The sequence below is a fragment of the Prevotella amnii DSM 23384 = JCM 14753 genome, from assembly GCF_000378745.1.
In the GTDB taxonomy this organism is placed as follows: Bacteria; Bacteroidota; Bacteroidia; order Bacteroidales; family Bacteroidaceae; genus Prevotella; species Prevotella amnii.
The window spans coordinates 1-57,671 of record NZ_KB905269.1 but is presented as its reverse complement, the minus strand read 5'-3'; the positions used below and the strand labels follow the sequence as shown (position 1 = coordinate 57,671).

54 protein-coding genes, 1 tRNA gene and 2 pseudogenes (1 of these 57 running past the window's edge) are annotated in these 57,671 nt (G+C 40.9%); 15 read left to right on the top strand and 42 right to left on the bottom strand.

All coding sequences use genetic code 11. The features are described 5' to 3' along the window. A protein-coding gene (gene rfbC / locus F596_RS0102715) for a dTDP-4-dehydrorhamnose 3,5-epimerase (RefSeq protein ID WP_019035774.1) crosses the window boundary here: on the top strand, positions 1–133 show its 3' end. The gene continues 422 nt to the left of window position 1, outside the view; 133 of the gene's 555 nt are visible here — the last part of the coding sequence; its start codon lies beyond the left edge, outside the window; the stop codon is at positions 131–133. 44 nt (positions 134–177) lie between these two features. Then, a complete protein-coding gene (locus F596_RS0102710) occupies positions 178–963 on the top strand; it encodes a DUF4738 domain-containing protein (RefSeq protein WP_019035773.1) in 786 nt (261 codons plus the stop codon). Between the two features lie 28 nt (positions 964–991). Here F596_RS0102710 and mgtE read toward each other — a convergent pair whose 3' ends face one another. Further along, complete coding sequence (gene mgtE / locus F596_RS0102705) at positions 992–2,374, bottom strand: magnesium transporter (RefSeq protein ID WP_019035772.1); 1,383 nt, start codon at positions 2,372–2,374, stop codon at positions 992–994. Between the two features lie 322 nt (positions 2,375–2,696). On the opposite strand from mgtE, the gene F596_RS0102700 reads away from it, so the two are divergent. Beyond that, complete coding sequence (locus F596_RS0102700) at positions 2,697–3,884, top strand: GTP-binding protein (protein WP_019035771.1); 1,188 nt, start codon at positions 2,697–2,699, stop codon at positions 3,882–3,884. 109 nt (positions 3,885–3,993) lie between these two features. Here the strand turns inward: F596_RS0102700 and F596_RS0102695 are convergent, their stop codons facing one another. After that, positions 3,994–4,953, bottom strand: a complete 960-nt coding sequence (locus tag F596_RS0102695) for a glucosaminidase domain-containing protein (RefSeq protein ID WP_019035770.1) — start codon at positions 4,951–4,953, stop codon at positions 3,994–3,996. A gap of 113 nt (positions 4,954–5,066) precedes the next feature. Here F596_RS0102695 and F596_RS0102690 point away from each other — a divergent pair, with 113 nt between their 5' ends. Then, complete coding sequence (locus tag F596_RS0102690) at positions 5,067–5,411, top strand: 2-amino-4-hydroxy-6-hydroxymethyldihydropteridine diphosphokinase (protein WP_019035769.1); 345 nt, start codon at positions 5,067–5,069, stop codon at positions 5,409–5,411. Positions 5,412–5,480: 69 nt separating this feature from the next. On the opposite strand, the gene rplT is transcribed toward F596_RS0102690, so the two are convergent. The 12 genes from rplT to F596_RS0102630 form a co-directional block, all read right to left on the bottom strand. After that, positions 5,481–5,825, bottom strand: coding sequence for a 50S ribosomal protein L20 (rplT, locus tag F596_RS0102685; protein WP_008446596.1), 345 nt, complete (start codon positions 5,823–5,825; stop codon positions 5,481–5,483). A gap of 39 nt (positions 5,826–5,864) precedes the next feature. Further along, positions 5,865–6,062, bottom strand: coding sequence for a 50S ribosomal protein L35 (rpmI, locus tag F596_RS0102680; RefSeq protein ID WP_008446461.1), 198 nt, complete (start codon positions 6,060–6,062; stop codon positions 5,865–5,867). A 117-nt stretch (positions 6,063–6,179) separates the two neighbouring features. Beyond that, positions 6,180–6,863 (bottom strand): translation initiation factor IF-3, encoded by a 684-nt coding sequence (gene infC / locus F596_RS0102675; protein WP_019035768.1) that lies wholly within the window; start codon positions 6,861–6,863, stop codon positions 6,180–6,182. Between the two features lie 284 nt (positions 6,864–7,147). After that, positions 7,148–9,100, bottom strand: coding sequence for a threonine--tRNA ligase (gene thrS / locus F596_RS0102670; protein ID WP_019035767.1), 1,953 nt, complete (start codon positions 9,098–9,100; stop codon positions 7,148–7,150). A 150-nt stretch (positions 9,101–9,250) separates the two neighbouring features. After that, a complete protein-coding gene (locus F596_RS0102665; protein WP_019035766.1) occupies positions 9,251–11,500 on the bottom strand; it encodes a hypothetical protein in 2,250 nt (749 codons plus the stop codon). Positions 11,501–11,557: 57 nt separating this feature from the next. Further along, positions 11,558–11,731 carry a hypothetical protein gene (locus tag F596_RS11750; protein ID WP_019035765.1) on the bottom strand — a complete coding sequence of 58 codons (174 nt, stop codon included), beginning with the start codon at positions 11,729–11,731 and terminating at the stop codon, positions 11,558–11,560. Between the two features lie 271 nt (positions 11,732–12,002). Then, positions 12,003–13,697, bottom strand: coding sequence for a putative transporter (locus F596_RS0102655; protein ID WP_019035764.1), 1,695 nt, complete (start codon positions 13,695–13,697; stop codon positions 12,003–12,005). 80 nt (positions 13,698–13,777) lie between these two features. Then, a complete protein-coding gene (gene mnmA / locus F596_RS0102650) occupies positions 13,778–14,941 on the bottom strand; it encodes a tRNA 2-thiouridine(34) synthase MnmA (RefSeq protein ID WP_019035763.1) in 1,164 nt (387 codons plus the stop codon). 1 nt (position 14,942) lies between these two features. Next, the gene (locus F596_RS0102645) at positions 14,943–15,872 is read right to left on the bottom strand and encodes a YitT family protein (protein WP_008446493.1); all 930 of its coding nucleotides are present in this window, start codon (positions 15,870–15,872) and stop codon (positions 14,943–14,945) included. Between the two features lie 374 nt (positions 15,873–16,246). After that, a complete protein-coding gene (locus F596_RS0102640) occupies positions 16,247–16,540 on the bottom strand; it encodes a helix-turn-helix domain-containing protein (protein WP_008446670.1) in 294 nt (97 codons plus the stop codon). Between the two features lies 1 nt (position 16,541). Further along, a complete protein-coding gene (locus tag F596_RS0102635) occupies positions 16,542–16,886 on the bottom strand; it encodes a type II toxin-antitoxin system RelE/ParE family toxin (protein ID WP_008446528.1) in 345 nt (114 codons plus the stop codon). A 38-nt stretch (positions 16,887–16,924) separates the two neighbouring features. Continuing rightward, on the bottom strand, positions 16,925–17,674 hold the full coding sequence (locus F596_RS0102630; RefSeq protein WP_024992602.1) for a phosphatase PAP2 family protein: 750 nt from the start codon (positions 17,672–17,674) through the stop codon (positions 16,925–16,927). 261 nt (positions 17,675–17,935) lie between these two features. On the opposite strand from F596_RS0102630, the gene F596_RS0102625 reads away from it, so the two are divergent. Together F596_RS0102625 and F596_RS0102620 are read left to right on the top strand one after the other, a co-directional pair. Beyond that, positions 17,936–18,130 carry a hypothetical protein gene (locus tag F596_RS0102625; protein WP_019035760.1) on the top strand — a complete coding sequence of 65 codons (195 nt, stop codon included), beginning with the start codon at positions 17,936–17,938 and terminating at the stop codon, positions 18,128–18,130. A 57-nt stretch (positions 18,131–18,187) separates the two neighbouring features. After that, entirely contained in the window at positions 18,188–20,848 is a 2,661-nt protein-coding gene (locus F596_RS0102620) for a hypothetical protein (RefSeq protein WP_051078036.1), read from the top strand. 135 nt (positions 20,849–20,983) lie between these two features. On the opposite strand, the gene F596_RS0102615 is transcribed toward F596_RS0102620, so the two are convergent. From F596_RS0102615 to F596_RS10765, 23 genes are all read right to left on the bottom strand, one after another. Further along, positions 20,984–22,285: a class I adenylate-forming enzyme family protein gene (locus tag F596_RS0102615; RefSeq protein WP_019035758.1), complete on the bottom strand. Its 1,302-nt coding sequence runs from the start codon at positions 22,283–22,285 to the stop codon at positions 20,984–20,986. Then, a complete protein-coding gene (locus tag F596_RS0102610; protein WP_019035757.1) occupies positions 22,282–22,506 on the bottom strand; it encodes a phosphopantetheine-binding protein in 225 nt (74 codons plus the stop codon). The genes F596_RS0102615 and F596_RS0102610 overlap by 4 nt, the downstream gene beginning before the upstream one ends. A gap of 75 nt (positions 22,507–22,581) precedes the next feature. Further along, the gene (locus F596_RS0102605) at positions 22,582–26,166 is read right to left on the bottom strand and encodes an MMPL family transporter (RefSeq protein ID WP_024992601.1); all 3,585 of its coding nucleotides are present in this window, start codon (positions 26,164–26,166) and stop codon (positions 22,582–22,584) included. Between the two features lie 33 nt (positions 26,167–26,199). Then, positions 26,200–27,078, bottom strand: a complete 879-nt coding sequence (locus tag F596_RS0102600) for an alpha/beta hydrolase (protein WP_019035755.1) — start codon at positions 27,076–27,078, stop codon at positions 26,200–26,202. Next, positions 27,071–28,579 carry a phytoene desaturase family protein gene (locus F596_RS0102595; protein ID WP_019035754.1) on the bottom strand — a complete coding sequence of 503 codons (1,509 nt, stop codon included), beginning with the start codon at positions 28,577–28,579 and terminating at the stop codon, positions 27,071–27,073. Before F596_RS0102595 ends, F596_RS0102600 begins: the two co-directional genes overlap by 8 nt. Continuing rightward, positions 28,576–30,084 carry a phytoene desaturase family protein gene (locus F596_RS0102590; RefSeq protein WP_019035753.1) on the bottom strand — a complete coding sequence of 503 codons (1,509 nt, stop codon included), beginning with the start codon at positions 30,082–30,084 and terminating at the stop codon, positions 28,576–28,578. The genes F596_RS0102595 and F596_RS0102590 overlap by 4 nt, the downstream gene beginning before the upstream one ends. Positions 30,085–30,090: 6 nt before the next feature. Further along, the gene (locus tag F596_RS0102585; protein ID WP_019035752.1) at positions 30,091–31,587 is read right to left on the bottom strand and encodes a glycosyltransferase; all 1,497 of its coding nucleotides are present in this window, start codon (positions 31,585–31,587) and stop codon (positions 30,091–30,093) included. After that, positions 31,581–31,979: an ApeI family dehydratase gene (locus F596_RS0102580; RefSeq protein WP_019035751.1), complete on the bottom strand. Its 399-nt coding sequence runs from the start codon at positions 31,977–31,979 to the stop codon at positions 31,581–31,583. The genes F596_RS0102585 and F596_RS0102580 overlap by 7 nt, the downstream gene beginning before the upstream one ends. Further along, positions 31,963–32,385, bottom strand: coding sequence for a hypothetical protein (locus F596_RS0102575; RefSeq protein ID WP_019035750.1), 423 nt, complete (start codon positions 32,383–32,385; stop codon positions 31,963–31,965). The genes F596_RS0102580 and F596_RS0102575 overlap by 17 nt, the downstream gene beginning before the upstream one ends. Next, positions 32,360–32,980 carry a flexirubin biosynthesis/transport protein LolA2 gene (gene lolA2, locus F596_RS0102570; protein WP_024992600.1) on the bottom strand — a complete coding sequence of 207 codons (621 nt, stop codon included), beginning with the start codon at positions 32,978–32,980 and terminating at the stop codon, positions 32,360–32,362. The genes F596_RS0102575 and lolA2 overlap by 26 nt, the downstream gene beginning before the upstream one ends. Before the next feature lie 2 nt (positions 32,981–32,982). Continuing rightward, the gene (locus tag F596_RS0102565) at positions 32,983–33,336 is read right to left on the bottom strand and encodes an EamA family transporter (protein WP_008446559.1); all 354 of its coding nucleotides are present in this window, start codon (positions 33,334–33,336) and stop codon (positions 32,983–32,985) included. Then, the gene (locus F596_RS0102560; RefSeq protein WP_019035748.1) at positions 33,324–35,087 is read right to left on the bottom strand and encodes a beta-ketoacyl-[acyl-carrier-protein] synthase family protein; all 1,764 of its coding nucleotides are present in this window, start codon (positions 35,085–35,087) and stop codon (positions 33,324–33,326) included. The genes F596_RS0102565 and F596_RS0102560 overlap by 13 nt, the downstream gene beginning before the upstream one ends. 30 nt (positions 35,088–35,117) lie before the next feature. Then, positions 35,118–35,375 (bottom strand): phosphopantetheine-binding protein, encoded by a 258-nt coding sequence (locus F596_RS0102555; RefSeq protein WP_008446553.1) that lies wholly within the window; start codon positions 35,373–35,375, stop codon positions 35,118–35,120. 18 nt (positions 35,376–35,393) lie between these two features. Beyond that, entirely contained in the window at positions 35,394–37,079 is a 1,686-nt protein-coding gene (locus tag F596_RS0102550; protein WP_019035747.1) for a beta-ketoacyl synthase N-terminal-like domain-containing protein, read from the bottom strand. Between the two features lie 20 nt (positions 37,080–37,099). Continuing rightward, positions 37,100–37,522: an acyl-CoA thioesterase gene (locus F596_RS0102545; protein ID WP_008446634.1), complete on the bottom strand. Its 423-nt coding sequence runs from the start codon at positions 37,520–37,522 to the stop codon at positions 37,100–37,102. After that, positions 37,519–37,989, bottom strand: a complete 471-nt coding sequence (locus F596_RS0102540) for a hotdog family protein (protein ID WP_008446469.1) — start codon at positions 37,987–37,989, stop codon at positions 37,519–37,521. Before F596_RS0102540 ends, F596_RS0102545 begins: the two co-directional genes overlap by 4 nt. Positions 37,990–38,016: 27 nt before the next feature. Continuing rightward, positions 38,017–38,850, bottom strand: coding sequence for an LpxL/LpxP family acyltransferase (locus tag F596_RS0102535; protein WP_024992599.1), 834 nt, complete (start codon positions 38,848–38,850; stop codon positions 38,017–38,019). 37 nt (positions 38,851–38,887) lie between these two features. Beyond that, complete coding sequence (locus tag F596_RS0102530) at positions 38,888–39,130, bottom strand: acyl carrier protein (RefSeq protein ID WP_019035745.1); 243 nt, start codon at positions 39,128–39,130, stop codon at positions 38,888–38,890. A gap of 15 nt (positions 39,131–39,145) precedes the next feature. After that, positions 39,146–40,243 (bottom strand): FlxJ family methyltransferase, encoded by a 1,098-nt coding sequence (locus F596_RS0102525; RefSeq protein ID WP_019035744.1) that lies wholly within the window; start codon positions 40,241–40,243, stop codon positions 39,146–39,148. Between the two features lie 41 nt (positions 40,244–40,284). Then, positions 40,285–40,815 carry a hypothetical protein gene (locus F596_RS0102520; RefSeq protein WP_024992598.1) on the bottom strand — a complete coding sequence of 177 codons (531 nt, stop codon included), beginning with the start codon at positions 40,813–40,815 and terminating at the stop codon, positions 40,285–40,287. A 32-nt stretch (positions 40,816–40,847) separates the two neighbouring features. Continuing rightward, a complete protein-coding gene (locus F596_RS0102515; protein ID WP_026302355.1) occupies positions 40,848–42,077 on the bottom strand; it encodes a beta-ketoacyl-[acyl-carrier-protein] synthase family protein in 1,230 nt (409 codons plus the stop codon). 54 nt (positions 42,078–42,131) lie between these two features. Beyond that, entirely contained in the window at positions 42,132–42,860 is a 729-nt protein-coding gene (gene flxB, locus F596_RS0102510; RefSeq protein ID WP_024992596.1) for a flexirubin biosynthesis SDR family reductase FlxB, read from the bottom strand. A gap of 297 nt (positions 42,861–43,157) precedes the next feature. Then, entirely contained in the window at positions 43,158–43,529 is a 372-nt protein-coding gene (locus F596_RS10765) for a hypothetical protein (RefSeq protein WP_019035739.1), read from the bottom strand. A 342-nt stretch (positions 43,530–43,871) separates the two neighbouring features. Between F596_RS10765 and tnpA the strand changes: the two genes are divergently transcribed. The 7 genes from tnpA to F596_RS0102465 all read left to right on the top strand — a co-directional run bounded on the left by tnpA (position 43,872) and on the right by F596_RS0102465 (position 51,655). Next, complete coding sequence (gene tnpA, locus F596_RS0102495; protein ID WP_004292844.1) at positions 43,872–44,807, top strand: transposon Tn4555 protein TnpA; 936 nt, start codon at positions 43,872–43,874, stop codon at positions 44,805–44,807. A gap of 141 nt (positions 44,808–44,948) precedes the next feature. Beyond that, complete coding sequence (locus F596_RS0102490) at positions 44,949–46,067, top strand: tyrosine-type recombinase/integrase (RefSeq protein WP_004338318.1); 1,119 nt, start codon at positions 44,949–44,951, stop codon at positions 46,065–46,067. Positions 46,068–46,314: 247 nt separating this feature from the next. After that, entirely contained in the window at positions 46,315–47,172 is an 858-nt protein-coding gene (gene tnpC, locus F596_RS0102485) for a transposon Tn4555 protein TnpC (protein ID WP_004339687.1), read from the top strand. Between the two features lie 199 nt (positions 47,173–47,371). Further along, a complete protein-coding gene (locus F596_RS0102480) occupies positions 47,372–47,746 on the top strand; it encodes an excisionase family DNA-binding protein (RefSeq protein ID WP_004338328.1) in 375 nt (124 codons plus the stop codon). 5 nt (positions 47,747–47,751) lie between these two features. After that, positions 47,752–48,849, top strand: coding sequence for an AAA family ATPase (locus tag F596_RS0102475; RefSeq protein ID WP_004338330.1), 1,098 nt, complete (start codon positions 47,752–47,754; stop codon positions 48,847–48,849). 3 nt (positions 48,850–48,852) lie between these two features. After that, the gene (locus F596_RS0102470) at positions 48,853–49,968 is read left to right on the top strand and encodes a DUF6371 domain-containing protein (protein ID WP_004292742.1); all 1,116 of its coding nucleotides are present in this window, start codon (positions 48,853–48,855) and stop codon (positions 49,966–49,968) included. Between the two features lie 283 nt (positions 49,969–50,251). Then, positions 50,252–51,655 carry a hypothetical protein gene (locus tag F596_RS0102465; protein ID WP_004339684.1) on the top strand — a complete coding sequence of 468 codons (1,404 nt, stop codon included), beginning with the start codon at positions 50,252–50,254 and terminating at the stop codon, positions 51,653–51,655. A 92-nt stretch (positions 51,656–51,747) separates the two neighbouring features. Here F596_RS0102465 and F596_RS0102460 read toward each other — a convergent pair. From F596_RS0102460 to rsfS, 5 genes and pseudogenes are all read right to left on the bottom strand, one after another. After that, positions 51,748–52,629: pseudogene (locus F596_RS0102460) on the bottom strand (CfxA family broad-spectrum class A beta-lactamase); the annotation flags it as partial. A 496-nt stretch (positions 52,630–53,125) separates the two neighbouring features. Continuing rightward, positions 53,126–53,518: a SprT-like domain-containing protein gene (locus tag F596_RS0102455; RefSeq protein WP_008446515.1), complete on the bottom strand. Its 393-nt coding sequence runs from the start codon at positions 53,516–53,518 to the stop codon at positions 53,126–53,128. A 65-nt stretch (positions 53,519–53,583) separates the two neighbouring features. Beyond that, the gene (locus F596_RS0102450) at positions 53,584–54,450 is read right to left on the bottom strand and encodes a phosphatidate cytidylyltransferase (RefSeq protein WP_019035735.1); all 867 of its coding nucleotides are present in this window, start codon (positions 54,448–54,450) and stop codon (positions 53,584–53,586) included. Positions 54,451–54,455: 5 nt separating this feature from the next. Continuing rightward, positions 54,456–56,576 carry an ATP-dependent zinc metalloprotease FtsH gene (ftsH, locus tag F596_RS0102445; protein WP_019035734.1) on the bottom strand — a complete coding sequence of 707 codons (2,121 nt, stop codon included), beginning with the start codon at positions 56,574–56,576 and terminating at the stop codon, positions 54,456–54,458. Between the two features lie 59 nt (positions 56,577–56,635). After that, a complete protein-coding gene (rsfS, locus tag F596_RS0102440) occupies positions 56,636–56,995 on the bottom strand; it encodes a ribosome silencing factor (RefSeq protein ID WP_008446690.1) in 360 nt (119 codons plus the stop codon). A 217-nt stretch (positions 56,996–57,212) separates the two neighbouring features. On the opposite strand from rsfS, the gene F596_RS0102430 reads away from it, so the two are divergent. Together F596_RS0102430 and F596_RS10760 are read left to right on the top strand one after the other, a co-directional pair. Continuing rightward, positions 57,213–57,286: transfer RNA gene (locus F596_RS0102430), tRNA-Gln, on the top strand. A 182-nt stretch (positions 57,287–57,468) separates the two neighbouring features. Continuing rightward, positions 57,469–57,671 (top strand): annotated as a pseudogene (locus F596_RS10760) (ISAon1 family transposase N-terminal region protein); the annotation flags it as partial.

Sequence of the window (57,671 nt, the reverse complement as noted above, 5' to 3'; positions counted from 1 at the left end):
AAGCGAAGCAAGCATAAAGTGGAACGATAAGACTATAGGCATAGAATGGCCCATTGACACTAAGGATATAGTATTATCAGAAAAAGATCTTAATAATGCTTTAAGTCTTGAAGAAGCTTATAGCTTTGAATAAAACTATTTACAAGCAAAAATATTCTTCATACTATTAAAACAACTATGCACAAAACTTTTATTTTAATCTTTGCTATTATACTTATATCTTTAGCGGCTTGCAAGAGAAATTCGTCATCTTTTAAAGAGCAAGACTTACAAGCCAAACGATTATTACAAGGTATATGGGTAGACGATGAGGGAACTGCCCCCATGATAATGGTGCTTGGCGATAGTATTTTCTATCCAGACTCTGCCAGCATGCCTGTGAAATTTTGGATAGTAAAAGACAGCCTTTACCTACAAGGAAAACACCTGAACTCATACAAGATAAATAAGCAAACGCCAAATTTATTTACTTTCCTTAATCAAAACGGCGATGAGCTTTCTATGGTAAAAAGCAACGATAAATCTTTTAAAAAAGCCTTCTCGTACCATGTCTACGCAATGAACACCTTTGAAGAAGAAAACATTGACACCACTGCCAACACTGACCAAGGCTATTATCGTAGCTTAATACACACAGAAACAACTACCGACAAAGTCATAAAATCGACATATAACGAAGAGGGCATTGAGGTAGATAATCTCTATTTAGATAATGTAGCTTCTCTGGTTATAAAAAGTAAAAACACTCCTATATATGTACACGACTTTCACAAAGCAGAGTTTGCTGCCTTTATACCTAAAAACTTTATAGACGATTGCATATTACGAAAATTTTATTTCACACATTCTGATAAACGCGCGCTTTATTATGAAGCCGTAATAGGTGTGCCAGATGCTTATACCACATACGTTATAGAGGTACGTATAACACCAGACGGCACCGTAACAAAGCACCTTAAATGACATAGAAAAGATAAAAGCAACTCTCTTCTTACAACAGCTTGCCTGTTAAGAAAACTGCAGCTACTGAAAAATAAATAACAAGCCCCGTAACATCTACTAACGTTGCTACAAACGGAGCAGAAGCTGTTGCAGGATCTAAGCCTATACGCTTAAGCACAAAAGGTATCATAGAGCCGGACAAAGTACCCCACAACACTATAAAAACAAGTGAAAACGCTACACTTATACCTACCCAAACCCAATAGGGACCATAATCGTAAAAACCAGTAAACTGCCATACCAAGATACGTATAAAACCTATTGCACCAAGAATAGCACCAAGCATAAGCCCTGACAATATCTCTTTGCGCATGACATACCACCAGCTTTTAAGATTTAAATCGCCTAAGGCAAGCGAACGGATTATCAAGCTCGCTGCCTGAGAGCCAGAGTTACCACCACTAGAGATTATCAACGGCACGAAAAGAGCTAACACCACAGCCTTTGATATCTCATTATCGTAATATCCCATAGCCGATGCTGTAAGCATCTCACTAAAGAAAAGAATTACAAGCCAGCCTGCTCTTTTCTTTACAAGCTTTAAAAGAGATGTCTTTTTATAAGATAAGTCAAGCCCTTCTATACCACCAAACTTTTGGAAATCTTCAGTATTCTCACGCTCCTGAACATCAAACACGTCATCAACAGTAATTATACCAAGCAATATTCCAGTAGAATCGGTTACAGGTAATGCCGTACGGCCATACTTTGCAAACGACTGCGCAGCATGCTCCTGATCATCAAAAACACTAAGAGAAATGGCATGATGCTTAGCCAAACTATGCATAGGAATGTCAGGATCGGCAAGAAGAAGCTCCTTAATGCGTAGGTCGCTTACCAGTTTCCAGTTGTCATCAACAATATAAATAACATCTAACGTTTCAGAATCTTGCCCAAACTTACGAATATGCTGTAATGCTTCTTCTACGGTAAAGTTTGGCTTTACTGCAACAAAGTCCGTCGTCATCAATCGTCCCACACTGTCTTTAGGATAACCTAAAAGCTGATTAGCTATATTACGCTCCTTGTTTGATAATAACTGGATCAACTTTTGACTTACCTCGCCAGGCAATTCCTCAAACAATGCTGTACGGTCATCAGGGTCAAGGTCGTTAAGCAAGCCTGTAAGTAGCTTAACATTATCAGCCAAAGAATTGATAATATCCTCTTGTTCCTTTATACCAAGATACTTAAAAACATTCTTTGCCTGCTTATGACCTAATAAACGAAAAATGATAATCTGCTCTCTACTATCTATAACAGAGATAAGTTCTGCGATATGAAATGGCTCAAGGTGAAGCAGTTCACGTTTAAGCTCCTGCCAGCTCTTCTCCTTTATGAGTAGCTGCACTATGTTTTTTATTTCTTCCATTATATGAGTATCCTACAAAAACGTTATAGGACACTCCTAAAATACGTATCCTATAATATTAAATTTCTATTCTTTTTACTGCAATTAGGGTACGGGTCTTCTTCCATAATATGTTCTTTGATGTTTACTTCTTGCAAAAGTAATAATAATAATCTAAATTCTTTACAACAACTTTGTTAAAAAACAAACAATAAAAAACAATTATCTTTTTCTCATGAAAAAAGTATATTTATATTAGTTCACTGACTTATATCTGGCACAAAATTTGTACCTTTACACATAACAGGAATTATATAATAAATAAATATTATTTCAATAAAACATGAAAAGAAAGGAAACTCCTGTCCTCCTGCTTACTGGTTACCTTGGAAGTGGAAAGACAACGCTCGTAAACAGAATACTCTCCAATGAGAGAGGTATAAAGTTTGCCGTTATTGTTAACGACATTGGTGAAGTAAATATAGATGCCAACCTCATAGAAAAAGGTGGTATAGTAGACGAAAAAGACGATTCTCTCGTGGCTCTTCAGAATGGTTGCATCTGCTGCACACTGAAGATGGATCTTGTAAAGCAGCTCAACGATATAGTATCACAACATAAATTCGACTACATTGTCATAGAGGCAAGCGGCATTTGTGAGCCTGCTCCTATTGCTCAAACCATAAGCGTATATCCGCAAATGTATCCTGACATGGCAAAGGAAGGCGTTGCCAAAATAGATTCTATCGTTACTGTAGTGGACGCTAAGCGTATGTGCGATGAGTTTTCATCAGGTAATGACCTTATGAAAAAGAATCTTGAAGAAGACGATATAGAAAACTTGCTAATACAACAAATAGAATTTTGTAACACCGTGTTACTAAATAAAGTAGATGAAGTAAACGAAACAGAACTTCTAAAAGTAAAAAACATCATTCATGCACTGCAACCTAAAATAAACATCATAGAATGTAATTATGGCGATGTAGACCTTTCTAATATTATAAATACTAAGGCTTTCGACTTTAACAAGGTAGCTACCTCGCCCTCATGGATAGCTGCCATAGAAGGAGAAGATGACCACGATGAGCATAAAGAAGAAGAACATCACCATCACCACCATCATCATGGATTAGAAAACGAGGAAAGTGGCGAGGCACTGGAATATAACATACAAACCTTTGTTTACTATGCACGACCAGCATTCGACATTAATCTCTTCGACGACTTTGTAGCTCGCAAGTGGCCTAAAGAAATTATACGATGTAAAGGGCTTTGCTATTTCGACTCAGAACCAGACATTTGCTACGTTTTCGAGCAAGCAGGTAAGCAAGTAAACCTGCGCAATGCTGGACAGTGGTATGCCACAATGCCACCTATGCAGCAAAAAGAACTCCTTAAAAACAACCCCAAAATAGCTAAAGACTGGCAAGAGCCTTATGGCGACCGTATGCAAAAGCTCGTCTTTATTGGGCAAAATCTTAACGAAGAAGCTATACGCAAAGAGTTAGATATATGTCTTAAGAAATAAAAATAAAGCTCCCTCCTAAGCTGTAATATACGCTGTAAGAGGGAGCTTTTTTTACCTTTTAATATAAGATAAACATTAGTTTGCTTATAACATATTATCCTTTAACACGTTAATATAACCGCACCTTATCGCCTATACGTAAGCCTTCTTCTGCCAAAGCCTTATTTTTCTTAATCAAACTCTTTAGGCGAATACCATACTTTTGTGATATATCATACAAGCTCTCTGAAGAATGAACCGTATAAAGGAAACCCTTAAAATTCTTTGGAGCCTTCTTCTTTTTCTTCATAAGCCAAATAAACTCACCCACCTGCAACGCATCTCTCATGCCGCGCTCATTATACCGTGCCAACTTATGCTGACTTATGTTAAACTCCTTAGACAACGACTTAAACGTATCTGACGGACGGACAATAACATAATAATTGTCATTATATTTATAGAGTATATGCGCGCCACCGCCGTTTGCCGTCTTCTCCTTACCACACAATGGCACTGTACCCGGATTATAAAGGTCTATACCACCACGCCTTACCATAAAATGGTCATAGTCAGTAGCTCTGTCATACTGATTAAGCCCATAAAGCTCTATAATGCTAATAAGCTGTTTGGCATAAGAAGGATTAGTGGCATAGCCTGCACGCTTCAATCCATAAGCCCAACCACGATAATCGGTACGATCTAAGCCAAACAAGCTGTTATAACGAGGGCGAGTCTTTAAAAAAAGACAATGATCCTCATAGCTATCCCATACCGTATCGTATGCCCTAAAACACTCACTACGAGCATCATCGTCATGATAAACAGTCCTGCCTAACCACCCATGACATTTAATACCAAAATGATTATTACTACGCTGAGCCAAATCGCTTAAGCCTGCACCGCTCTCTAATATGCCTTGAGCTAAAGAAATACTTGCAGGAACACCGTGCTCTAACATTCCTGCTATTGCTATATCCTTATACTTGTTAATATATGTTTGGTAAGCCTGATTCCATTTTAACTGCTGAGAATATGCTGATAAACAGATAAAACTATAAGAAAAAGCTACTAACAATAATCTCTTCATCTAATATAAATATTATTATCACTACAAAATTACAAGAAAAATAATACAATCTTATCAATATTTTTCTTAAAAACTCACAAACATATAAAAACTTATGCTTATCTTTGTCATATATGAAGGTAAAAATATCATTAGGATCTAACTTTAATCAGACAGAAAATATACTTAAGGCACAAAGCTACCTTACTATGTTATTTCCTGACATCTCTTTCTCACAGCCCATCTGGACCTGCCCCATAGGGGTAAAATCGGATAAATATCTCAACTGTATAGGTGAGTTTTATTACCATCAATCTAAAGAAAAACTTATCGCTACACTAAAGAACATAGAACGCCTCATGGGCGATAACCACTCTAAAGACAAAACAAATAAGATTATAATAGATATAGATCTTAACACCTATGGTAAAGAACAGCTAAAACCTATTATATGGCTTAATAAGAAATACCACATATAATGCAAAAAGGTTGCAAACACTTTCGTTTGCAACCTTACATTTACTTTTCTAACGTTTTATAAGCCTTGCTTATTTTACCTTATCAACAATAGCTTTAAAAGCATCTTGATTGTTAATAGCTAAGTCGGCAAGTACCTTACGATTTATTTCAATACCGCTCTTATGAAGAGCACCCATTAACTGGCTGTAGCTCATATCGTAAAGACGAGCAGCAGCGTTAATACGCTGAATCCATAAAGCACGGAAATTACGTTTCTTATTACGACGATCACGATAAGCATAAGTCAAACCCTTTTCATAGGTATTCTTAGCTACCGTCCAAACGTTCTTGCGAGCACCATAGTAACCTTTGGTTTTCTTAAGAATCTTAGTTCTCTTTGCCTTAGAGGCAACATGATTAACTGATCTTGGCATAGTTTTTCTTTCCTTTTAAATGTTTGTTTGACTAAATGATTAACGAAGATTGAGCAAGTCGCGCACCTGCTTCAAGTTTGTCTTGTCTACTATTGTAGTACCAAGAAGGTTTCTCTTCTGCTTCTTTGTTTTCTTAGTCAAAATATGACTATGGAAAGCATGACGACGCTTAATCTTTCCTGAACCGGTGAGCGTGAATCGCTTCTTAGCACCGGAATTTGTCTTTTGCTTTGGCATTTTTTTTAAATTTTAAAAATTAATATTTATTCTTCTATGGTAACGTATATACCAAGACGTTACGCATAGGCGGCCTACCTCTTCTACGCACCACGCGCTTTAAAGCATACTGGCCTTTTACTCTTCTACATTAAGCTTTTTAAGGGCATCGACACCGTTCTTAGCATTAGCAAACAAGCCTCCATGAGACACATTCTCACCCTGCTTTTCTGCCATAGCAAGCTTTGCCTCTGCACCTGCTGTCTCACGATCGCGCTTTTGCTGGCTCTTTTTTACCACGCCTGCCTTCTTTGGTGTTAGATATAAAAACATCTTCTTACCCTCGAGCTTAGGCAGCTGCTCCACCTTTGCTAACTCTTCCAAGTCGTTGGCAAAACGTAGTAACAACACCTCGCCTTGCTCTTTAAAAAGAATGGAACGCCCACGGAAAAACACATACGCACGCACCTTATTGCCTTCTTTTAAGAATCCTTGTGCATGCTTGAGCTTAAACAAGTAATCGTGCTCATCGGTCTGAGGACCAAAACGAATCTCTTTTATATCCTGCTTTACCTGCTTCTGCTTCATCTCTTTCTGATGCTTCTTCTGCTGACAAAGGAACTTAGCATAGTCGATGATACGACAAACTGGTGGCTGGGCATTTGGAGATATCTCCACAAGGTCTACACCTTCTTCTTGAGCTAATTCTAAAGCCTTACGAGTAGGCATTACTTCTGCACCTGCATCACTAACAACACGCACCTCTCTAACGCGAATCTGCTCATTCACGCGGTACTGCATTTTCATTTTGTCATTCTTCATTCAACTATTTTAAATTGTTTATTTCGTTTTGAACGGCTGCAAAGTTACCTACTTTCAACGAATTACCCAAATTTTTTTTATCTAAAATTGCCCTTTCCACATCTAAAGCAGCTCAAAAACTCATCTTTTCCTCGTCTTATAAGCCCTTTTTGCGGCACTATCACCCCACACTTTCTTTCCCACCTTACATTAAAAAGAGGGTAAAAGCCCTGCTTACCTGCCTTTACCCTCTCTCCTTATATATAATAAGCCAGCCTTCTTGCCAGCCTAAACGCTACCATACCTTAGCCGTTAATATCCTTTAGCTGCTCAGCAACCTCTGCCTTTACACGCTCTATAAACGCCTTAACAGGCATTGTAGACTGCTCGCCGCCGCCTTGCTTACGCATAGCTACAAGCCCTTCGGCAGCCTCTTTCTCGCCCACTACCACCATATAAGGAATGCGTTTTAGCTCGTTGTCGCGTATCTTACGACCCACTTTCTCGTTTCTATCATCTATAAGCGCACGAACGTCAGAAGCATCGAGCTGCTGCTTTACCTTACGCGCATAGTCGTTATATTTCTCTGAAACAGGAAGTATAGCTACCTGATCTGGGGTAAGCCACAAAGGGAAATGCCCAGCGGTATGCTCTATAAGCACTGCGGTAAAACGTTCTAACGAGCCGAAGGGGGCGCGGTGTATCATGACAGGGGTTTTCTTTGTATTATCCTCTGCAGTATATTCCAAATGAAAACGTTGTGGAAGATTGTAATCTACCTGAATAGTACCAAGCTGCCAACGACGCCCTATGGCATCTTTCACCATAAAGTCGAGCTTAGGACCATAGAAAGCTGCCTCGCCAAGCTCTACCGTAGCCTTTAAGCCCTTCTCTTTGCAGGCTTGCTTAATGGCTTGTTCGCTCTCATTCCATACCTCATCATCGCCTATATACTTATCTTTATCCTCTGGATCGCGTAAAGATATCTGTGCCTCATAGTTTTCAAAGCCAAAGGTTTTAAACACCTTTAAGATAATATCTATGTTGTTTTCAAACTCTGCCTTAACCTGATCGGGGCGTACAAAGATGTGAGCATCGTCTTGAGTAAAGTTGCGCACACGTGTAAGGCCATGTAGCTCGCCGCTCTTCTCATACCTGAACACTGTACCAAACTCTGCTATACGCAGCGGTAAGTCTTTATAAGAACGTGGTTTATAAGCATATACCTCACAGTGGTGAGGGCAGTTCATAGGTTTTAACATATATTCCTCGTCCTCTTCAGGGGTCTGGATAGGCTGAAAAGCATCTTTACCATAGTGAGCATAATGCCCTGAGGTGATATATAGGTTTTTGCTACCTATGCCCGGAGTGATAACCTCTTGATAATTATAAGGCTTTAACAGCTTACGAAGCATGTCTTGCAAGCGCAAGCGTAGCTGTGTGCCCTTAGGTAACCATATTGGCAAGCCCTTTCCCACACGATCTGAAAACATAAAAAGCTCCATCTCCTTACCTATCTTACGATGATCGCGCTTCTTAGCCTCTTCCAGCATGAGAAGATATTCGTCTAACATCTTCTTCTTAGGGAAGGTAATGCCATAGATACGTGTTAGCTGAGCGTTCTTAGCATCGCCACGCCAAAAAGCTCCGGCAACGCTTGTTAGCTTCACTGCCTTGATAAGCCCTGTAGAAACTAAGTGAGGACCACGACAAAGGTCAGTAAAATTGCCTTGAGAATAGGTAGAGATAGTACCATCTTCCAAGTCTTTTTCTATATGTTCTACCTTATATTCCTGCCCATCGGCTTTAAACTCTTTTATAGCCTCAGCCTTAGATACCTCACGGCGAATGATAGGACTGTTTTTCTTTGCCAGCTCCATCATCTTTGCCTCTATCTTTGGAAAGTCGTTCTCTGATATTGGTGTGCCGTCGGCAGTCTGAACGTCATAGAAGAAACCATTTTCTAAAGCAGGACCAAAGCCGAACTGTATGCCCGGATAAAGCTCTTTTAATGCCTCTGCCAAGAGGTGAGCAGAAGAATGCCAGAAGCTATGCTTACCCTCTTCATCTTCAAAGCGATAAAGAGCTATGGTAGCATCTTCGTTAATAGGCCTGTTAAGCTCTGTTGTTACACCATTTACACCGCAAGATACAACGTTGCGAGCGAGAGCCGGTGATATGCTCTCGGCTATTTGATAACCAGTAACGCCCTGCTCGTATTCACGTACAGAGCCGTCGGGGAATGTGATTTTAACCATACTACAAATTAGTTTTATAAATCAAAGTTAGCGCAAAGTTACTAATATAATAGGTAAAAAAGCAATTATTACCTAACATTTATCGTATAAGAAAAGCACCTACAAGGATTTTTATCCTTATAGGTGCCTTTATGCCTCGTATCTTTAGCCTTAGTAGCTATCGCCATAACCGGCGGGCTTACCTTTCTTTTGATAATCGGGTATAGAATACTTTTCGCCCGTAGCTTTCTTAGTACCCTCTTCATTATACTCGTTACCGTAGTCCTTACCCTTCTCGTTACACATCATAGCTTTCGTGATAGGGAAGATTAACGCTCGTGGTATACCAAATACCTTACGCTGAAAAGTGCCACCATTCCATATACTAAACACTTTTGCCCTGTTTTGTAACCCACCTTCATAAAGACCTAACGTGTAATAAGAGCCCGAGTCTCCAGTACCCGACTTACCAGTTCCCTTAATCTGTCCCTGTGCAGGCACTTTGCGCACAATGTTATACTGCTCGCCATTCTTCCACCACGCCTCCTTAGAAATATCTTCTACCGTAAGCGGAGCATCACCTATCCAGCGGCTTGTAACTATCATCTGGCAGTCTGTTTCCTGAAGGTTTTGCTTGCCGGGTTTAAGGTTTTTCATCTCATACCTATAGGCGCACCTTAGCCTGTTACCATATACAGAGTTCTTTTCAAAGCGTATGGCATATATAAAATTTGTACCTCTTGGGTTATAATAATAGCTTGTAAAGCCTTTTATGTTTCTTTCCGATGTCTTTCCTCTTAAATGCTGATATGCATTGTTATCAGACATATCCCTGTTATCGCATAAAAACAGGCGGTTAGCATCATCTGTATATAATGGTGCATAGAGCGTTACCCACTCTTCGTACCCATAGTCAGGGTCGCTAAAAGAGCCATTATTATCAGTCCACCACACTAAGTCTTCAGGTCTGTTTTTGGGATTAGGGAAAAGAATAGTCATCTCATCGAATGTAGGCAGACGATAGCCCTCAGGATAGAAGTCGGCTTTCTGTGCTTCTTCGTAAGAGAAGAAACGTTCCCAACCTTTTGTGAAAAATGGAGTCCAACGGCTCGCTGTAGTCTTGTCTACCCTGTCGTCTTCCCACCATGTTTGCTTAGCCTTTAAGGCATGAGGTGCCATGCGGTTAAGCATGTTTAAGAACTGAAAGTGTGGATATGGTTCAGGCTTGGCCATAACACCCGTTATTCGTCTTAGCTTTCCCTCGTCATTAACATACGAATACCTGCTCGTGAAAGGACCCTTACCGCCTATCTGCTTAATGATATATCCACCGTTAAGAGCACCTATATCGGTCTCCACTCCTCCCGTCTTATGTGCTGGCATACCCCAGAGATACCAACGATAGAAAGTACCTAACTTGCGATACGTCTTCTCATCATACTTATCTACCTTTAAGCCATTACTAACATCTAAGATAATGCCATACTTGTCAAGGTTTATATTGCCATCAAAATCTTTTTTTAAGAACTTTTCGTTCCTCGGAGGATTATACTGCCACCTCTTGCTAAGAATGTCGTTATCAAACTTACCTCCATCAGCTTTTTGTATAAAGAACACGCCTTCAGGCTCTAAGGCTGTGGTGTTAAAATAAAACTTCTCATCTGTAGACACGTTCCTGTCTACCTTTATTTCCACTTTCAGAAGTACTCCAAGTGGCTTAAAACGAAACTTTAATAAAGGAGTCTTCCTCTGTCCTATCTCTACCTTTTGATAATCGGAAGCTATAGGAAAATCTTTTATATTATCTTCTACGCTCTCACCTTTCAGATCGGCTTTCATAAAGCTTATAACCTCTTTTCTTTCCTTTCCGGCAATCTGCCCTTGAGCATTATACTTGTTAAGCTCTATATTCTTAACCGTGCCACCACTAAAGCCGCACACCTTCCATTTGTCGCCTGTAAGAGTGTTGTGTGCGCCTCCCTTTAGCCATGTTACATTAACATTTCTTGAGCGCGCACCCAGTAATGTTATCTTTTTTGTTTTGTCGTCTACCTTTATTTTCCACTCCAGCTCAAAGCGTCCTAACACAGCATTTTCGCCTTGATCGTTAGTAAGATAACACGTTGCCTTAAAAATATTGGTATTTGCTATCTGACCATTTATATCTAAATTGACCGCTCTTGTCTTTACGCTATGCTGAGAACGCATCTCGCTAACCATAGTTGCCAAATTAGCAGCGTCCTGCTCTGTAAGAAAAGAAGGGTCTACCTCCATGCTTAGCGTTGTTACCTTGGCATGCTCTTCTGCCTTATTGCCTTTTATATCATTATCAGGTACAAGAGGTATCTCTGTACACCCCGAAAGAAATATTACTAAAAAGCTAAAGATAACAAAACCTTTAAAAATGTTAGTCTTATTCATATATACTATTATTTTTTTAGTTACTGTATTTTTTCATCTGTATAACCTGTTCCTTTTTTACTCATCATACTCATCTACGGGTACCTCACCCCCATCTTCCAAATTGTCCATAGTAGCTTCTGTAGAAAATTTCATCATGACAGGCTCTTCCTCCATCAAAATAACTTCGCATACAGGCTTTTCGTATACTTCCTTTTTTTCCTCCATATCCATAATTATAGTATTAAACATATATATATAATATTAAAGCAAAGCGGTGATAAGAAATGTCTTTACAAAAACGTTATCACATCTAAAATGTTTTTGTAAAATAAATTTTATCAAAACTTTTAGAGGTGCAAAGATAGTAAGATTTTTGTGAAAAGAAATTATAAATCGGTTTTTTTTTACACAGGTTTTCTTTCAAAGTGTAACGAGCCTTAATCCGTTACACCACATTACATAAAAAAGCAAGGCAACATCTGCCTTGCTTAACATTTCTTTTACTATTTCTTATAAAGAGCTATCCACCACAAAAGAACAGCACTATGAGCTGTGCGGTAAGAATGCGAAGGAACATTGTTAGCGGATAAACCGTAGAATAGCCTATAGCGGGAGCCTCGCCCACACAAACAGAGTTAGCATAAGCCAAAGCGGGAGGGTCAGTATAAGAACCGGCTATCATGCCCATAATGGTGAAATAATTGAACTTATACCTCTTCCTTGCTATAAACCCTATCAGCAATATAGGAATGATGGTTATTAAAAAGCCCGTATATACATACTTTAACCCATCGCCCTGCACTACAGTATCCCAAAAGCCATGACCTGCCTTTATGCCCACCGAGGCAAGGAAAAGAGCCAAGCCAAACTCGCGTAGCATCATATTAGCCGATGTTGTAGTGTAGGTGATAAGGTGCATACGATGACCAAACCTGCCTATAAGAATGGCTATTATAAGCGGACCACCTGCCAAACCCAGCTTTAAAGGCACAGGCATGTTAGGTATAGCTATAGGCAGACTACCAAAGAGAATGCCCACAAGTATGCCTATGAAGATAGTGGCAAAGTTGGGGTGATTAAGGAGCTTCTCAGAATTGCCCATCATCTCGGACACGCGAGCCACATTCTCCTCACTACCCACTACGGTAAGTCTGTCGCCAATGTTAAAGATATGGCTGCTCGAGGCAAAAAGCTCCATGCCCTGACGGGTGATGCGTGTAATATTAACACCATAGACAGCGTTAAAAGGTATGTTACCCAGCATCTTGCCGTTTATAGACTCTCGCGTGATAACCACCTGCTTACTTATCAGGCGTTGCTTCTGCTCCTCCTCACGCCAGTTAGCCTCTATAGCCGGACCTATAAAAGCCTGAATGGCAGGAGCGTCAGCCTCTGCACACACTACGAGTATCTCGTCGTCCATCTCAAGGTTAGTATTACGTGTAGGCACACTTACTACGCCCTTATGCATGAGGCGGGTACAGACAATATCTCTATTTAAAAACTCTGTTATCTCTTGCAGCGTCCTGCCTGCTATATAAGCATTAGACACCTTTAAGCACATCATGTGAGGCTTATCGTCAGGACTCTCCTGCTCAAGCTCCTTTATCTTTAAGTTTTCTTCATCTATGTTTACACGACAAATAAAGCGTATAGCCAGCGTAGCACCTATAATGCCCATAACGCCAAGCGGATAAGCACAGGCATAACCGGAAGCTATATCAAAGCTCTGACCAGAAGAGAAAACACTGCTCAAAGCCTCCTTTGCTGCTCCAAGACCCGGCGTGTTAGTAACAGCACCGTAAAGAGTGCCCACCATCATGGGGAGGTTATCAGGATTTTTAGTATCGAAGAAGATGTAATAACAGCCGAACATCACCACGATATTAAGCAAGATAATGGCAGCTGCCAAAGCGTTTAGCTTTATGCCACCCTTACCAAAACTCTCGAAAAAGCCCGGACCTACCTGCATACCTATCATAAAGACAAAGAGGATAAGACCAAAGTCTTGCAAAAAGCTAAGTATCCCTATAGGACCCGTAAAACCAATATGCCCAGCAAAAATGCCTACAAAAAGCACAAAGGTAACACCTAAGGAAATGCCGCCTATCTTGATCTTACCTAAGTAAATACCCGCGGCGATAACAATAGAATAGAGCAACACCACGTGCGCTATGCTATCCGTCGTTGTAAATAAATTGATTAACCAGTCCATAATTATATTTTATAAGTGGTGCAAAGATACGATATTTAAAAATAATAACAAGAATAAATATTTTCTTTTTTTTACCTTTTTTAAACAGTTATCTCGCCGCTACCATAACAGCGGTCGTGCTTTTCGTCGTAAATAACGCAAAACTGCCCCGGAGCCACACCATGTATCTTCTGCTGAGAGTGTATAACACCGCTGCCACCCTCTGCCAAAGCCTCCTTGGTAGAGCCCACTTCTAAAAAGCCTTTATGATACTCTGGGGTATGGCGTATCTTAAAGGTTATAGGTATAAGCCTTGTATGGCTTTCTATAGAAAGGTCTTCCTGCAAACCTACACCGTCCTTACCCTCAAAAAGCTCTAACCCCTCAGGCGTAAGCCAGTGTAGCCCTAAGACCTTAAAAGAGCGTTTATAAGCCAGCTCAGGGTCGTAACCATGGCTAACATAAAGAACATTCCTTTCTACGTCCTTGCTCACTACAAACCACGGACCTCCTCCAAGCCCCAAGCCCTTGCGCTGACCTATGGTATGAAACCACAAGCCCTTATGCTCGCCTATCTTCTTACCCGTTTCCTTCTCTATAATATCGCCCTTGCTTTCGCCAAGATAACGGCGAACATACTCATTATAATCTATATTACCCAAAAAGCAGATGCCTTGCGAATCCTTACGCGCAGCGTTTATAAGATGCTCACGTTCGGCGATACGGCGCACCTCGTCCTTAGCATAATGGCCTATCGGGAAGATAGCCTTTTGTAGCTGCCAAGGGTATATCTGAGAAAGGAAATCGGTCTGATCCTTAACAGCATCAGGAGAGGTACATAGCCATTTCTTACCATCTATCCACTTCGTTTGAGCATAATGACCAGTGGCTATAAGGTCGTACTCATGACCTTTCTTCTTATAAAAAGCACCAAACTTGATGAGCCTGTTACACATAACATCAGGGTTTGGCGTAAGCCCCACCCTTACCTTATCCATAGTATACTTGGTAACCTCGCTCCAATACTCCTTATGACAGTCTACCACCTCGAGCTTACAGCCAAACCGCTTGGCTACGGCAGTAGCCATCTCGAGGTCCTCCTCTGAAGTGCAATCCCACTGGTCAGCCTCCTTAGGACCTATCTTGATATAGTAACAGTCTGGGTGTAAGCCTATACGAGCAAGCTCCCATACCACTACCGAACTATCTACACCCCCCGATAGCAACACGGCTATCTTCTTATGTTTTATCTCTTCTATGTCCATTTTAGTCTATATCCTTTATTATCTCAATGCCTGAAGGCTCATGCTGCTTCTTATGCTTCTTAGTCTTCATTCTCTCAAAACCCATACCATAAACGGCGTTTACGGCAGCCTGAGAGACAAAAGCCTTATCGTCTATCTCGTCTATAACACGATATACCGAGCGAGCCTGCGACCTGCTTGCCACTACAAACAGCATGCCCACCTTATCGCGCGTATAAAAACCACGAGCCTCTATTACCGTACAGCCACGCACCACCCTTTGGCCTATGGCCTTGCCTATCTCCTGCCAATGAGAAGAAACAATAAAAAACTGCACCGAACCACGACGACCGTTTATAACATAGTCTACCGTGAAGCTCATCACAAACAACACTATATACCCATAGATAACATGCTCCCAATTGTGCAAGATAAGGTAGCTACACGTTATTATAAGCAAATCGCAACCTAAAATGACCCTGCCCAGCGATATGTCGTGAAACTTTCTTACCATGGCTGCCACCACATCAGACCCTCCCGAACTGGCATTATACAGCAAAGCCACACCCGTACCAAAGCCTAAGAACACACCGCCTATGACACAAGCCAAAAAAGGCTCGTCTAAGAAAAGATTAGCATGAGCTAACACACTTTGGAAAAAAGACGTCATTATAGTAAACACCACCACTGCATAAATAGTGCGCACACTAAACTGCCAGCCCAGCACATATAAGGCAGCAAGCAAAAGACAAGCATTTAACGAAAAGTATATATACTGCACCGGGATATCAAAACCCCAAAAAACTATGGCTGATATACCTGCTATACCACCTATAGGTATCTTGTGAGGAAGCAAAAAAGCACACCAACCAAAGCTACCTATACACATAGAAAGCGCAATAATTACATAATCTGACAGATCTCTGATGATTCCCGTTTTCTTGTTAGCCATTTCTTTATATTTTAATTATAATCTTAAAAGCAAAAATAAACATCTTAAAACGCTTACCCTTAGCAGGAAAGGCAAACACACATAAATAATCATGAGCCTATAGCCTCACCCTTTTATACACGCTGCAAAGATAGAAATTATTTATAGAATATAAGCACAAAGGAGCATTATTCCATTATTAAAATAACATTTCATGCCTAAACACAAACCACACATAACACAACAATACATAAGGCATGAAAAAGAAAAATAGATTATTTTTACTGCATTTTTAATTTATTTTTCCATTAAAAATAAATTAAAAATGCTTTTCCCCGACGTTCTTTTTCCCCACAGAAGCACCTATACTTTTAAGGTAAAAGTAATAGAAAAGATTAGAAAGTTACCTCAATATTAAGTTTTCCACCCAAGCCTCGTTCCACAATATCGAATAATGTTTTCAATGTTATGTTTTCCCCATCATTTTCTACTTTCGATATAAAAGCACGTCTTTTATTTACTCGTTCGGCTAACTGTGCCTGAGTAAGTCGCTGTGTTTCTCGTGCCTCTTTTATCTTAAGCCCAATACGCAATGATGCCAATTCATTTTCTAACTCATTACGCTTAGCAGTACCTATAGAACCATAATACTTGGTTTTAATCTCATCTAAAGTTTGTATATTTTTCATCTTATTTTTCACCTTTTTCTTTATAATACTCATCTTTTAATCTTTCTGCTTTCTGAATCTCTGTTCTTGGTGTTTTTTGCGTTTTCTTTTGAAATCCACTTAACAAAACTACCAACTTGTTACCGTCAAAAAAACAAAAAATCCTAAAAATATTATTAGACAATTGAGCCCTTATTTCAAACAAACCATTTGTACCTTCTATATGTTTCAAATAAATTTTGGGTATTCGCTGTATTTGCTCTATAATATCTAATACCTTAATAATTTTCGTCCGCACTTTCTCTGTCTGCGCCTCAAAAAAGGTATCAAAACCGTCTTTATATGTTACAACTTCCCTATACTTCATACTACAAAGGTAATTTATAAATTACATCTACACAAATATTAGTAACCTATTTTAGCCTTTTTGCTATTCTTTTTGCTGTTTTTATCCTTTAAGATGAGGTCGCTTAAGAAATAGCCTAACTCTACAGATACTATGCCTATGCCTGCTCCCACTAAGACATCGCTCACCCAATGCCTGTTGTTAAGCACCCGGCACACACCCGTTGCAGCTGCTAAAGAATATCCTGCCACGCTATACCAATAGCTTTTAGTTGCGCCATACTCCTTATGCAGTATGGTAGCTGCCATAAAGGCTGTGGCAGTATGCCCGGAGGGGAAAGAGTTTGGCGAGGTATCGTCGGGGCGCATCTCTCTAACGGTATATTTTATACCATTTACCAAAGCTGCCATAATAAGAGCAGACGACACATTGCTCAAAGCAAGACGCTTAAAAGAACTCTTACCCTGCACGCCCGAAAGGTTTAAGCCCCATGTGGCAAGCAAGGGGGCGTACTGTATGTAGTCGTCTACAGTGGTTTTAAAAGAAGGGAAACTCCTGTTACGCATCTCCCGAAAGTCGCGCTTATAGCTCTTTACACAAAGCCCAGTACCCACTAAACCCAAGCCAGCGTAAGAAGAACTATTAAAAAGGCTATTCACACCCTTTTGAGCCTCCACCTTAAAAGCCTGCTCACCACTTTTCACAAACGTGCTATCTGCGCCCTCTACACATAAAGGCAGAAGAGAGAAAAGCACTACTATAAGAAAACTATGCCTACACTTCATAGCCTGCAAAGATACGCTTTTCATGCCAAAAAGCAAAGGCTGACGCCAAGAAAAAGTGGCAAAAAGGGGTGCAAAAATTTTCGTAAAGAAAGTTTTTTTTTTTTTTACAAAAGTTAAAATGTTCTCTCTTCTACCCTTTATTGCATAATTTTGCAATCGTTTTAAGCGGTACACACTTATAACAGGTATCTGCGCGAGATAGTTTTTTTTTACAAGAGAAAGCTACGAGAAGAAAAACACGCAGCTAAAAGAAAATATTTTTAGGACATATATATATAAAGGATAATGAGAAAAAGAAAAGAAGAAAAGAAGCTGCCATACTGTAAGCCCATGGCTTACCTTATAGCCATGCCAGGCTATATGCCACTAATGGCAGGAAGCATTCAGGGAGACATCACAGGTACTACAGACGGTGGCGACATTAGCGGAGAAGTCACTACCGATGACGACAATCTTATAGGTCAGGAAATCGACGATTAAAAGCTGCTATCTGTGCCACATATATATAATATAAGTAAAGTAAATAAAAAGAAAACAATGAATAAGACTGCAAAAAAAGTAGCATTTAGCTTTGTTTTATGTTCAGCTCTGCTATATTCGAGCTGTGCCGACTATCTAACAGAGAAAAGCTCTTCAGCTTCTACTGTAAGCAGTGAGCAACAATCAGGTATAGATATACAGACCTCACAGGCTTATATATCTGCAAGTGCCTCCTTAGAGGGTATGCCCATAACGGAAGATGCCCAAGGCGAAGGGGCTTCCCCCACTACAAGAGCCTTCCCTATGATGGGAGGAGATAAAGATGGGCATTTCTATCCACAGCTATCTAACGGAGACAAGCAGATAAAGGCGCGCATCTTCTTGGTGAAATATGATAAGGAGCATAGAGGTAACGATGGGGCAGAATTCTATATGAAGACGGACCCAAAACTATGTTTGGCTGCCGGCGAGATAACCTTCGACAAGGTGGCTAATGCCAGCGGCACGGGTATAACGCTAAGAACACAAAACTCTAACCTTACCAACCTTACATGGCTTAACGATAAGGTGGATATAAAAGGGGGAAAAGAGGAGTGGTTTATCTGCGGCGTTATAGGGGGTAGAAAAGACGAAAGCCTTAACCCTAACCCTAAAAACATAGAAAAGCTGATAAAAGAATATCACATGGAGTCTGCAAACAAAGCAGATAAGGATAAGTTTATAAGACACATAAAGAACATGTATTACTTTGGCGTGTTTTTTGACCCTGCTGCACCTAACTCGCTGCATAACACTTACTCTTCTGATGGCAAGCTAATGGCTGATGTGCCTTTCTCTACTGGTTGGATTAAGCTATCTAACATAACGGGTAAAAACAAAGTAGAGATACGCAATTGGCACTTTAAGCCTTTAGGCGTACTGCTAAAGTTTAAGATACGCCGCAACGAAAAGCTTGTAAAGCCAGAGGGGCACAACTATACCTTTGCCAGCTCTCAGATTTCGGGTAACGGCTTCTTCACAATGTGTCCTTTAGAAGACATTGCCAATCGCACAAAGGAGGACGAAACCTTTGGCTTAGACTGCAGGCTGCGCTTAAACTCAAACGGCTCTCCGCACAGCATAAACAAGCAGTGGTACTGGAACTATGAGGAGGATCACCGCCCATGGTTTAACGACCCTAACAACAAGAGAGACGGCTTCTACGAATGGCAATACACCTATAACTCAAGCAAGATGCGAAAGCCGGGAGTTAGCAACCCTAAGTACGACGAGTTCTTTGTATGGGGAATGCCTATCAACGACCAGTATAAAGGCATTTTACGCCACCAGTCTATGATAACAGCAGAGCATGGCGGCTTTATGCTTGGCAGAAAGATGACAGTAAAAGGAAAGGTGCGTTATGCCGACGAATGGTTAGTAGACACGAGAAGTAAAGAAAATAAAGAGACCTCGGAATGTATCCCTAACATACAATTAGAAAAGGGCGACGGCGTAGGATATAAGACTATAGAGCTTGGTGTGGTGCGCCCTAACTTCAGAGAGGTAGACCCTAATAATAAAAAGCTGCCTAAATACCCTTGGCCTAACCCTTTGGAGCGATTAGCAAGGACTAACACCATAGTATACGCTTTCCAGCCAGCGTTTGATAATAGCTTTGTTACAGGCCCTGGTACTTGGAAAGAAGGGGACTGGGGAAAGGTAGGTCAGGACGTTCAAGGAAAAGAAAAATACGCTATGACATGGAGGGGTAAAGACTTCAAAAAACACTTTATCCTTAACAAAGACTATGTGCCACGCGGCTACCATGTGCCTAACAACGAGGAGTGGGGCGTTGCCTTCTTTAATATATTAGAAGACATTTCTAACCGTAAAATAAACTTATACCCATGGGTTTTTAATGGAGATAAATCTTTAAAAGATGCCCCTAACCCTTATTTTGAAATATTTTCACCCAGAAAAGATAATATGGAACCTAATCTCTGGCAAGGTCCAGACAAAAGAAGTAATACAGAAGGTTATTTTTGGAAGGATTTGCCTGTTTGGGCTTCTTATTTTAAGAAAGACGATACTAAGGGCGAGATATACGCTATAAGGTTTGAGCCGCTCTTTATAGATGACAAATATAATAATATAGGTGAGGAAGATAGAAATAGGAGCTACTATTTTGGGCGCCGCTACCGCTGCGCATATAGATATAGGTTTATGAACTTAGATAAGCAGCCTGCAAACGAATACAACTCCGATGGGCAAGGGGCACGCGTCATCATACAAAGCAGGTGGATAGGCAACGCCGATGTAAACATAAAAGACATTATGAGCGACGAATGGTGGGGCGAATGCTCTGATAGCAACCCTTTATATAATGTAGACTGCTACCGTGTTATACCTATGTTTGGGTTAAAAGACTATGATTACGGTGTTCCTACTTGCAACTATTATACAAGAGTAAATAAATATTACTCTAAGAGAGAAGGAGTAGCTTATGACCCTTATGAAGAAGACAAAACTTACATTTCACGAAGGATGTCGTATAAAGGTCTTGCAATAGAGGCGAACGTCAATAGTTCAGCTTGCTACCCTGTCCGCTTAATAGCCAGCCGCGAGACTAACGAGTTCTCTCCGCAAGCTCCAAGAAACAGAAAGGAGTTTAAGATAAACGGTAAAGATGTAGAGTTAGACTTTATTAGGCGTCCGTACAATCCTAAGACTAAGAAGTAAAGAGATAAAGAAAAGATATTTATAAACACTAAAAAAAAAAGCGTGGGGCTATGCCAATAGGTTTATTACTATTAGTATAGCCCCACGCTTTAGTTACATATTATAAAGTGGAAATAAAAAGGAAGCTAATGCTTTCTATCTATAATGCTTCCTATCTATCTTGCCATTAAAGGTGCGATGTATCTTTGATGCCTCTTCATATAATAGCGGCACTTTATAGGCTTCGAGCCTCGACTTTAAAAACTTGATAAGCTCTTTTTGCTCATAGCCCTCACCCCGCACTATTATAAGTTTTAAGGCGTTAGTGGTGAAAGCATGCTTTACCGAGATACATACACAGTCGCTAACGCCGCCATACTGCATAGCAGTGGCTTCCACCTCTGTGGGGTCTATCTTAAAACCACCTATATTAATAACATCATCGCCCCTACCCTGCAAGCGCAACCGCCCCTTGCTGTCTATATATCCCATGTCGTTAGTAACGATAGTGTTGCCGTTTAAGATAGTTTTAGTAAGGTCAGGGTCGCCAAAATATCCCATCATGAGGGTTTTACCTTTGCAACAAACCCTACCTTCGGGGGTTATAGCAAACGAAGAGTGTTTCATTGGCACACCCAAACACCCTGCCAAGCACTCACCCTCATTATAATCGTAAGTGGCTATTATACCTGTTTCGGTAGAAGCATAAGTGTTATAAAGCCGTGTGTGGGGTAAGATTTTGCAAAGAGCCTCCATGTCCGTTTGCGCCATTGGGGCAGCACCTGTCTCTATAAAGTCTATCTTATCGGCATAAGAGGCTAACTTCTCTTTAGATAATGTTAGCAGCATACGTATGTTAGTAGGCACTAAGAATGTAGCTACCTTAGAGGGAGCGTCGTCAATGGCGTCATAAAAGGCAGTGAGGTTTTTCATTCCCCCTACAAGATGTATAGTACCTCCTACAAAGATAGTGGGGTATAGCTTAGAGAGGCTACCTATATGGCTGAGAGGTCCGCTTACTATAAAGGTAACATCTCTTGTAAACTTCTGTGCTAAAACAAGGTTTTCGGCATTAGCAAAGATAGTATCATGGCTAACCATTACTGCCTTCGACTTGCCCGTAGTGCCAGTAGTATATAGCACATCGGCAACCCCCTTGGGAGCTTTCTTACCTGCAAACATAGCTATTATTTCCTCTTTTCGCTTTTCAGGCAGCCCTGCCTCGAAAGGTACGGCAACGGCATCTATGAGATGAAGGGCAAAGTAAGTTACTACAAACTCTATCGTAGGTGTTGCTTCTATGGGTACGAGTTCGCCAGGAAAGTATGTCATAGTCCTTGCCTTGCTACACACATAGTTATATAGCTGTGAGTAGCTAACGGTGTAACCCTCTGCCTTAAGGGCTATGCTTTCACGATTTCTCTCGGCGTTGCTGCGCAGTTTTTCCTCTATTTTCATTTTAATCTTATCTTTTCTTTAACCATACTAATAAGGCTATCTATGGTTCGGAAGTTTTTAGGAGTAACATCACTGTAGTCGAACTCTACGCCATACATATCAGAAAGGGTCATCAGTATGGTTGTTATACCAAGCGAATCGAGCTCCTGGAAAAGGAAATCGGAATCGAAATCGACGAGCGGCAACAGCTCTTCAAGTTTTGTTCTTATAGCTTCTTTCATTTTTATATTTATTAAAAAAATATTGTTGTTTCTATTATATATTAATGTGTCTTCTCTTAGTTTGCGTGTTATATGCTACAGGCTAATGATATTAATATCGCTAAACGTAGACAGCCTTTCGCCGTCAGGGGCAAAGGCAAAGACCTTACAGCGCGTAACGTCTAAGGCTTTAAGGTAGCTGTGAGATATTATTTTCACGTTATGCGTTATGCCTTCAGCGCAATAACTTATCAGAGCAGCCCGCTCATTATCCTCTTCGAGGACATATACCTGCACATCTTTATGTACTAAAGCATATAACAGGGCAAACTCTCCATAGCCTTTATTTACCACAACGACATCATTATGACGTGTGGGCGTGGGCGATACCCATTTATCAAAGTCGTCAAAGCGTTTAAGGCTCTTTTTTACCGACTTATATACCTCTACGCCCTTATAACGATAACGGTCGAGCAGCAAGCCATGAAAGTAACGGGCAGTCTCCCTCAAAGAGACTATCTTAGCATACTGCTTAACATAGTATGCATGTATGGCTTTAGTACGGCTAACATAGTCTGTACCCCATGTGGCATCGTTTTGTGATATTCTCTTGCCTATACTTACATCTATGTGGCCTGCATATACCATAAAGCTACCTCGTGGCAGCACCTCGTTAAGCCCATGGAGCAGTACGGGTACAATGTCTAAACTTAGCTCTTGGGCTATGTAGAACGCTCCTTTATGAAACCGTAGTATAGACGAAAGCGGGTTACGCCTGCCCTCGGGAAACACCACAAGGCTATAACCCTGCCGCACACGCTCTTTTAAAAGGGCTATGTTAGCCTGCATATCGCTACTAAGAGTAACATATCCCAGCCAGCGATATATGCGCCTTACCACCCATGAGCTGCTTGGAGCGTTATTAGAAATAAGCACCAGCTTAGGGCTTAAAGCCATAAACACGGCAGCATCTAACATAGACTGATGATTGCTAATAACCATTACAGGAGCCTCAAAGCTCTCTTTAAAAGGGTTGTCTACCCTATATCTTACACTCGGTATATGTGCCAAGCTATAACGGTAAAGCCTATGCACATACCTTCTAAAGCTCTGCTCCCTACCCTCTGTATGCCTTAAAAAGCAAAAAACAAAAAAGCCTCTTACATATACTGTTATTATCTCAAAGAAGAATACCACTACAGCAAGCCCCATTCTTAGCAAAGGCTTCATAGACACCGGACGCCTTCTATAACCGCTTGCGTTACTAACTAAAAACTTAAAGATGAGCGGTGGAAAGATATAAGCCATCAAGACCACAGAAAACATACCCGTTATAGTAACCTCTGCTAAAGAATGTAGAGCAGGGTGGCGAGCCACTATAAGCGTACCCATACCTATAAACATTATCAATGCCGAGATGATAATGGACTGTTTATAAGAGGATAACATCTTGCGGCGGTAAGCATACTCGTAGACAGCACCCTCGGTCATAAAGATGGTATAGTCGTCGCCCTGACCAAAGATAAAAGTAGCAAGGATAATATTAACAATGTTAAACTGCATTCCCATAAGCCCCATAAAGCCTAATATCCATACCCAGCTAACAGCCATTGGCACAAACGAGAGCAAAGCAAGCTCTATGCTGCCCATAGACAACCATAAAAACAAAAACACTATAAAGCCGCATGCAAAGCCTATATAATTGAAATCGTTAGAAAGGTAACTGGCTATGGCACTGTTCATACCCACAACATCAAAGCTGTTGCTACCATTCTTCTTAAGATAAGCCTCTACGGGCTTCACATTATGCTCCTTTACCGATAAAAGGCTTATAACGTTATACTGCTTCTTGGCATGGTCTATGCTGATGTTAGAAGAAAAAATCTGCTTTATAAGCTTATCAAAGTAAGCCACTTCACGCACAGGGTATTCCCTTTCTAACAAGGCATAAAAGCTATCAAAGCTGTTAGGAGCAAAGCCTTCCGAGAGGGTACTACGGTGTAAAGATGTCTTTATGTCCGCCTTATGTCGAGAGAGAAACTCCCGCCAAAGGCTTAACCTATGAGCCTGCTCTTTCTTAGAGGGTAAGAAGCGGCTACAAGAGGAATATTCATGTATATAGCCTTTATCTTTCAAACGCCTGAGATATGGCTGCAAACGAAGGTTTTTATCTAAAGCAGCGTCTATGGTAGTATCGGTAGAGATGGCATATACCTTCTGAAGACCGCTGCCATGGGTCATCATGCGCTGAAAGTAAGCCATGTCTGCCTTTTGAGCTCTTGTCATATAGTTGATATGTGCGATGTTGGCATCAAACTTTGTCTTAAAGCTAAAATATCCAAACACCACAGTAAGTATAAGCACTACGATAATAAAGGCAGGCTTATTCTCTAAGGATATGTTGCCAAGTTTGTCTAAAAAAGTATGCTTTCTGCCCATAGTAGCCTTTGAGATGTGCGGAAGATATATCAAGACAAAGAAGATAGTGCCTACAAGGAGCAAAGAGCTAAACAAGCCCAAGTCTCTTAAAGCTACCGACTGCAATGGTACTAATGCCAAGAAAGCTCCCACCGTGGTAACATTACCTACCAAGAGCGGCACTACTATTTCGCGCAAAGCCTTACGATGGTTAGGCGTATGTGAGAGGTGAGCTATGAAGTGTAGCGGATAGTTGACAGCAATACCTAAGATAACAGACGATATGCCTATGACGATAACAGACACCCTATCGTGTAAAAGAGCCATAAGCCCCATAGCGAAGAGCCACCCCCACGCTATGGAAAGAGCTATTAAGAAGAGGTTACGCACATTGCGGAAAGAGAAAAGCAGCAAAGCTAATATCAGTATTACAGATATTGCTACAGACAAGATACTGTCCGTCTTTATCTGCTTAGCATTAGTAACGGCTATAACAGGGCCGCCTATGATGTGTACATCGATGTTTTTGCCTGCCACCTTAGTAGCGCAAAGGTTAAGCATATCTATTAGTGAGGCGTTGTTTTCGGTCTCGCTTGCGCCATACGGCGAAGAGATCATAACAAAAGCTTTCTGCATATCGGGCGAAAAGATATGACCATCGTATAGCTCATACTGTAGGTCTGCCTCAGATGGTTGCAGCCTTTTCAGTATAGGTAAGAAAAGGTTAAGAGGGTCGCGCTGTATGTTATCTGCTAATATTCCTCCTACGGGAAACATAAGCATCTGCTTATCTCGCTGCAACTCTCTCTTAGCATACCCTTGCTGTGATAGCAGGCTATCCATTCTTATATAATCTGCCTTCGTGAGGAAATAAGGTATGTTATCGTAAACGAAAGATGTTATATCCGTCATCTTCTGCATATCTACCTGCGACATCACGTTTCTTATAACCTTAGCCGTATCGGCTTTTGCTATTTCTTTGGTAAAGGCATCTATAGTGCTTACCATAGCATCGGGATCGGTATGAGTGGTGTCTTTATACTGAAAGACAGCAAAGATCCTGTTAGCTCCAGATATGTCCTGATATACCTTTAAGGCGTTATGGTGAGTGCTGTCTATGGGGAGGAAGTCGGCTATGTCTTCCTTATAGTTAAGACGCAGCATAGATAGCACCAATAGCAAGGTTAAGCCTAAGAAAGAGAAGAGGCACATCATGCGGTGCATCTTCATATAGGCGTATATCTTTAATACAAAGTTAGTCATTGTTCCTTTTCTTTTACCCTTTTAAAAAACCTGTTACCTCGTTATATTTTTCTTTATTAACCCGTTTAACCATGAGAGAAACTCACCTTTCCACCTTCTGCTTTCTACAGTTCCCTTATGTTCGGCAGCTCCAAAGCCATGCCCCCCAGTATGATATTGTATGTACTTGTGAGGTATGTTATTAACGCTTAGAGCAGAATCGAGCAGCACAGCGTTATGAAAGTCCACTATAGGGTCGTCTTTACAATTAACTAAAAACACAGGCGGGCAATCTTTTGGTACATGATTTTCTGTTGACAGAGAGTGTCTTAAAGAAATATTATTCTTCATATCATCGCCTAACAATGCCCTGCGTGAACGTTTATGCACACACTTTTTCTCCATAGTAACCACTGGGTATATAGAAGCTATAAAGAAAGGGCGTTCTTTAGGTGAAAGGAGTTCGCCTGCTAACATCACCAGATGTCCACCAGCTGAAAAGCCCATAACACCTATACGGTGTGGATTAATATTATATGCGTTAGACTTTTCGCGTATATAGGTAAGAGCTTGGTGTAGATCGTTGAAAGCATCAGGGTACCTATAGCCACGAAAAAGATAACGAAAACGGGTAAGATATGCCCAAAAGCCTGCTGTACGATACCTTAGGACAAAGGCTGAAATGCCGTTTCGCTGTAACCACTTACCCACTGCTTCACCCTCTGCCTTGAGATCGTGCCAGAAGTAGCTACCTCCCGGACACACCACAACAGATATGTTATCATGCCCAGCAGCAAGATAAGGCGTCATCTCTACTGCTTTTCTTACGTTGGTGCCTTGCCATACGTTTACCCTTAGCTCCTCTTTTTTAGCTTTTGTAAAGGGCAATAAGACCAACAACATTATGCTTAGCACATATAATCGCCTATTCATTAGCCTCTTCATTATTAATCTTATTTAATATATAGTCTTTTCCCAAGATAGCTTCTGCGGTATTAATAGCCGTTAGAGAGACACCACAAAAGCCATGAAGATTATTATTTTGCCCTGTAAGCAAAAGGTTGTCCACCTTAGTAAACACTGGCACTTGTGAGAGAGTTATATTTTTATAGTCCTTACTATAACCGCTCAAAGCCCCATCTTTAACACCATAAAAGTCGCGAATGGTAAGAGGCGAAGAGGCGTTTACCTTTTCTATGCAAGACATAAAGCCAGGGTGCAACTCTTCTACCTTTCTTAATATCTGCTGTGTCTTTTGCTCCTTCCACTGCTCATAGTCTTTACCACGATGACCCACAACAGTGTTTTCCCACTTAGCTACCTCCTGAAAAAGCATAGGTGCCGTAACTAATGCCTTATTAGCATACTTAGACTGCTGCTCTTCGGGTGGAGTCATAAACAAAAACCCTAATGGCCAAAAGCTATGAGGCTCACCAAAGTGCCACACGTCAGCGTATCGCGTCATATAATATTCCGAATGGTTAATATAAGGAAAGGTATTAGGCTTAAACTTAATATATACCGAAAAAGCAGAATAAGAATTTGGTATAGACCTAAGCCTGTCTCTGTAAGCCTTAGGAAATGCTTTCTGGGGCATAAGCTCAAGAAGAGTGCATGGATGAACATCTGATATATAATACTGCCCATGATACTCTCTACCCTTAGAGGTCTTTACAAAATCTATATGATGATCGTTTACCTCTATCCATTCCACTTTATCGCCTACTATCACCTCTCCGCCAGAGCTTTCTATAATGGAAACTAACAAATCGGCAAACTTACTGCTTCCCCCCACAAACCTGCTTGCACCGTTTATATATAGCGTACTGATAATAGCATGTATAAACGAAGGAGTTTCATCGCCCCTACCACCATAAAGCGGATTCATATAAGCTACTATGCTACGCAGCTTAGGGTTATTAATATACTTTGCCACAAAGGCATCTGCCGAAAGGAGAAAGTCGTCGGGATATCTTTTAAACAAGCTGTCTTTAGAAGGACGAAGATGAAACAAGTCTACATTATCACTAATATCATATATCGCTTTAACGTATGCTGCTATATTTTCCCTTTCTTTAGGAAAATAATATGCTAAAGAGTTTATAAAACCCTCTTTACCCTCTTTGATATTATAACGCTTTTTGTCTTCTGCAAAATAAAGACTATCCGCACATTCGGCATCAACACGCCTTAAAAGCACCTTGTCTATAATACCTAAATACTTACAAAGACGGTAAATATTACCACCTTCCTGCATTCCTCCTATAACGTGCATACCTGTGTCGAACCTTTCGCCAAACCTACTGAAAGTTTGTAACCCACCACCTATAGTAGAATTTTTCTCAAGCACTACTACCTTAAAGCCTTCCTTTGCAAGTATAGCACCTGAAACAAGTCCGCCTAATCCTCCACCTATAATAACTACTGTTTTCATTTGTTAGCCTCCTGTATCTGTTTATATATTGTTTTTGCTGTAAGAAGCTCGCTGCACGTTACTATAGCTCCTACCAAAACCCCTAACATACCATGAGAGTTAATGTTCTGCCCTGTAAGAAAAACATTCGGTATCCTTGTTCTTTGTGGCACCCTGCAAGCTGCTGCCATATTAATATCCTTAGCGTTGCCATACATAGATCCTCCCTCTGTGCCTGTATAATAACGATAGGTAAGAGGAGTGGACGTATAATATCTGCTGATATTATCACTTATATTAGGGAAATGCTGTTCTAAAACAGATATAAGTTTTTCGGCTTTTTCCTTCTTAAACTCCTCATAGTCTTTACCCCTATGCCCCACTGAAGTGTCTGCCCACTGCTCTACATCTTTCATCTGCATATACGACAAGATTACTCCCGTAGAGGCAAAGCCTGTTAGATCATTTGGGCAAAAGTGCATATAAAGAAAGCCTTTAGGCCATGTTTCAGAGGTATATTTCTCACAATCCCAAGGCGTATCTGTCTGATAACCATAATAATTATAATTAATATAAGGCACGGTGTTTTTCTTAAAACTCAAGTAAACAGAAAAGCCCCCAACCGTTTGTGGTATCTCGTTAATGCGCTTACGAAAGGCAGGACGTATGAGCTTGGTGTTAAGTAGCTCTAAAGTGCGCATGGGGTGAGCGTCAGAGATAACATAATCGCAAGGCAAAAGGTCTTTACCATTCACCTCAACGAAGGTGGCATGTGTGTCGTCGCATATAATCTTAGTGGCTTTCTTACGGGTTATAACCTTACCGGCATAGCTCTCTATGACTCTTACTAACGCTGCTGCAATGGTATCGCTCCCTCCTTTCACTCTGTAAGCACTCTGATTATAAAAGTCCATAATAAAAGCATGAGTAGAAAAGGGCGTTTTGTCTTTTTCGGCAGCATAAAGAGGCAAGTTGCCTACAAGAACTTTAGATAGTAAAGGGTCTGTGATAATATTGTCGATAACCTCATTTATAGAGCGCAGCTGATACTCCGTATTAACAGAAGCGTCCGTTTCGGCATATTTCAAAGAGTGTAAAGACGATGCAGAGGCTATCTTTTCTACCAGATCATAATATCTCACTAAGTTGTCGTGCTGATGTGGAAAATATTTAGTCATTTGCTTAATAAAAGCCTCCTTACCATTTGCAAACCTATACCGCTTACCCCCTAAAGACACCACATCATAACCTTTAGTATCTAATGGTGAAAGGGTAATATCCTTATCTATCTCCAGAAAAGTAAGCAGCTTTCTTAACGTTTGCCCTTCAGAGGCACTACCTATGAAGTGCATACCTGTTTCAAACTTATCACCACCACGATAAAAGCATTGCAAACACCCTCCTACCTGCGTGCCTTGTTCTAACACAGTAACATCATAACCGTTTTTAGCTAAGATAACTCCTGTGGACAACCCTCCTAATCCACTTCCTATAATAACGACCTTCTTCTTATCTGCCCTTAACATAATTATTTATATCATTTGCTCACACCTGTTAGATATCTCCTCATACCTTTCCTTATAATGCTTACGCATGGCAGAGGCTTGCTGCTGACAATTGCCCATCTGCTGCAATTCTGCCTGCGAGAAAGGCTTATCTACCTCTATATATAACAAGCCCTTGCGTAAGTGATAAGTCTTTTTAGGAAGCACCTTACCTGTACCATAAAGATACATAGGTAAAATATCTAATCCTAACTCTTGCGCTATGTAAAAAGCTCCTTGGTGAAACCTGCCTATCTTACAATCCATAGAACGAGTACCTTCAGGATATATTGCTATGCTATAACCCCTGGCTACAAGCGGTTTGAGCTTACATACTAAAGAGTCAATACCCTCCTTAACGGGTAAATATTCTGCCTTACGTATCATAAAGCCATAGAAAGGATTGTTCCATACCCACTCATTGGTGAGAAAGATTATCTTTGGTGTAAATATAAGCTGACACATTAAGTCGAGATGCGACTGATGATTACATATTATGATACGTGGCTTATCGAAACTTACATTTGCTAAAAACTTACTATAAAACTTTGCTCCAGGAACACCATGACGCATAATAACAAAGCGTGAAGCATAATAGATAAGCTGATGTAAACGAAAACTCTTCTTTTCGGTCATCTTACCTAACTTAATATATAACCATGTGAACGGAGTAAAGATAATAAGAGAGAAAAAAACAAAAAACAACAAGGAGTATGCTGTTCTTATAAAAACCATTAAAAGACGCCATAAGCGTAAAGGCAAACCATACACTACGGCTAAAAAACAAAGTATAGTGTTTAAAACTGAAATCCTCGCAAAGTCAGTCCCAGCTCTAAAATGGCTAACACGCTCTTGACGAGGAGGATAATATACATTAACAGGTATTGACACCAGCTCTACGCCATGCCATGCTGCAAAAACCAAAAGCTCTAACTCTGCTTCATAACGAGAGGTGAGCAATGATAGCCCATATAGCTTGCGTAGTGGGTATAAGCGATAACCCGTCTGCGTATCACTTAAAAACTTACCTGTCTGAACACAAAACCAAAAATTAGAAAACTTATTAGCAAAGCTGCTACCCTTAGAGCGATCTACCCCCTCTAAATTGCGATTTCCTATTATCAAAGCACCGGGTGTCTTCTTGTTAGCCTCTAAGAAAAGCTCTATATCTTTAGGATAATGTTGCCCATCAGCATCAAGAGTGATAGCATAGGCAAAGCCCATTTCTAAAGCCTTCATAAACCCTACCTTTAGAGCATAGCCCTTACCCCTGTTTTTAGAATATGATAACAACGTGATATTATCTATCTCCTTCAAAAGAGACGTTGTGCTATCTGTGCTTCCATCATTAACAACAATAACATTATCACAATAAGACAATGTTTCCAACACCACCTTTAGAACACTTCTTTCATTATTATAAGTAGGTATAACAACACAAATGCCTCTTAGGGTAAGCTGCCTTTTTACTTCTTCTTTCAACATTGCTTTATCAACTCTAAAGACATCTTACACTTTAACTCACCCGAAGCACTTACCTCTATTTGTGCCTTAACCCTAAGAAAGTCTTCTAAGACGTCTAACTTCTTTATTTTATATTCTACCCTTGGCGCATCTATAGGCGAAATAATAGAAATAAACTTTACGTTCTTTACCTTTACTATCTCTAATGCTAACTTTATAGAGAAATAATCTTCTAAGTATTCTTCTAAAAGCTCCTTACCTATCTGTACAATACATACACCGGGAGTAATAGGTTCGCCCGGGAAATGAGCCTGATAGATGATGTGAGCCTTGTTTAAAGCTATTGTAAAGCTGCATGGAGGCTCGGTTATTGACTTTTCAACTATAGTATATAGATTATTCTTCAGCTGCATCTTTTAATAATGAAAATTTATAATCTATCTTATATCTCTCATTACGATAACAAGAAACACCCTGCTGCAAATTCTTCATCAGGCAAAGCAAATCGGTACGCAATACTCTCTTTATATACCACTTATCAAACATCTTAATAACACTATCTATCTTTACTTTATCAAGGTCGGGTAAATAAGTGAAGCTAATAACAGAAATGCCAAACTCATTAAACAAGCAACCCTTAACACCACTTACATCATGCACCAAGACACAGATGCCACTTGCATAGCCTTTCTGCATTTCTATAGTAGCATCATACCTTACCCTTGAGCCTATACTGTCAGGAAATAACGACTGACCATGCAAAGGTAATACCAGAAAACTTAGTATGCAAATACTAATTGATACTAAAAACCTTTGCATATATAGGAACATTAGTCTTGACATTCTTTAGCACTATAACAGTCTTATCGCCTTTCTTTTCTACAAGCTCCACTGTAGAAACCATAGAACTATGCTTGTTAAAGCGTAAAACTATCTTTTGAAACATTTGCCTCATCTGCTTTTGCTGTGGATAAAGGGTAGCTATATATTCTGTAGAAGCATCGGTTATGCTCGACTTAAAGTCCTTTGTGTCCGTCAAACATTTACCTACCACACTATTCATCATAATACGAGCTATCTCCTTAAACATCTTGCTCTGATTAATATTAATAACATCACTGCGCTTACCCCTGCTTATAAGCACCTTTTGCCCATTAAGAACAAAAGCATAAGTATAAGGAGATGTATATTCCCAACGAAGCTTATTACCCTGTTGATAAAACATCTTACCTCGTGATACCATATTATAATTGAGCATCTTGATATACTTTGTCTGCACAAAATCACATTGCATCGACTTCATTTTCAAAGCCAATGCATTTATTTGACGCTTTAGCTGTGCCTCATTAAGCTGTGCAGAAGCTATAGAGAAAAACATACCTAAAACAATAAAAAGAACAAAAAACCTTTTCATAATTATTTTGCTATTAAAAAACATCCTATTATTATAAAGCCCACTCCTAACCATTTTACCATAGAAACGGACTCATTAAAAAACAACATTGCCGCGAGAAGACCAAAAACATAGCTCAAACTTATCATAGGATAAGCAACACTTAGCGGATAACGCTTAACAATATACATCCAAAGAATGGAACTAATGCCAAAGAACACACCACAGCAGGCAAACTGCCAGTTAAGCAACAAGCTAACCCAAAAGCTACGCCTCCAGCCAAAAGGCTGCATCTTACCTAAGCCAAACTTTAAGAACACTTGCCCACCTGATAGCAAAACACTTTGCAAAACAGATAACACTATTACTCTCCACATGACAACACCATAACTACAGAATGTACCCCGGGCAAATCCTTTTGATGAACATCATCTGATAAAGTATCAAAAAGCAACGTACTCTCATCATGACAGCCCACTAACACGTTCTTAACCTTACCGCTACGCAACAACATTTCAGCATCACGAATAGCCCAATCTAAAGAATGAGACTCCTGAGTGTAAGTAACATTATAACCATAACAATGGGTCTTTATAGCTATATTACTACCAATAGTATTATGTGTGCTCTGCATAAAATAAGTGGGCTTTAACATTACCTCACCCTCTGACCTTATCTGATATAACAAACGCTCACTGTTTTCCAAACAGCCATAAGCAGTAGCTGTAATGATAGCTTCTGGCGTCTTTATACCTGCTTGCTCCAAAGCCTCGAGCGATGAAAGAAGAGAGCTCTTCATTATCTTACCCATACGACGAGATTCCAAAGGCTTAACATACTTACTAATACCAGACAACTGCTCTATACTTGTTATCTCTACCTTAGAAAGAACCTTTATTTTATCTTTAGAAAAAACAGTTTCTTCTTTCAACGTAGGACAAGAAGATATTACTAAAGATGTATCGTTACCTCCAAAACCAAACGAATTACAAAGTACATGACGCAACTCAATATCTCTTACTCCCAAAGTAGGGGTTATACCGTCTTTCATCTGATTACTCCAACCCAAATTAGCTGGAACAAAATGGTTTTCTATAGCAAGCAAACATATAACGGCTTCTATACCTCCCGAGGCACTTGTAGTATGCCCCGTAAAAGATTTTGTACTCGATACCAAAGGAAGATTATCTCCGAAGACACGTCTTAAAGACACACTTTCGCTCTGATCATTATTAGGAGTACCCGTCCCATGAGCATTAATATACTGTATATCATTAGCCGAAAGATGTGCGCTATGCAAAGCCTCCTTCATAGCAAGATAAGCCCCCTGACCATTTTCTGAAGACGCCGTTTGATGGAAAGCATCACAAGCATTACCATAACCCGTCAAGTAAGCATGTGGACAAACACCCCTTTGCTTAGCTGTCTGCTCCGATTCTAACACTAAAAAGGCTGCACCCTCTCCAAGATTTATTCCAGCTCTTGTTTCATCAAAAGGACGACACTGCTCATCATCGAGTATCATTAACGAATTAAAACCATTAAGATGAAAACGAGTCAAAGCCTCTGTACCACCTGCTACTACTATATCTGCCTGCCCTGCTTCTATAAGCCTTGCACCAAACATAATAGCATTAGCTGCCGAAGAGCAAGCTGTAGACAAAGTAGTTACATCGCTAAAGATACCAAAATAGTTAGACATAGACAACGTATTATGACCACAATCGTGATGACGTATAAGCGACGCTCTATCCTCTTGCTCTATATGGTCAAAGCAAAGCTCGGTAATATCCATACCACCTACCGTTGTTCCCGACACAAGAACTATACGCAAAGGCTTCTCCCTATACTTTGATACATCTATGCGAGCATCTTTCAAAGCCTCATCTATAGCTAACATACCCAACAAAGCAGTACGGCTCATCATCTTATCGGAAGGTATGCCAAGCATAGATTTCATCTCTTCATTAGATAAATCGACCTCTGCTACAGGCAATTCGTGATGAACAGATTGTAAATGCTTCATCTTACCTATACCAGTTCTGCCATCAAGCAAAGATGACAATACCTCTTGCTTGTTTTTACCAATAGCAGAGACTATTCCCTCTCCTGTAATTGCGATATTCATCTTTATATGATTTTTAGAGAATACCTATATCTATTTTTTCCTATTCTTATCTACATAATCAGCTATTGTTGACACACTCTTAAAGATCTCTTTACCCTTTGCAGGATCAGAAAGCTTTATTCCGTATTTTTTCTCCAATAACACTATAAGTTCCAATGCATCAATAGAGTCTAACCCTAAGCCATCACCAAAGAGAGCATCATTCTCATCAATATCATCAGGGGTCATCTCCTCAAGATTTAATGCTTCTATAATTTCCTGCTTCAATTCTTTTATCAATTCTTCCATTGTTGTTTTTATTTTTTTTTATTTATTTCTTATTTCTATAAGCTCAAGATCCACTTCAAAATGGGTATCGTCCTCATAATCTATCCAGCCTGTTAACACACTCTTTATATGCTTATCCTGCGCCAAAGTATCTAACACCTCATACATCTGCTCCTCGCTCTTTTGAGGCAAGATATAAAAGGAAGTTTCACCATGATAATGATTTCTAATAGCAATTTCTCCTGTTACTATATTAGGTAATGTGTAAACAAACACCAACGGACTGGGATAATAACTCTCTTTACTTTGTATTGATTCTAAATATTTCCTATCCGAGGAAATAGAAGAAGAACGATTAAAAAGTACTACAGCCCTATCATCACAGTCCTTAAACCTTTCTTTCCCTTCAGCCTGCAACAACAATTCAGATGCAACAAAACCTAAACGGCACAGACCGTCCATCTTATAATACCTAATATAGCTACCTATTTTTTGCTTATAAATAGCAGTAAGTAGACTCGCACCACCATTATCATTATCTACCACAACTGCTTTACCATCTACAAAAGCACCTTGAGCAGACAAACTTACTTTATGACGCTTTATAAAACTTACCTCCTGCATATACTCTAAACAGCTCGTAACAGGCTCTTTCTTCTCTACTAAGACTGTGGCATTACAGCCACCAAAGCCTGAAAGCATCTTTACAAAAGCCTTCTTGCTCGTAGCACTATTAGCCTTAACTACATTCACTCTACCTGAAACACCAAGCTCCTCATAACCATACGTACCTATTATATTATTATCATCTACCGACTGCATACATAAAATAGTTTCTAACACTCCTGCAGCTCCTAAGGTATGACCAAAATATCCTTTCAATGCGTTTATAGGAACTTCTGACAAGTTAGCTCTTTGAATAGCTAACGACTCCATCTGATCATTAAACAACGTTGCTGTCCCATGAGCATTTATAAAGGCTAAGTTAGCTTTATCTACATCATATAACGTTTCTCTTAAAGCCTTATACAAGCCTTCAGCTGTCTTTGAAGGAGCACTAATGTGATAGGCATCATTCCTTACAAAGCCTTTACTTATAGTCCAAACCTTATTAGATGAAAGATGTTGAGGTAGAACTCTTGAAAGAACCAACGTTGCAGCAGCTTCGCCAAGGTTAAGCCCAGACCTGTCCATGTCAAAAGGTTTACAAGGCTTTAAGGATAAGGCCTTCAACGATTGGAATCCGGAGATAATAAAGCCTTTAGGCGTATCACAGCCACATACCACAGCATAGTCATAACTGCCTTGATCTAACAAGCGAGAAGCTAATATCAATGCCGACAAACCTGATACACAAGCATTACAAACCACAAAGGGCTTCATACCAAAAGTTAGAGCAACGTCTTTAGCAACCTCGCTCAAATACCATTTATCATCATCTTCTACACCTAAGCTCTCAATATCTCCTTTGGTAGAACTTAAGATAAATGCCACTTTCTGCTTTTCTATATTTATATTGAGCTTGCTAATGGCTTTCTTTACTGAGCGAAAAACTATCTTTTTAAAATCTGCAAAAAGAAAAGATCCTGTAAAAGATTCAGCAATATCATGATAACCTTTAGCATAAGTGCGAATACCAGACTTACCTGATTTCACTGCTAAATAGTTTTCTTCAGATGTTTCTCCTAATGGAGATATGATATTATCTGATAATATATAAGCCATAATCTTACTTTCTATACACTTTATTTCTTACCAAAATACTTCTCTTTCCATGCTTTATAAAAAGGAGGATTATCCCAAATAAGCTGATAATTCATATCTACAAAAACCTGCACAGAATGGCCTGTAGCTATCAAAGTATTATCTACGGCATCGTGTATCTCGTAATCGAAAACTATTTTTGCCGACTCTGTAGGACGATATATTATATCTATACGAGGAGTTAAACCATACTTTATAGGCTTCTTATAATGAATGCTTAGCTCTACTAAAGGTGCAAAATAGCCTTCATCGAAGAAATTCATATATTCCAATCCATATTTTTTGCCAAAAGCCTCACGAGCATCTTCAAAGTAAAGAGGGTAAGAACCATGCCATACAATATTCATAGAATCTACTTCACTAAAACGTATCTCAAACCTTTTAGACTCTTTTAGCTCTGTCATTTCTCTGTCTCCATTCCTTTTACGGCTATCTTTATATCTGTCGTTGCGAGTATCTTATCATTACTCTTTATAATAGCACTTGCTAAAGTCATACCAAAAACCTCTTCCTTTATCTCTACCTTTGTAGTAATTACATCGCCTATCTTAGGCAAAGAGATAATATCAAAGTTGCGCACTGCTCCGATAAAGCCTAACTGAACACTTTTCTTTAAAATATATTTATTAACATAACCTATACGAGCAGCACAACTCTGAGCTATGTTCTCCATCAGACCTGATGCCGAAAAACAACCATTATCCACAAAAATATTCCCAGCCTTAACCTCTGTTTCTGTTATAGTAACCCTCTTATCAAAATGTATAAGGCTACCTATCATCACAAAAGGCTCTTGCTGAGGCAGGAGTTCGTGAACATCTATCTTGCGAAGATCTTGCTCTAATGGATTATTTACATCAAAATAGATCATAATATATATAAACACTAAAAGTATTTATCATGCCCAAAAGTCGTAAAAATTATACCACTGCTGAGGATATTGCTCAAGCCTCTTTTCCAGCTCTTGGGCATAGCTATCAGCCAATTGCTGCATCTGCATCTTACGAGATACTGTTTTGTCATATTTCAAAGATGAAACATAAACTGTATATCCCATAGCCGATGTCTTAAACACGTTAACTGCTATAACTTCCATTCCACGCATTGTTGCTACCGAGAAAGGTCCCATGGGCAGCTTTGCCTTTTTACCCACAAACATTGCTTCCAATACCTTATGCGAACCTATAACACGATCGGCAGGCATACTGACAATCTCGTTATTAGAAAGAGCTTCGTTTATCTTAAACAAATGGCTCATATCATGCTCTACAGGTATCATACGGATATTAGTATGGGTAAATATTTCTTTCCTACCATTCATCACCGTAGCCTTCTCGCTACCATAAACTAAAGCATTCATACGCTTCTTATCTGCCACTAAGGTATAACCCGCTATCTCGTAACAACCCACATGAGCACTAAGCATCATGAAGCCTTCGTCCTTATCTGCCAGGCAAGAAAAGTCTTTATAACCTTTCACTGTTACCTTAAAGCGCTTTCCTGCAAACATAGCAAACCTATCTATCACGGTCTGACCAAACAAACAGTGATTAATATACGTAGACCACGCTGCATGAAGCTTACTATATCCCCGTCGCTCACGAAAATAACGATAAGCAGTTACTCTGCTCTTATTAATTATAAGACAAACGGGAATAACAAAAACAGCAGTAAAAGCATATAGTAACCTAACGTCTACATACCTTAAAATGCTTACCAAATGGTTATGCATCCAAGCTGTGCCAAAGGTAGTATTAGCTTTCACCCTTTTACCCTACCTTGCTCTGTATATAATCGCAAAACTGTTTCAAGGTTGTTACGCCCTGCATCTCTTCTGGCTTTATTTTAAAACCAAAATTCTTCTCCACGATAACAACAATATCCACAAAGTCAAGACTATCTATGCCAAGATCGTCCTTAAGACGAGCCTCTGGAGCTATCTTGTCTTCTTCTATCTCCAAATCCTCAACGAGGAAGTTTCTTACCTTTTCTTCAATTTCTTTTCTTTCCATTTACTTCTTTTTTTTTTATATTTTCTTTACTTCTAATATAGTGTGTCCTTGCCCAATATTATCATGTGTAGCTACCACTTTCATACCTGATTTCTCTATCTGCTTAATAAAATCATCGGAGTGATACATCTTGCTATTACCGTTTGCCATAACCGTAAAATAAACGCTGGTCATGGTAAGACACAGCGAAGCAGGTTCATACTTTTGTCTATCCCAGAAAGTCTCCATAATATATAATGTGGTAGCAGACGTCATCACCTTAGCTGCACGCTTTAGAATGCTACATATATCTTCCTCTGAAAAGCAATCGAGAAACTGGCTCATCCATATTGCGTCCCAGCTACCTTGTGGCAGCTCGTTGCACTCTTCAAGGATATTAGTAGGATAACCACTTATCCTTTCTGCACCATTCTTACCTTTTATATTATTCTGCATCATGCCTATCTGCCCAGGAAGATCCACAATGGTAACATTAACGTCCTTATCATGACCTACACAGCGAAGAGCAAACCGCCCTGTGTTACCACCTACGTCCATTACATGCTTAACAGTATTCTTGCCAAAGACTATCTCTAAAGCTGTATCGAAAGAATTATCACTATAAAAATGGTCGAACCCAAACCAGCTCCGCTGCACTTGCTCATCTAGCTTAGATAGCCCCTCATATATAGTGTGCCAATCTCCAAGTGTTTTAAGACCTGCAGGCTTACCCTCTTTAAGAGCCTCATCAAGGTAAAACATTCCACGATAGTTTACATCATGATTAAAGTCGATATTAACCCGAGTGGCAGGGTCAGTAAGCAAGAACCAACCAGTCTTAGAAATAGTATAACAATCGGTGGTTTTATCTATCAATACAGTGCCTATGCTAAGCGATGCCTCTAATAATATCTTGAGAACATACTCCGACAAACCTGTCTTTTGCTGCATATCAGCAAGTGTCATACCGCCTACACTATCGCGCAGATGATCCAAAATACCCCACCTTATCATAAGGCGGGATACTTGAAATATAATTGGTGCCCATGCTATATACTCTGCCTGACGCTGAGCCTCACGAGCCGACAAATGCTCCTTTGTATATCTATCACTTTCAGATTTGAAAAGATTCATAATTTTTATATACGTTAAGAATGCTTCTTATATATATATCTTTACTTTAGTTTTGCTACACGCTCTGCTAAGTTGAAAAAAGTCTTTCCAAAACATTCTCTTGGCACTAAATCCTTTCCATCTTCAGCCTCGTCAATAGTTATCTTTACTAACGATTCCTTTGTCTTAACATCTACTATCTCAAGGCTTCCCCACATCTTAGCCTCATGTTTAGGAACAAAACTCATTACTGAAAAGTAACGATCTATACATGTTACTTTAAGGATAAACTTATATGTAGCCTCTGAAGCATCTTTTGCTAATTTTATTTTTTTAGATTTTCCATTAAAACCTTTTATAAAGCTCTTCTCACAATCAGACAAGACAAAGTCATAATCATTGCCGAGTTTCTCCTTTAAGTCTTTATCTTTATCATATTTTGCTTCACTCCAATCGAAGACTATTAAAGCCTTTCCTTTCGACCTCATTATTATAGATAGATTTTTCTTTCCTTCTATTGCCTTTAAAGGATTACTTGCCATTGCTACTATGCTACATAATAGAAGGCACATGGTCATAAAAAAGTTTTTCATTATTAAAAAGTTTTTGTTTTATTATTAAATAGTTATTTTATTTTTTTTATTATTAATGCCGAGTTGGTACCACCAAAACCAAAGCTATTGCTAAGCACCGTATTAACCTCTGTGTCTATAGTCTTTGCTGCTATATTCAGCTTAGAAGAATACTCGTCAGGATTTTCAAAATTGATATTTGGTGCTACAAAGTTATCTTGCATCATTAATGTGCTATAAACTATCTCTGAAGCACCTGCCATCCAGCATTCATGACCCGTCATACTCTTTGTAGAAGATATTAAAGCATGCTTACCTTCAAACATTCTATTTAAAGCTATAGCCTCATACATATCGCCCTGATGAGTGCTCGTAGCATGAGCGTTGATGTAATCTATATCATCTACGCTTAAACCTGCCATAGCTAAAGCTCTGCTCATAGCTATCACACTACCATCATCGGAAGGCTGACTAATAATACCTCCACCATTACTTGAAAAGCCATAACCCACTACCTCCGCAAGGATATTAGCACCCCTTGCCTTAGCATGATCATAATCCTCTAATACCAAAGAGGCTGCACCACCACTTGGTATTAACCCATCACGATCACGATCGAAAGGTCTGCTCGACTTCGTTGGCTCGTCCATTCTTATAGAAAAAGCTCCAAGAGCATCAAAAGAAGCCATAGAATAATAGTTAGTTTCCTGAGCACCACCACAAAGCACCATGTCCTGCAAGCCTTGCTTTATCATCATAAAGCCCAAACCTATAGAATGGCTACCACTGGCACAAGCAGAACTAACGGTAAAGTTTACCCCACGCAAATGGAATATAGTACTAAGATTCATGTTCACTGTAGAATTCATCGACTGAAAGATAACACCATACCCTAACATAGCCGAGTCGTGTTTCTCGTCCATTATCTTTGAAGCCTCTATTACTGGCTTTGCAGAAGAGTCGTTACCAAAAATACAACCCACCTCGTTCTTTAACAAGTATTCATCTGATACACCTGCTTGAGAAAAAGCCTGCAGACTAGACATATAAGCATATTTTGCCTCTTCCGACATACCTGCACGAGTATGCCTATCCAGCATTTTCTTTGTTATAACAGGCTCTTCCACTATTCCTGTAAGAGCCGAACGATAACCATACCCTAAACGCTCTTTCTGAAGACCTATGCCCGACTTGCCTGAACGCAACGACAACTTAACAGCTTCAAGGTCTGTACCTAAGCAAGACCAAATGCCCATTCCGGTAATAACTACTCTTCTTTCCATCTATATTCTGTTTCTTACGCCTAACTTTCTTAAATAGCTTTCTTATTTTTCTTCTTATGTATATAAACCTCCATTAATACTAATTACCTCGCCCGTAATATAAGCAGCATCGTCAGATGATAAATATTCTACCAGTGATGCTACCTCCTCAGAAGTACCAAACCTACCCACAGGCACCAGCTTCTTTAGCTCTTCCTTTGGTAAGTCTTGCGTCATGTCAGTGTCTATAAAGCCGGGAGCTACAGCGTTTACCGTAATGTTACGCGGAGCTACCTCTAACGCCAATGCCTTTGTAGCACCTATTAAAGCAGCTTTTGCCGCACTATAATTTACCTGACCTGCCATGCCCTTTAGCCCTGAAAGAGAAGAAACGTTTATTATCCTGCCTCCATGCTTACGCGGCATCATGTGCTTTAGCAAACGCCTCGTAACATAGAAAAAACCATTTAAGGTAATATCAAGCACTTCTCGCCACTCCTCATCTGACATCATAAACATAACATTGTCCTTACGAATGCCGGCATTGTTTACCAACAACGAAATATACTCACCCTGATGATTATCCTCCCAAGAGCTAAGAGCCAAATCTGTCTGTTTACTATCGGAAACATCAAAAGGTAAAAGCTCTGCACTGCCTCCCTTTTCCTCTATTAAAGCCTTTACTTCGTTTGCCTTGTCAGCCCTCGAACAGTAATTGATTATTATTTTATATTTAGAAGATAAGCGCAATGCTATAGCACGACCAATGCCACGTGAAGCCCCTGTTATTAAAGCATATTTCATATTTTTTGTCATATTTTCTAATCTTTTATAAAGCACCACTTAAATGTCATAAGCAGCAAGTAAAGAAAAAAGTATTTTTATATATATTTAATTTATTTGCAAATGTATATAAAAAAACAGAAAAAACAGAAAACATTTTGGCTTTTTTCGATGTAAAAACGACATTTATTACAGCAAGCATCACGTTAACTTACATCACAAAAAAAGAAGTGTATATATTACTATTATCCCTATATAACTCCTCTCGCCATGCAAAGACAAAAGCAAATATATACACCCTCTTTATGTTATAACCCTTTAAAACTCGAAGAACACTTTAAAATTTCCAGCTATTTTCTCACCTTTATTTCCTAAAGCTATTCCTCCTAATGCTACGTTAACAGCTTGCCCTTTTCTTCCTACACCTATACGAAGACCTAAAGATGCTTCACTGTATGCATCTTTTAATACTCCTGCCAAGCTGTAACCTGCTTTTACTTCTACAAAAGGAGAAACCCTTTTACTTAAGAAGTTATAACGAAAATGTGCATATACAGGAAGAAGATAATCTAAAGCACGCTCATCATAAGCTAATCTTGTTAGGTAAGCAACACCTCCACCTAAGAAAATATGAGAATTAAACTGGTAACCATGACTTGTAAATACTTTTACTCTTGTATTTATAACCATAGAACAACCAAAACTAATCAGAAATATCCGAGTGTAAATCTTTAATTACCAGCATATTCTAAAATTTAACACTTTTCGGTTGCCATTTGTCGCTTCCCAAATTTCCACATATTTTTGAGACGTATTTCTGACGTGGAGAATTTGCGGGGCTTGTTTTTTGTCACACCGTGCAGACAGTTGACAAGGGTTTACAACCGTTTACGACAAGCGACAATAACCGCCCCGATATGCGGAAACAGTCACACTGTGTAGAAAAGCGACAATGGTTGACTTCCGTTCACATCCGTTTACCATTTCAGAGATATAGGATTGAAGAAATGAACCATTAAACGATAAAACGGTATGAAAGCAACCAGAAAATGCAGTTTTTGCGGCAAGTCCTTTGTAACCCGAAGCGGTATGCAAAGATATTGCAGTGAGGCTTGTCAGGCAGAAGCCAAACGAGCCAGAGTGATGCAGAAGAACAACCTCTTCAAAGTCGCCCAACCCTTGATGGAGATACAGCATCAGGAGTATCTCACCTTTTCCAAAGCAGCCATCCTCATGGGCTGTTCCCGACAGTACATTTACAAACTTGTAGCCATCGGCAAGCTGAAAGCCTCACGCATCAGCAACCGCATGGCATTCATCCGCAGAGCCGACATCGAGCAGATGTTGGAGGGCAATCCCTATCACCGCATCCTGCCCGGCAACACCTCCACACCAAGGAAATCATCTTCATCTTCCTTACCTGCCAAAAGAGAAAAAAGGGAAAAGGAAAGCGAAGAAGTGTTGGACTTCTATTCGGGCGAGGAGGTGATGTCCCTTTTTAAGGTAAAGCAGTCATGGCTTTACACTTCCGCCAAGCGTAACCATATCCCCATCTGCCGTATCGCAGGAAAGAACTATTACAGCAAGAAGCATATTGACGAGTTTTTCGGTGTGGCAGTTGATATTAGCGAAATTACCGACTGGCTACTGACCGAGGAGGTGGAGGAACTGTTCGGCATGAAGCCGACCGCACTCCGTGCCTACACCTATCGCCATAAGATACCCACTAAAAGAGAGTACGGGCGTACCTATTACTCCAAATCACATTTGAACGAACTCCGCAGAACTGACCTTGTGAACGATGAACGCTACTATACCGTTGAGCAGGTGCAGCAAATCTATGGTCTTTCGTCAGCCAACATCTGCCATATCGTCAAGGTGAAGCACATCGAAAAGATAAAGGTGGGTGTGAAAAACCTGCTTTTGCGCTCAGATGTGGAGCGTGTCATGGCTGAAAGGAACAAATAACCGTGAAAAATCGGGATTATCGAAAATTATTTCAAAATGATGTATCGTGGAGGTATTCACGGATATTTCACGTTGTTCCTTTGCCATCGGAAACATGGATACAACTCCAAAATGTATACAACCAATTAAAACATAATTATTATGAGTAAATGCAAAACAGTTACCTTGCGTAAGCGCAAGATTAAGAACGGGACACAGTATTCACTATGCCTTGACTACTATCCCGGCTACCGTGACAATGTCACCATGAGAGTGATTACACGTGAAGCCTTAGGAATTTACATCTTCGCCAAACCTGCAAACCAGCAGGAACGGGACTTCAACGCACGCATGATGAAGAAAGCGGTCATCCTGCGCAACCAGCGCTACGAAGCCATTTTCAATGAAAACAACGGCTTTTTTGACAAGACCAAGATGAAGGGCGATTTCCTTGCCTATTTCAAAGGACTGGCTGACCGCAAGAATATCAAGTGGCAGCACGTATACAAGCATTTCCAGCGGTTCGTGAACGGCAAATGCACCTTTGAGGAGGTGGATGTGGATTTGTGCCGCAAGTTCATGGAATACCTGCTTGATGCACCCCAATCCATCCACACCAACCAAAAGCTGCACATCAACTCCGCAGCAGGCTATTGGTCAACTTTCCGTGCCGTGCTGCACACCGCCTACCGTGACAGGAAGATAAAGGAGAACCCAAACGGCTTCTTAGACCGCATCGAGTGCATTCCCACCATCAGGGAGCATTTGAGCCAAGAGGAACTGATACGGCTTGCCGAAACACCCTGTGAGGAGGAGGTCTTGAAAAAAGCTTTTCTTTTCGCCTGTCTTACGGGACTGAGAAAGAGCGACATCAGACAGCTCACGTGGCAGCAGATACAACCATACACCAACGGCAGGATGTTCGTTACCACCCGTATGCAGAAAACCAAAGAAATAGTGCATAACCCCATCAGTGATGAAGCCTATGGACTGCTGGGAGAACGGGGCGAGGGACTTATCTTTGAGGATTTCAAGGACAAGATGCTGCAAGGACCACTCCAACGGTGGCTCACGGCAGCAGGGATAACCAAGAAAATCACCTTTCACTGTACCCGCCACAGCTTCGGAAGCCTGCACGTGGAAATGGGAACGGACATGGCTGTCATCCAAGCCTATCTCGGACATAAGAACATTACCACCACACAAATCTATTCCAAGATAGCAGCGCAGCAGATGTGTCAGGTGGTGGACAAGATAACCTTGAAGCGCAAGGAGGCATAAATGTCTCACATTGACAGGTATTCAGAGGGGCGGTTATGGCTACAAGGCTATAATCGCCCCTCTATGTTTTTGGCTTGATGCCACCATTTATAAGCCCCTCAGAGTATGAAACAGAGTATGATATGATGACATTTCGTGAAATACATTGAAAAAGACCGTTCTAACCGCAAATAACGGGCAGTAATTGGGAAAAATAGCATTAACTTTGCACAAAATAATACAGGAACATTCAATCTCTCAACGAAATATGGAATCATCAATCAAGGACAAATACATCATCTTGGGCTTTGTCGGCTTCGCCATCGTCCTAATATCTTCCATTGCCACGCTGGTAATAGCGGACAGCTTCAACCAAGACAACTTTGTCAGGTGGATAGTATTCGTATGCTGTAACCTGTTGGGATGGTTGCTCTATCTCTCCTTTCAGACACTTATCTTTGATACATACGAAATCTACAAAATCAAGTTCGGCAAGAAAGAAACGATTGCCGAAGCCATAGAGGTGCAGGAAGAACTGTCACAAAATACACTTGAAGAAGCCACATCTGTGCCTGGACCTACATCAGTCCCTGAGCCTGTACCCGAATCATCCCCGACAAAAGAAGAGACACTTATCCAAACACAACCGATAGAGCTTACTATCGCCCCGGATCTTCACGAAAAGAACCGTGCCAATTACGCAAGCAGAGAGCAACGGGAAAAGGAAGAGCGCATCCGCATGGTCATGGAGTATTGCCATTATTACCTGCCTCGCATTGCCGACCAAGAAACCGTGAACCACATCTGTACTGAGGTGGACAAATGGATGAATCTTAACACTTATACCCCGAAGCCCATACAAAGACCGTTTACCAAAGACATCAACAACATTCCACTCCGTCACTTCGTATGGAATATCTCTGAGCGTTTCCTGTACAAGAGATACTACAATGGGGATAACCGTGCCAAGTTCATCAAAGCCCTTTTCCCGAAATCGTTTGCTGATACAGACTTATCAACCATCAAGAATTTCAAGGTAGAGCCGTTAAAGACGGAAATTCCCATTGATGAACCCGAAAACGGCAAACTTGATTTCCACTATCCCGAGGATTATGTGCGGAATTAGGATAATCACGACACCAACGACAACCATCCGGTAACTCATAACCGCCTGTTTTACATCGTTTCCCGAGTAATTTTACCCGTCATTTATGGCTGGGCTTAATTATTCGGGAATTATTTTGCAATGACGTGTCGTGGAGATATTCACGGATATATCATTTCAGTCCTTTGCGCCAAGTCTTACAAAAGAGACGAGTACGCGAATGGAAAAATCAATTCTTACCTTCAACGACCTCCCCGAGGTTGTCGCTCAGCTTCGAGACGAAGTGATGAGCCTGAAAAGCCTGCTCGCCGAGCAGCGCAGTGTGAACAATGCCAAAACGGTGGACACCCACGTGCCCATGTCTGTGGACGAGGCAGCAGAGTATTTAGGTATCCCTAAGGGTACGCTCTACATGAAACTGTCAGAAGGGACAATCCCTGCCACCAAGCCCGGCAAACGCTATTGCCTTTACCGTGACGAACTGGACAAGTGGCTGGAAACCGCCCGAAAGAATCCCATACCGTTGTCAGACGAGGAACTGAACAAGTCCTTATCCTCTTCCCACCGTCGCAAGCCCAACCCACGTAACTGGTGAATGATATGGAAGAGGATAAGAACTATATCAACCTGATACGTGGCGACCTCACAAAAGCATCCCAAGCGCATAACGGTATGCCCGACAGTGTAGGCATGATGAATATCAAGACGGCAAACCAAACCATTCTTGAAGCATCGTTATTGCCTACGCCCCGTGCGCTGTGGGACAGCTTTTGGTACGAGGGGGAACTCTCCTGCTTGTTTGCCGATTCCAACGTGGGCAAGTCCATCCTTGCCGTGCAGATAGCCGACCGCATCGCCCGAACCGACAATGTGCTGTATCTGGACTTTGAACTGTCCGAAAAGCAGTTCCAGCTCCGCTATACCAACGAGCATGGAGAGCTCTACACCTTTCCCGACAAAATCTATCGGGTGTCTATTGACTGCAACCAGCTTTTGGATGCCAACTTTGAGGAAGCTATCATAGGCGGCATTGAACAGATGGCTGTGCAGACCGACTGCAAGATTTTCATCATTGACAATCTTACCTACCTGTGTTGCGCCATGGAGAAAGGCGATGCCGCAGGACGGCTGATGATTCAGCTGAACAATCTCAAAAAGAGATATGCGCTCTCTATCCTTGTCCTGGCACATACGCCCAAACGCTCTTTGGATTGTCCCATCACATCCAACGACCTTGCCGGAAGCAAACGGCTCTACAATTTCTTTGACAGCGTGTTCACCATTGGAAAAAGTGCCCAAGACGGAGGGCTTCGCTATGTGAAGCAGCTTAAAGTGCGCTATGGCACGTTCTCTCATGATGCGGATAATGTAATCGTTTACGAGATTGACAAGGTGGATGCTTTCTTGCAGTTCGTGTTCAGGGGCTATTCCACGGAAAAGGAACACTTGAAAAAATTGGGCGACAATGAATCAAGCCAAAGGGATTGCCAAATTCTGCAACTCTCCCAATCGGGCAAGTCCGTCAGGGAGATAGCCTCACAGGTGAATTGTGGCAAGTCCACCGTAAACCGTATCATCCAGCGCAGCAAAGAGAGTAAAAACGCAGGTGTCCCAAGTGTCCCACTGTCCCAACCCTTAGAGTGTGGGACAATGGGACAGGATGGGACAGCCGACAATCAACCATCAAAAACGGACTAAGCTATGGGCAATTATTCATTACAGAAGTATAAAGGAACGGCAACACGGCATACCTGCCCCAAATGCGGAGACAGGCATTCTTTCGTCTATTACGTGGACGAAAATAATGTGCCGTTGCATCCATCGGTCGGCAGATGTAACCACGAAAGCGGTTGTGGGTATCACTACACTCCGAAAGAGTATTTTCAAGAGCATCCTGAACACAGAACTACCAATGATTTCTCTTTTGACAGGCAAAGAGCAGAGCAGAAGAAAGTGAAGCAGCAAAGTAAGCCGACAGCCATCGGCTATATTCCCCCTCACTATGTGGAGAAGTCGCAAAGCGAGCGTAGCAATTTCTTCCGTTTCCTCTTCACACTCCTTACTTCCTACTATGGCGACAAGGCGAAAGAGGTGTTGAAGCGGTTGTTGGAGGAATACCGTTTGGGGGCTACCCGTGACGGCTCTGTTATCTTTTGGCAGATAGACAGGACGGGCAAGGTACGCACGGGAAAGGTGATGCAGTACAATCCCGAAGACGGACACCGTATCAAGGGAGGACAGACATCGGCAGTGAACTGGATACACAGCATATTGAAAAAGCAGCGTGTGTTGGCAGAGGATTGGCAACTATCCCAATGCCTTTTCGGGGAACACTTGTTGAAAACGCATCCCGACAAGGTGGTGGTCTTGGTGGAATCCGAGAAGAGTGCCGTTATCGGTTCTGCTATCTTCCCCGATTATGTATGGCTGGCTACGGGTGGTAAGAGTCAGATGAGAGAAGAGAAACTCCGTGTACTGTCAGGGCGAACCGTGCTTCTCTTTCCCGATGCCGATGCTTATGCCGAGTGGAAACAGCGAGCCGAGAGCATGTACTTTTGTAAGGTGGTGGTTTCGGACATCATCGAAAGGAATGCCACCCCGAAACAAAAAGAAGCCCATATCGACATAGCCGATTGGATTATCTTTCAGATACGGGAGGGCAAGGTGATGAGTACAGCCAACCACTTGGTCGAGGCTGAGAGAATCCTCCAGCGGATGATAGAGAAGAATCCCGTCCTGCAAAAACTGATAGACGATTTAGACCTTGTGCTGGTCGGTGCATCTCCAATCGGCAACGATGATGAAAAACCTCCCTGACGGAGGAGAGCGGAAGCCGTAGGCTGGAGTTTGCAGACAATGGCTTGCCATTGATATAGCCCACTATAACTACACGCTCCGCTTACGTAGTTGTGGGCTCTCCCGAGGGGATTAGGGTTTTACCCTAATGACCCACTCAGGGCGTTTCTCCCCTGAGAACCCAGAGCAAAGAGTAACCCTCTCTTTGCAATCTCCGCTTATGGGTTGCACCCCTAAGAACCCCATGCGTTTACGGACAGCGGAAAAGCAAACAATAAAGTACAAACCCAAAAAACAAGTATCTATGGCAACAAAATCAAGCATACATATCAAGCCCTGCAATATCGCATCGAGTGAGGCTCACAACAGGAGGACTGCCGAATACATGCGCCACATCGGAGAGTCCAGAACCTATGTGGTTCCAGAACTCTCCACCGATAATGAGCAGTGGATAAATCCCGACTTCGGCAGTCCGGATTTGCGGATGCATTATGACAATATCAGACAGATGGTAAAGGAAAAGACCGGACGTGCCATGCAGGAAAAGGAGCGTGAACGCAAAGGCAAGAACGGTAAAATAGTCAAGATTGCGGGATGCTCCCCCATACGTGAAGGAGTGCTGCTTGTCAGGTCGGACACCACACTGGCAGACGTGCGTAAATTCGGTGAGGAGTGTCAAAGACGCTGGGGAATCACACCGCTGCAAATCTTCCTGCACAAGGATGAAGGGCATTGGCTGAACGGTCAGCCGGAAGCGGAAGACAGGGAAAGCTTCAAAGTCGGGGACAGATGGTTCAAGCCGAACTATCATGCCCATATCGTTTTCGACTGGATGAACCACGAAACAGGAAAGAGCCGAAAGCTCAATGACGATGACATGATGCAGATGCAGACCCTTGCATCCGACATCCTGCTGATGGAACGCGGGCAGTCAAAGGCTGTCACTGGTAAGGAGCATCTGGAACGGAACGACTTTATCATTGAGAAGCAGAAAGCTGAACTGCAACGCATGGATGCAGCCAAACGGCACAAAGAAGAACAGATAAATCTTGCCGAGCAGGAACTGAAACAGGTGAAATCAGAAATACGCACTGACAAGTTAAAGAAGACAGCCACCACGGCAGCGACAGCCATAACTAGTGGAGTTGCTTCTCTTTTCGGGAGTGGAAAACTGAAAGAACTGGAACGTGCCAACGAAAAACTGCAAGACGAGGTTTCAAAACGGAACACCAATATTGAAAAATTGCAGAGCCAAGTACAGCAGATGCAGAAACAGCATGATACGCAAATCCACAATCTCAGAGAAATGCACAGGCAGGAACTTGACATGAAAGAAAAAGAACTGTCACGGCTCGCCAGAATCATAGACAAGGCTTTCAGGTGGTTTCCGATGTTCAGGGAAATGCTGCGCATGGAAAAGTTTTGTGCCATGCTGGGATTCTCTAAAGAAATGACTGAAAGTCTTATAGTCAAAAAAGAAGCCCTGAAATGTAGCGGTAAAATCTATTCCGAGCAACACAGGCGGAACTTTGATATAAAGGATGATATTTTAAGGGTGGAAAATGACCCTGACGATGAAAGCAGGCTGAACCTGACAATAAACAGGAAGCCGATTGCCGACTGGTTCAGGGAGCAATGGCACAGGCTTAGATATGGAGCAAGAGTGCCGCAACAGGAAGAAAGAAAAAGTAGAGGATTCAAATTATAATAGAAGCAATTTGATTAGTAATCTAAAAGCACTCCGATAACGATTAGAGTGCTTTTAGATTGTTTATCATTAATTATCAAAGCAAGTGCAGTTTAAGATTTTACTGAAGTTTGCATTAATAAAGAATATACTACAGCTGATATATGCGCAACATATTGTGACGCTTGTGATTCATTTCCCTTGAAATCCTTAACAAATACCGCTAAGGTATAACTGATATTATTAGGCAGACATATATAGGCAACATCATTGTGAGCTGCAAGAACACCATTTTCATTAACATCACCTGAACCTGTCTTATGCGCTATAACAACCCCTTCTTTATCAAGAAGTGGAGCTGCTATCCTATCTACACCTGTTTTGCATTCTTTTAACGTATTCTTAATGAAACTTTGTTTCTCATCATCGATAAGACCTTCAGTAAACAAACGATTCATCAACATTGCAGCACCAAGAGGAGATGTATAGTTAGAGTAAGCCTTGTTATGGTCAGCCGACATTTCCTCTTCCGTATAAGCTATCTGAAAACTTGAACGAGGAATGAGTGTGGCTATAAAACTATCTGTTTGAGCGACATTAACCATATCCTTAAACATAAGGTTGCTTGCATTGTTGTCACTCTGAGTAAGAGTATAACGCAGCAAATCTCTCACTGTCAATGATATGACTGGCCCTGAATAATCTTTCAGCATAGGACTCCAAGTCTTTGGGTCAAGTTTATCCCTATTTATATTTACTAAGGTATCAAGTGAAATTCCTTTATTGTCAAAGTCATTACAAAGAGCTAATGCCTGATGAACCTTAAACACACTCATCATAGGATAAACACTCTTATTATTGACCTTAACCGTATCTCTGTTATTAACAATAACCGCCACACCAATTTCGCCAGGACAAGCTGAGACAATTTGAGAAATGCTATCAGTCAAAACATTTGTTAAAGGAGGATTTGCGCTATCTGATGCTGACGACTGTTTGACATTCCAATATTGAGCACCAAAGCCTACAAACCCTTTATAACCTCTTTTTGCAACACCAGCAGGCTCATCATCATCTTCGTCTTGAGATAAGCCATTTACCTCTTTTGTAATCTTGCTTATATCCTTATAAACAAGTATATTATCCTCTTGTGCTTGCATCTTAACAGGCTCGTTTGATACCATGTCCATACTTGTACCATTTAAAGCGCTACCATCTTTAAGACAAACCTCCTCTTGTGAGCTTCGTGCCATACCCGCTAATGTAAAACCTAACATAAGCGCAGCGAATAAAACCTTTTTTGACATAATGAAAATATTATTTAGTTAAACTTATATATATTTATATCGCTACAAAGATACACTTTTTAAAAAAAAGAATTTACCCCCCCCATTTTTTAACTTTTCATAACATACTGGTGATAATTACACACACGTCTCTTAAAAGTTTACACCTTACAAGAGGGGTAACTGTTATAAACAAAAAGAAACATCATGGCTCAACCATCTCTTTTAAGTTTCTTTGCTTAACAGAAACAGACACATGCCTACCGTGCCGTGTGTTTACTACACTCATCAAGCTCCGAAATATCTTACCATGAGCAGAAGAATCTCTTATACCTTTATAAGCTATATAATAATGTATCATCTCATGTATTATAACATCATCTAAAGCATCTTGTAAAAGGTCATAAGCCGTAGAAATGCTTATACGAAAGTCGTAATACTCTATATGTCCAAGCCTTACCTTCCTTTTATACGCCATCTGTCCTAACCTTGTCTTTGCTCGAGAGAGCTTTATGACGGGTATGGGCAGACAATCGTCAAAAATCTGATGATTATACTTTTTAAAACTTTCTTCTATATAAGAAACGCTTGCTATCATTAGTCGGGGAAAAAAATAAAAGTCATATAACTCCTAAGAACGATTATATGACTTTTAGCTTATTCTTAAAATTGGCTTAACGTATAAAGGTATACCACCACTGCAGGAATGGCAAGCAAAGAGGAGTCGAAACGATCTAACATACCGCCATGCCCGGGCAAAATCTTACCACTATCTTTTACACCTATTGTTCGCTTAAAGAGGCTTTCCACCAAGTCGCCCCATGTGCCAAACACTACTACTACCACACCTAAACCTATCCATACCATGATGTCCATACCCTTAGTTCCTGCGCCATTAGCTCCATAATGACCTATGAGAGCTGCCACGATAATGCTTAGCACACCTCCTCCTATGCTCCCTTCCCAGCTCTTTGCGGGAGAAATGCGTGGAAAAAGCTTATGCCTTCCTAATAACGACCCTGTGCAATATGCCCCTGTGTCGTTTGCCCAAAGCAATATAAAGACGCTTAAAGGTAAAAGCATATTTGCCGATCCTCCCACACTAACATCACCGTTTCCGAAGGCAAGTATGTTTATCAAAGACAGCGGAAAGGCTATATACATCTGTCCCAGCATGGTATAAGCCCACGAAAGGATAGGACTCTCGTTTTTAAGATATAGCTCTGCCACAAAAAGATATATAACACAAAGTATATAAGGCACAAAAACTACAAAGCTACTCACCATACCCACCTCTAAAACAGCAACGGCTAAAAAGAAATAAACACCTGCCACAGTAGATATAAAACGATTTATCCTTACGCCTTTAATCCCGTTTACCAGCCCTGCATATTCCCATATAGTAAGCCCTGTTATAAGGGCAAAGAGCCCTATCATAAAGTCGGCACGGGTAAAGCTACAAAGTATTACCACTACGAATAATATGCCAAAGACGGCTCGAGTAATAAAATTGCGCTGCTTATCTGTCATGGCTCCTATTCTCCTTTCTTATCATTATCTATACCACTACCTTCCTTAGAGCTTTCCTTAGGCGATGCTCCGCCTAAAGGTGCTTCCTCCTGCTTAGAACCTTCACCGTCCTGCTTAGCCCGTAAAGCTGCCTCATGCTCTGCCTGTGCCTGCTTTACTGCTTCTGGCATATCCTCTAACTTAGGCTGAGATGCCTGTTCTGCCTCCATAATCTCTTGCGAACGGCTCACCCAAGGACGTTTGCCAAATATCTCTTCTACGTCTTCTACCATTATCACCTCACGGTCAATAAGCACCTGTGCCAGCTTGTTATGACCCTCTTTATGCTCTGTAAGTATATCTTTAGCACGTTTATACTGCTCGTTTACCATTTTAAGCACTTCCTCGTCTATTACCTTTGCCGTTGTTTCAGAATAAGGTTTTTGGAAGCCGTACTCATCGTTATTATAATAACATATATTAGGTAAACGCTCGCTCATACCTGCATAAGCTATCATTCCGAAAGCACTTTTTGTAGCACGCTCTAAGTCGTTCATAGCACCCGTAGAGATATGACCCGTAAAAAGCTCTTCTGCTGCCCTACCACCAAGCAAAGCACACATCTCGTCTAACATCTGTTCCTTTGTTGTTATAGGACGTTCTTCAGGCAAATACCATGCTGCACCTAAGGCTTGCCCACGAGGCACTATGCTCACCTTAATAAGCGGATTGGCATGCTCACAAAACCAGCTTATAGTGGCATGACCAGCCTCATGAAGAGCTATGGTGCGCTTCTCGTCAGTCGTTATTACCTTTGTCTTCTTCTCTAAGCCTCCCACGATACGGTCTATGGCTTCAAGGAAATGCTGCTTACCTACATGCTTATCGCTATGACGTGCTGCTATAAGCGCAGCCTCGTTACATACATTTGCTATATCTGCACCCGAGAAGCCCGGCGTTTGACGAGATAAAAGGTCTACATCTACAGTAGAATCGTACTTTATCTTGCTCATGTGCACCTTAAAAATGGCTTTACGCTCAGGAAGGTCGGGCAAGTCTACATGTATCTGGCGGTCGAAACGCCCAGCACGCAACAACGCCTTATCGAGCATATCCACACGGTTAGTAGCTGCCATGACGATAACCCCCGAGTTAGTACCAAAGCCGTCCATCTCTGTAAGCAAGGCGTTAAGAGTGTTCTCACGCTCGTCATTACCTCCCATAGAGGGATTCTTTGAACGGGCTCTACCCACGGCGTCTATCTCGTCTATAAAGATTATACAAGGAGCTTTTTCCTTTGCTTGGTGGAAAACATCACGAACACGGCTCGCACCCACACCTACAAACATCTCCACAAAGTCCGACCCGCTCATAGAAAAGAAAGGCACACCAGCCTCGCCAGCTACTGCCTTTGCCAGCAACGTCTTACCTGTTCCCGGCGGACCTATAAGCAATGCTCCCGCAGGAATCTTACCTCCTAAGTCTGTATATTTACCCGGATTTTTCAAAAACTCCACTATCTCTTCCACTTCCTGCTTGGCTCCTTCCTGCCCGGCTACATCTTTAAAGGTGATGCCCATCTCGTTACCTCGCTCATATAGCTTAGCCTTCGACTTGCCTACACTGAAAACGCCGCCGCCGCCAGCACCGCCGCCCATCTTACGCATTAAGAACCACCAAACACCAAAGATTAATATCCACGGTATTAAGCTACCAAAAATATCAAAAAAGCCATTACTCGACTCGTTGTCATAGCTAAAACTGCTTATCTTATGCTGTGCTATGGCTTGAGTAAGGAATGTCTCTAAATTGTCTACCGATCCGAATTGCACGGTAACGTATGGCGCATTACCTGTTTGCTTAGGACCTTGCTTGAATATGTCGCGTATGTGATTAGGTGCCACATACATCTTTAGCTCGTTTTTGGTCTTGTTTACTACAACACGCGTAGCATACCCCTTTTGCACATATTGCTTAAAGGCTGTATAGTCTTTTTCAGCACTTATGCTGGAAGAAAACAGTCCGTTTCCACCTCCTGAAAATACTACTAATGCTAAAACGAGAATTACAAGCACATAGATCCACGTCATGTTAAATCGTGGCATCTTGGGCTTATTTGGCTTGTTGTTGGGTTTTTTATTGATCATTTCTTTTTATTGGTTTCAAAATAGGTTATAAACACTTATCTTAACGGCTTACCTTTAGCTTAATCGACATCTTGCACACAAGTTATCTTAGCATCAGCCCAAAGATGTTCCAAATCGTAAAAAGCACGAGTTTCTGGCAGAAAGATATGCACTAAGACATCTACAAAGTCTATCGCCACCCACTGATTATTCCCCAGACCTACACAGCTTACAGGCTTCTCGCCGGTAGTTTCTCTAACATAGTCGCTCACCGAGCCTGCTATAGCTTCCACCTGAGTGGGAGAACTACCCTGACAGATTACAAAATTACGACATATTGCGCCGTCTATATCTGATAGGTCTGCAATAACTATGCCACAACCTTTCTTGTCTTGAATACCTTTTATTATTAAGCTTACTAATCGTTTTGTTTCTTCCATCTATATATGTATATATAATATAATAAGTTACAAAGTTACAGTAATTAGCATGAAGTGCAAAATAAATTTATTTTATTTTACTTTTATAAAAGGTCTTATCACATTTATAAAAGGCAAAACACTTTTTTTCCTATATTTTTTTCTTAAAATTTTGCGTTTTACGAAAAAAGATATAACTTTGCAACTGCAATCTTAGCACAGATGCTTATCCAAACCTTGGGATATGGTGTAATGGTAACACTACAGATTCTGGTCCTGTCATTCCTGGTTCGAATCCGGGTATCCCAACCATAAAAGTAATTAATAGTCCTATCTGTTAATTACTTTTTTCTTATTTACCCAAACTTCTCTCATATACTGTTCCTTAACACATAGGCATATATAAAAGAAAGAAAGGGGTCAGTCCTAAAACCCAGTTGCAAGCCCTCTCCTCTCAGGCACATAATTTCATAAGTATTTGTTATCTTTGCATCATGAAGAATCACCAATTATTACGTTGCATCTTTCCAGATGTACTTGCCGACTACTTTGATGTTGTCGATATTCAAGAGAGTGTTTCGCAGATTGACTTTTGGATTGACGAGCGTAACTTTATGGAAAAGTCAGACCATAAGTTAGGCACTGTAAGCAGTTATGGTTTTACCAGCGAGCGTGTTATTCAGGACTTTCCCCTTCG

Bases quoted from the DNA above. Each gene is read 5' to 3' on its own strand.
- F596_RS0102710 (WP_019035773.1), top strand. From the start codon at position 178: ATGCACAAAACTTTTATTTTAATCTTTGCTATTATACTTATATCTTTA.
- mgtE (WP_019035772.1), bottom strand. From the start codon at position 2,374: ATGGAAGAAATAAAAAACATAGTGCAGCTACTCATAAAGGAGAAGAGC.
- F596_RS0102700 (WP_019035771.1), top strand. From the start codon at position 2,697: ATGAAAAGAAAGGAAACTCCTGTCCTCCTGCTTACTGGTTACCTTGGA.
- F596_RS0102695 (WP_019035770.1), bottom strand. From the start codon at position 4,953: ATGAAGAGATTATTGTTAGTAGCTTTTTCTTATAGTTTTATCTGTTTA.
- F596_RS0102690 (WP_019035769.1), top strand. From the start codon at position 5,067: ATGAAGGTAAAAATATCATTAGGATCTAACTTTAATCAGACAGAAAAT.
- rplT (WP_008446596.1), bottom strand. From the start codon at position 5,825: ATGCCAAGATCAGTTAATCATGTTGCCTCTAAGGCAAAGAGAACTAAG.
- rpmI (WP_008446461.1), bottom strand. From the start codon at position 6,062: ATGCCAAAGCAAAAGACAAATTCCGGTGCTAAGAAGCGATTCACGCTC.
- infC (WP_019035768.1), bottom strand. From the start codon at position 6,863: ATGAAGAATGACAAAATGAAAATGCAGTACCGCGTGAATGAGCAGATT.
- thrS (WP_019035767.1), bottom strand. From the start codon at position 9,100: ATGGTTAAAATCACATTCCCCGACGGCTCTGTACGTGAATACGAGCAG.
- F596_RS0102665 (WP_019035766.1), bottom strand. From the start codon at position 11,500: ATGAATAAGACTAACATTTTTAAAGGTTTTGTTATCTTTAGCTTTTTA.
- F596_RS11750 (WP_019035765.1), bottom strand. From the start codon at position 11,731: ATGTTTAATACTATAATTATGGATATGGAGGAAAAAAAGGAAGTATAC.
- F596_RS0102655 (WP_019035764.1), bottom strand. From the start codon at position 13,697: ATGGACTGGTTAATCAATTTATTTACAACGACGGATAGCATAGCGCAC.
- mnmA (WP_019035763.1), bottom strand. From the start codon at position 14,941: ATGGACATAGAAGAGATAAAACATAAGAAGATAGCCGTGTTGCTATCG.
- F596_RS0102645 (WP_008446493.1), bottom strand. From the start codon at position 15,872: ATGGCTAACAAGAAAACGGGAATCATCAGAGATCTGTCAGATTATGTA.
- F596_RS0102640 (WP_008446670.1), bottom strand. From the start codon at position 16,540: ATGAAAAATATACAAACTTTAGATGAGATTAAAACCAAGTATTATGGT.
- F596_RS0102635 (WP_008446528.1), bottom strand. From the start codon at position 16,886: ATGAAGTATAGGGAAGTTGTAACATATAAAGACGGTTTTGATACCTTT.
- F596_RS0102630 (WP_024992602.1), bottom strand. From the start codon at position 17,674: ATGAAAAGCGTATCTTTGCAGGCTATGAAGTGTAGGCATAGTTTTCTT.
- F596_RS0102625 (WP_019035760.1), top strand. From the start codon at position 17,936: ATGAGAAAAAGAAAAGAAGAAAAGAAGCTGCCATACTGTAAGCCCATG.
- F596_RS0102620 (WP_051078036.1), top strand. From the start codon at position 18,188: ATGAATAAGACTGCAAAAAAAGTAGCATTTAGCTTTGTTTTATGTTCA.
- F596_RS0102615 (WP_019035758.1), bottom strand. From the start codon at position 22,285: ATGAAAATAGAGGAAAAACTGCGCAGCAACGCCGAGAGAAATCGTGAA.
- F596_RS0102610 (WP_019035757.1), bottom strand. From the start codon at position 22,506: ATGAAAGAAGCTATAAGAACAAAACTTGAAGAGCTGTTGCCGCTCGTC.
- F596_RS0102605 (WP_024992601.1), bottom strand. From the start codon at position 26,166: ATGACTAACTTTGTATTAAAGATATACGCCTATATGAAGATGCACCGC.
- F596_RS0102600 (WP_019035755.1), bottom strand. From the start codon at position 27,078: ATGAATAGGCGATTATATGTGCTAAGCATAATGTTGTTGGTCTTATTG.
- F596_RS0102595 (WP_019035754.1), bottom strand. From the start codon at position 28,579: ATGAAAACAGTAGTTATTATAGGTGGAGGATTAGGCGGACTTGTTTCA.
- F596_RS0102590 (WP_019035753.1), bottom strand. From the start codon at position 30,084: ATGTTAAGGGCAGATAAGAAGAAGGTCGTTATTATAGGAAGTGGATTA.
- F596_RS0102585 (WP_019035752.1), bottom strand. From the start codon at position 31,587: ATGTTGAAAGAAGAAGTAAAAAGGCAGCTTACCCTAAGAGGCATTTGT.
- F596_RS0102580 (WP_019035751.1), bottom strand. From the start codon at position 31,979: ATGCAGCTGAAGAATAATCTATATACTATAGTTGAAAAGTCAATAACC.
- F596_RS0102575 (WP_019035750.1), bottom strand. From the start codon at position 32,385: ATGCAAAGGTTTTTAGTATCAATTAGTATTTGCATACTAAGTTTTCTG.
- lolA2 (WP_024992600.1), bottom strand. From the start codon at position 32,980: ATGAAAAGGTTTTTTGTTCTTTTTATTGTTTTAGGTATGTTTTTCTCT.
- F596_RS0102565 (WP_008446559.1), bottom strand. From the start codon at position 33,336: ATGTGGAGAGTAATAGTGTTATCTGTTTTGCAAAGTGTTTTGCTATCA.
- F596_RS0102560 (WP_019035748.1), bottom strand. From the start codon at position 35,087: ATGAATATCGCAATTACAGGAGAGGGAATAGTCTCTGCTATTGGTAAA.
- F596_RS0102555 (WP_008446553.1), bottom strand. From the start codon at position 35,375: ATGGAAGAATTGATAAAAGAATTGAAGCAGGAAATTATAGAAGCATTA.
- F596_RS0102550 (WP_019035747.1), bottom strand. From the start codon at position 37,079: ATGGCTTATATATTATCAGATAATATCATATCTCCATTAGGAGAAACA.
- F596_RS0102545 (WP_008446634.1), bottom strand. From the start codon at position 37,522: ATGACAGAGCTAAAAGAGTCTAAAAGGTTTGAGATACGTTTTAGTGAA.
- F596_RS0102540 (WP_008446469.1), bottom strand. From the start codon at position 37,989: ATGATCTATTTTGATGTAAATAATCCATTAGAGCAAGATCTTCGCAAG.
- F596_RS0102535 (WP_024992599.1), bottom strand. From the start codon at position 38,850: ATGCATAACCATTTGGTAAGCATTTTAAGGTATGTAGACGTTAGGTTA.
- F596_RS0102530 (WP_019035745.1), bottom strand. From the start codon at position 39,130: ATGGAAAGAAAAGAAATTGAAGAAAAGGTAAGAAACTTCCTCGTTGAG.
- F596_RS0102525 (WP_019035744.1), bottom strand. From the start codon at position 40,243: ATGAATCTTTTCAAATCTGAAAGTGATAGATATACAAAGGAGCATTTG.
- F596_RS0102520 (WP_024992598.1), bottom strand. From the start codon at position 40,815: ATGAAAAACTTTTTTATGACCATGTGCCTTCTATTATGTAGCATAGTA.
- F596_RS0102515 (WP_026302355.1), bottom strand. From the start codon at position 42,077: ATGGAAAGAAGAGTAGTTATTACCGGAATGGGCATTTGGTCTTGCTTA.
- flxB (WP_024992596.1), bottom strand. From the start codon at position 42,860: ATGAAATATGCTTTAATAACAGGGGCTTCACGTGGCATTGGTCGTGCT.
- F596_RS10765 (WP_019035739.1), bottom strand. From the start codon at position 43,529: ATGGTTATAAATACAAGAGTAAAAGTATTTACAAGTCATGGTTACCAG.
- tnpA (WP_004292844.1), top strand. From the start codon at position 43,872: ATGAAAGCAACCAGAAAATGCAGTTTTTGCGGCAAGTCCTTTGTAACC.
- F596_RS0102490 (WP_004338318.1), top strand. From the start codon at position 44,949: ATGAGTAAATGCAAAACAGTTACCTTGCGTAAGCGCAAGATTAAGAAC.
- tnpC (WP_004339687.1), top strand. From the start codon at position 46,315: ATGGAATCATCAATCAAGGACAAATACATCATCTTGGGCTTTGTCGGC.
- F596_RS0102480 (WP_004338328.1), top strand. From the start codon at position 47,372: ATGGAAAAATCAATTCTTACCTTCAACGACCTCCCCGAGGTTGTCGCT.
- F596_RS0102475 (WP_004338330.1), top strand. From the start codon at position 47,752: ATGGAAGAGGATAAGAACTATATCAACCTGATACGTGGCGACCTCACA.
- F596_RS0102470 (WP_004292742.1), top strand. From the start codon at position 48,853: ATGGGCAATTATTCATTACAGAAGTATAAAGGAACGGCAACACGGCAT.
- F596_RS0102465 (WP_004339684.1), top strand. From the start codon at position 50,252: ATGGCAACAAAATCAAGCATACATATCAAGCCCTGCAATATCGCATCG.
- F596_RS0102455 (WP_008446515.1), bottom strand. From the start codon at position 53,518: ATGATAGCAAGCGTTTCTTATATAGAAGAAAGTTTTAAAAAGTATAAT.
- F596_RS0102450 (WP_019035735.1), bottom strand. From the start codon at position 54,450: ATGACAGATAAGCAGCGCAATTTTATTACTCGAGCCGTCTTTGGCATA.
- ftsH (WP_019035734.1), bottom strand. From the start codon at position 56,576: ATGATCAATAAAAAACCCAACAACAAGCCAAATAAGCCCAAGATGCCA.
- rsfS (WP_008446690.1), bottom strand. From the start codon at position 56,995: ATGGAAGAAACAAAACGATTAGTAAGCTTAATAATAAAAGGTATTCAA.